Genomic DNA, 55,534 nt, shown 5'->3' on the forward strand with positions numbered 1-55,534 from the left:
TGCCGGGCGCTGTCTGCACACGGCCGCATGGGTTGCGCGCGCTGGAGGGGGGGCCTGCCCCGGATTTCTCGCGCTTTACCCATCCTGCTGCCATTTTTTTTGGGCAGGACGTCACAAAACGGGCGGCCCGCGCGTCTTAGGGGCATGGACTCCAAAAATTTCCCCGCCGACTCGATCGCGGCCGCCGCCGCTGGTCCCCATTCACCCCCGGGCGCGGGCGCCGATTCGCTGGCGGACAGTTTCGCCACCAGCTATGCCGGCGTCGTGGCCTTCATCGCCGTCGCGTCGGAGGGCAATTTCGCCAAGGCCGGAGACCGCCTGGGCATCGGCCGCTCCGCCGTGAGCCGCAGTGTGCAGAAGCTGGAAGACCAGTTGGGCGTCCGGCTCTTCGTGCGCACGACCCGAAGCACCTCGCTGACCCGCGAGGGCGAACGGTTCTACGAGAACTGCTTTCCGGGCGTCGAGCGCATCGTGCAGGCGCTGGACGATATGCGCGAGCTGCGCGAGGGGCCGCCCTCGGGCCAGTTGCGGGTGTGTTCGACGGTGGGCTTCGGGCGCAAGATCGTCGCGCCCCTGCTGAAAGGCTTCCGCGAGGCCTACCCGGACATATCCGTGGAACTCATGCTGGACGACGCGCCCACCGATTTCACGAAGGACCGCATCGATGTGTCCTTCCGCAACGGCCGGATGGAAGACAGCCAGGTGATCGCCAAGCAGTTGATCCCCATGCAGATGCTGCTGTGCGCCTCGCCTGCGTATGCCCAGGCCCACCCGCTCCCGCGGGAGATCGAAGACCTTGCCCGGCACCGCTGCGTGAATTTCCGGCTGGCGTCCGGGCGCGTATACGAGTGGGAGTTCAAGGTGGGCGGCTATATGCGCAAGTTTGCGCCGCCCGCGATGCTGGCCTTCAACGATGCCGACCTGGTCCTGCAGGCCGTGCTCGACGGAGAGGGCATCGCCCAGATGGCTGGCTACCAGATCAGCGAGCACCTGCGCGCCGGCACGCTGGTCGCGTGCCTGCCGCAGTACTCTCCCGACGACCGGGGCCATTATCTCTGCTATCTCAGCCGCCAGCACCTGCCGGGGCGCATCCGCGTATTCATCGACTACATGACCACGAAGATTCGCGCGCTGGACCTGCAAAGCCTGGAAAGCCAGCTGCTGAAGCGCTAGCAGGCAAACCGCTATTCGGTCAGCACGACCACGCTATGTATGCCTTGCCGCGCCATCTTGGAGTAGGGGCACAGCCGCTCGGTGTTGCGCACCAGTTCCTCGGCCACGGCACGGTCCAGCCCCGGAAGGCGGATCGTGATGTGGGCGGCCAGGGCGTAAAGGCCGTCCACCGGGTCGCGGCCGAACGTGATGGCCGCCTTGACCGTGGCGTCGGGAATCGCAAGGCCGGCCTTGGCGGCCAGCAGGCAGAGGGCGCCGTGGAAGCAGGCGGCGTAGCCGGCCGCGAACAGTTGCTCCGGGTTGCTGCCTCCGCCGGGGCCGCCGAGTTCGGGCGGAAGCCGCAGGTCGACCTGCAGCGCGCCGTCGTCGGAGCGGGCGATGCCCGAAGCCCGGCCATGCGCGGCTTCGCCGCCTTCCACGGTGACGGTGGCGGTATACAAGGGCTGGAATTCTTCCCCGCGGTACTTGTCCAGCAGGGTCAGGGAGGGAGGTTGCAGTTTGCTCATGAGTGTCCCGTCGGACCGGTTCCTGGGGAAATGGCGGCGGCGATCGCCGAAAGCCGCCATTTTCTCCCAGTTCGTCCTTATTTCTTTGCGTTGGCGCTGCTGAACCAGGTCTCGAAGCCGATTTCTCCTAGGCGCGGGCCGGGGCCGGGCACCAGGGTATCGTCCTCCAGCAGGGCGCCGAAGTAGCGCGCCTGCTCGTCCGCCACCACCTTGCGTCCATCGCCGGTCTTCTGCAGATAGCGTTGCACGAGGGCAGCCAGGCGCACGCGCTCGGGGCCGGCGATCTCGATAGTGCCGTTCACCGGCGGAGCGAGCGTGGCGTCCGCCATGGCCAGGGCCACGTCGTCCGAGGCGATCGGCTGCACGTAGGCGGGCGACAGGTGGATCTCATCGCCGACGGCGCCCGACTGCACGATGCCGCCCAGGAACTCGAAGAACTGCGTGCTGTGGACGATGGTGTACGGAATGGAAGCGGCCTTGATCAGCTTCTCTTGCGCGATCTTGCCGCGGAAGTAGCCGCTTTCGGCCAGGCGGTGCGTTCCCACCACCGACAGCGCCACGTGATGGCGCACGCCGGCCGCGGCTTCAGCCGCCAGCAGGTTGCGGCCGGAAGTCTCGAAGAATTCCAGCACCGCGCGGTCCTCGAACGAAGGGGAGTTGGCGACGTCGACCACGACGTCGACACCGGCCAGCGCTTCCGCCAGCCCCGCGCCCGTAATGGTGTTCACGCCCGTGGCGGGCGATGCGGCAACCGCTTCGTGGCCGCGTTCGGCCAGGATCTTGACGAGTTTGGAACCGATCAGGCCGGTTCCGCCGATGACGAGGATCTTCATGACGGTCTCCTTAATCCAGCTTGGCTTTGTCCAGGCCGTAGGCCTTGTCGGCCGAACCCGGCACGGTGCGGAAGCCCACGTTGAGGCGGTTCCAGCCATTGATGGCCATGACCGCGAAGCTCAGGTCCGATATTTCCTTCTCCGAGAATTCCGAGCGCACGCGCTCGTAGACCTCGTCGGGCACGCCCTGTTCGGGCAGGCGGGTCAGGACTTCGGTCCAGGCCAGGGCCGCGCGCTCCCGCGGCGAGAACAGCGTGGATTCGCGCCAGATGGCGATATGGTGCAGGCGCAGTTCGCGCTCGCCGTGGATCTTTGCCTGCTTGACGTGCATGTCCAGGCAGAAGCCGCAGCCATTCATTTGGGAGGCCCGGATCTCGACAAGATGCAGGATCGGCGATTCTATGGCGCCCGATTGCAGAAGCATGCCGAATTCGACGAACTTCTTGAACAGCTCGGGAGATTGCGAGAAGGCGTTGACGCGTTGGCTCATGGTGATTCCCTCGGTAGATTTGACGCCGCCCGCAAGGCGGGCCGAAGAGTAAGTTGCAGGCGTTCAGGCAACGTACAAATCGTAGGCGTCGAGGAAATCCCGCGGTAGGCGCGGCGAAGGGATCACCATGTTGCCTGTGGGGCACCAATCGCCGCCCGCCGGCCCGGGCGGGCATTTTCACATTGCGTATCGGTATTTGTTGCACGTGTTGCGCGCTCCTATCCTGTTTTCACCGACATCGATAGGGGCAGCAAATGACGACACTTGAACGCACTCGGCTGGACGTCCGGCCGCTTTCCGTCTTCACCGGCGCCGAGATCCACGGGGTGGATCTCCGGCAGCCGCTGGCGCAGGACGAGATCGACCAGATCAAGGCCGCGCTGCAGCGCTGGAAGGTCGTGTTCTTCCGCGACCAGCACATCGACCACGCGCAGCATCTGGCGTTCGCGCGGCATTTCGGGCGGCCGACGTCGGCCCATCCCTATGACGCCAACCCGCCGGAAGGCTATCCGCAGATCCGCACGATTTCGTCGACATCCAAAGTCGGCCGGCGCGGCGAGCGCTGGCACACCGACGTGACCGGCGTGGTCAATCCGCCCGCGGCCTCGATCCTGCGCGCTGGCGCGCAGGTGCCGGAGTACGGCGGGGATACCGTGTTCACCAATCTCGCCGCGGCATACCGGCACCTGTCGCCCGCCGTGCGCGCGCTTGCCGACGGATTGTGGGCGCGGCATCAGTTCGGCGGCTACAACGGCGACCTGGACAATCAGACCGTGTACGCCCAGCGCGTGCAGGCCAGTCCGCTGGTGTCGGAGCATCCGGTGGTGCGGGTGCTGCCGGAAACGGGCGAACGCGTGCTGTTCGTCAACCCGGGCTTCACGCGGCGGATCAAGGACGTAAGCGACGAGGAAAGCCGCCATCTGTTGAACCTGTTCTTCGAGGAGATCGCGCGGCCTGAGTACACGGCGCGCTTCCGCTGGCGGCCCGGCAGCATCGCCTTTTGGGACAATCGCGCCACCGCGCACCAGGGGCCGGGGGATTTCGCCTATCTGGACGCGGAGCGGGTGCTGTACCGGATCACGCTGGAAGGCGATGTGCCGGAGGGCGTCGACGGCAGGCGTTCCAGCGCCGTGCTGGGCAAGCCGTTCAGCGCCTACGGCATCGATACGGGAGCCGAGGCATGAGCATCGCGCGCAAATCCGTCGTCCGAGGCGCACTGGGACTATTGGCCGGCGTGGTGCTGGGGGCGGGCCTGCTGGGCAATTTCGCGGGGTCGGCGCCCGTGCCCGGCGAAGACGTCAACCGCTATCCGAACCGGCCGGTCAAGATCATCGTGCCGGTGTCGGCGGGCGGCAGCGCCGACAAGCTGGCGCGCACCATCGCGCAGAAGCTGGGCGAAAGATGGAACCAGAGCGTGGTGGTCGAGAACCAGCCTGGCGCCAGCAGCGCCATCGGCAACGCCGCGGTGGCCCATGCCCGCGGCGACGGCTATACCTTGCTGCTGGCCGGCGATGCGCTGTCGCTCAACGCCTTGCAGCCCGGCAAGCTTTCCTACGATCCCCTGCGCGACCTGCGAGGCGTGACCAAGGCCGTCGTCAATCCGCAGTTGCTGGTGGTGCGCCCCGGCCTGGGCGTCCGGACGTTCCAGGAGTTCGCGGAACTGGTGCGACGCCGTCCGGGCGAGATCTCGATGGCCTTGCCGGGTGGCACCGGCAGCCTCCAGCATCTTGCGGTGGAGTTGCTGAACGAGCGCCTCGGCGCCAAGACCAACCAGATTCCGTACCCCGGCGGCGGGCCCGCCACGCTGGATGTGCTGGGCGGCCACGTGGACGCCATGCTGATCACGCTTGCCGCGGCGACCGAGAACGTGCGCAGCGGCAAGCTGGTGGCGTTGGCCGTTACGACGCCATACCGCTCCAAGGCGCTGCCGGAGGTGCCCACCATCCAGGAGGCCGGATTGGCGGACTACGCGGTCGAGAGCTGGCAAGGCCTTTCCGTGCCGGCCTCCACGCCGGCCGCGATCGTCGACCGCATCCACCGCGACGTAGTGGCAGTGCTGCGCGAAACGGAAACCTCGGTGCTGTTGGAAAACCTGGGCTTCACCATCGCGGCCAGCTCGCCCGAAGCCGTGGACCAGACGGTGCGCGACGACATCGCCGCCTATCGGAAAGTGATCGTGTCGGCGGACGTGAAGCTGAAGTAGCCGCCGGACGAGGGCGGCATCGAGGGGCGCGGCGCTTGCCGCGCCCTTTGTCGTTCGCGGCGCGGGAAGGCGCGGCGGCAGCCTCATATTGATATCTGAAACGCTTCTTTGCCTTGGCGTCTTGCGGCAAGCAGCATGGAGGTCCGTTCATTGCACACGAAACAATCTCATGGTTATCCGCAAGTCACCGGGCGCGGCCCGGATCGCATTGTCCCTGGCGCTGGCCGCGGCGGCCGGCGCGGCGCACGCCGACGCGACCCTGGACAAGGTCAGGGAACGCGGCACGATCACCATCGGCGTGCTGGCCAACGGCGGCGTATTCGGTTCGCTGGATCCGGCCACGCAGCAGCTGGTGGGCTGGAACCCCGAGCTGGCGCGCGAGCTGGCCAAGGGCCTGGGGGTGAAGGCGGAACTGGTGCAGGTCCAGACCGCCACGCGCACGCAGTTCCTCATTTCGGGCAAGGTGGACCTGCTGATCGCGTCCATGGAACTGAACCCGGAGCGCGCCGAGATCCTGGGCTACGCGCCCACGCCGTTCTTCCGCGTCGGAGGCGCCGCGGCCACGCTGAAGAACAGCGGCATCGCCAAGTGGGAAGACCTGCGCGGCAAGCCGGTGTGCGTGTCGCAGGGCAGCAGCTTCGCGCGCCCCTTGTCGGCAGACTACGGCGCGCAGGTCAAGGGCTACAAGAGTTCGTCGGATTCGCTGCTGGCGTTGCGCGGCGGCCAGTGCGTGGCGGCGGTGCACGACTCCACGCTGATCCATCCCTTGCTGCGCAATAACCCGGAATGGGCGGATTACCACGCGCCCATCGCCACCGAAGTGCTGCCGGCCAATTCCGTCGTCTGGACCCGCAAGGGCGAGGCCGACACCATCGCGGCCGTGGACAAGGTGGTGCAGGACTGGCACCGCAGCGGCTGGCTGATCGTCACCGAAAAACGGCTGGGCATCGAGCCGCCGCAGCCGCTGCTCGAAGAGTTGCATGCCAAGTACAAGCAGGGCAGCTGAGCGCGCCCCGGACCCCGACGGAAGAACGCAGATGAAGCAATCAGGCATCAAGCCGGCCCTCGCGCTGGCGCTGGCCGCGGCGACGGCCCTGGCGGCCGGCGCCGCGCACGCGGACGCCACGCTGGACCGGATCAAGCAGCGCGGCCGGATCGCCATCGGGATCGATGGCGCCAGCCCGCCGTTCGGGCTGCTGGATCCGGCCACCGGCAAGGTGGGCGGCTTCCAGACCGAACTGGGCGCGGACCTCGCCCGGAGGCTGGGCGTAACGCTGGAGACCGTGCCGGTCACCGCCGCGACGCGCGTGCAGTTCCTGCAGGCGGGCAAGGTCGACCTGCTGATCGCGAACATCCAATGGACGCAGGAACGCAGCGAGATCCTCAGCTATGCGCCCACGCCCTACAACCTGGTGGGCGGCGCGGCCATGGTGTCCAAACAGAGCGGCATCAAGCGCTGGGAGGACCTGAAGGGCAAGGTGGCCTGCGTGTCCCAGGGCAGCAACTTCGCCAAGCCGCTGCACGAGACCTACGGCGCGGTGGTGAAAGGCCTGCGCAACATCCCCGAGTCGCTGCTGGCGCTGAAAGGAGGCAGTTGCGATGCGTCCGTGCACATCCAGCCGGCCCTGTACGAGACGCTGCACGGTCCGAACGGCGGGCAGTGGAACGACTTCGAACTGGCCACGGCCGACCAGCTGATCCCGTCGCCCACCGTCATTTGGACGCGGCGCGGGGAAATCGAGGCGCGCGCCTTCGTGGACGGCGCGATCCGCGACTGGCTCAAGACCGGGCTGCTGCTGCGGGAAGCGGAACGCTTCGGCGTGCCGGCCGATTACCTGAGGCAGGCCAGCGCGGCGGCGCGGGAAGGCCGCTACGAAAGCGCGCCGCCCGAGGCCGCCGCCCGGCCATGACCGAGGGCGGGGCCACCCGGCCCGCCATGCCCGCAACCGACGAATCCTCAAGGCTCATCATGACTGCATCCCTGTTCCCCGGCGTCCTGTCGCGCCGGGCCCGCGGCGCCGAACTGTCGCCCATCGCCGCCGCCGGCGCGCGCGCGGCGCGGCTGGCGGCCGAAGGCCGTTCCATCGTGACGCTGACTTCGGGCGAACCCGATTTCGATACCCCGTCGCCCATCAAGGACGCCGCCGGCGCTGCGCTTGCGCGGGGCCAGACCAAATACACGCCTACCGCGGGCACGGCGGCGCTGCGCCGCGCCGTGGCGCAAGGCTACCGCCAGCGCCATGGGCTGGACGTGGACGCGTCCAATGTCATCGTGTCCAACGGCGGCAAGCAGGTGATCTACCTGGCGCTCAACGCCACGCTGGACGAGGGCGACGAAGTGATCGTGCCGGCCCCGTACTGGCCGACCTTTCCGGACGCCGTCCGGATCAATGGCGGAACGCCGGCCGTGGTGGAGACGCGCGCCGGGGATGGGTTCAAGCTGACGCCGCGGGCGCTGCGCGAGGCGATCACGCCTCGCACGAAATGGCTGATCCTGAATTCGCCCGCCAATCCCTCGGGCGCGGTCTACGGCGACGATGAGCTGGCGGCGCTGGCCGCGGTGCTGCGCGAGGCGCCGCAGGTGCTGGCGCTGTGGGACGAGATGTACGAGGAAATATGGTTCGAGCGGCCGCCCGCTCATCTGCTGCGCGTGGCGCCGGACCTGGCCCATCGCGTGCTGGCGGTCAACGGCGTGTCCAAAGCCTATGCCATGACCGGCTGGCGGATCGGCTGGGGCACCGGGCCGCAGCCACTGATCCACGCGCTGGAAGCGGTGCAGTCTCAAGTGTCCTCGGGCCCCAGTTCGGTGGGCCAGGCGGCGGCCCTCGCGGCGCTGGAGGGCGCGGCCGACGGCTTTGTCGAAACGGCCCGCCTGGCCTATGCGCGGCGGGCGCGGCGCGTGGTGGAGGGGCTGGGCGCGATCGAGGGCCTGCGGGTGCACGCGCCGCAAGGCGCGTTCTTCGCCTGGATCGGCGTAGCGGGCCTGATCGGCGCGGCGCGGCCCGATGGGCGGCTCCTCGCGGACGATGGCGATGTGGCCTCCTGGCTGCTGGAGGCGGAGGGCGTGGCCGTGGTGCGAGGCGCGGCCTATGGCCTGTCGCCATACCTGCGGCTGTCGTTCGCGGCGTCGGACGCCGACATCGAGGCCGCCATCGCCCGCATTGGGCGCGCGGTCGCGGCACTGGCGCCGGCCGGGTCCGACGCCCGGCCGCGGGAGGAGGCCGCATGATCGAGCAGGCATTGCGCGCCTGGGCGGAATTCTTCAAGCCGCTGGGCCTGAACTACGGCTTCGTGCTCGATCCGGGCGAACTGGCCGCCTTCGGCCATGGGCTGCTCGTGACTCTGCAGCTGTGCGCCTGGACGATTCCCGTCAGCCTGCTGTTCGGCGTGCTGATCGCCGCCGGCCTCACCAGCGGCCGCGCCTGGCTGGCCCGGCCGCTGCAGGCCTTCGTGGAGGTCACGCGCAACACACCCACGCTGGTGCAGCTGTACTGCGCCTTCCTGGTGCTGAACATGCTGATCACGCAGAAGCTGGGCGGCGGCAATCCGATCACGCCGTTCGCCTGGGTGGTGATCGTGGTCGCGTTGCACAAGGGCGTGTTCCATGCCGAGGCCCTGCGCGCCGGGATCCAGGCTGTGCCGGGGGTGACGCTGGAAGCGGCGCGCTCGCTGGCGTTTTCGCGCGGCCAGATCCTGGTCCAGGTGCAGCTGCCGCTGGCGCTGCGCTTCGCGCTGCCAGCCCTGGTCAACAACCTGGTGGATCTGGTGAAGATGACCGCGATCGCCTCGGCCATCGCCGTGGGCGACGTGACCTACGAGTCCATCATGATCTGGTCGCACCGGGACAATGTGCTGGAGCTGCTGCTCCTGATCCTGCTGTATTTCGGCCTGCTGACCTGGCTGGTCAGCGTGGGCGGGCGCTGGCTGGAAGAACGTTTGAGGATGCCCGGCTATGGCCAATGATCTTGCATTGAACGCGGGGCGCGGCCAGGCCGCCCGAGGCGGGCCGTCAGCGCTGCTGCGCGACCCTTGGGTCGTTCTGCTGCTGGCGCTTGCCGCGCTGGCCCTGGCCTGGGCCGCCACCGACACCGCGCCGGCGGCCGCGAGGGCGCTGTGGCACTGGTCGCCCGCGCTGCTGCGCGGCCTGGGGGTCAATATCCAGATCAGCGTGCTGGCCATGGCGCTGGGCACGGTCGTGGGCCTGGCGGTGGGCGCTTTGTCGTTATCGCCTTTCGCGCTGCTGCGGCGGCTGACGCGGGCCTATGTGCTGCTGTTCCGCAATGCGCCCATCCTGGTGCTGGTGTACTTCACGACCTACGTATTCCCGTTCGAGCTGAGCGTGGGCGGGTGGAGCGTGCCGTTTCCGGACTGGATCAAGGTCGTGATCGGCCTGGGCCTGCCGGCCAGCGCCAACGTGGCGGAGATCTTCCGCGGGGCGATCCAGTCGATCCCGAGCGCCCAATGGGACGCCGCCCAGTCGTTGGCGTTCCGGCGCGCGCAGATCTTTCGCATGATCGTGCTGCCGCAATGCCTGCGCAGGATGCTGCCCTCGTGGATGAACCTGTACGCCAGCATCACCATGAGCACCTCGCTCGCCTCGCTGGTGGGCGTGCACGACCTGGTCGACACGGCCACCGTGGCAAGCAACACCGTGGCCCGCAGCGATTTCACCATTCTTGTGTATTTCACCCTGTTGGCGCTTTTCTTCGCCTATTGCTATCCCATCGCGCGCTGGACGCGGTATCTGGAACGACGCCATGAGCATCATTGATTTCGAGGCGCGCGCCGCCGCGGCCGCGGCGCCGCCGCCCGCGCCTCTGGTCAGCCTGCGCGACGTGCACCTGGCCTTCGGCCAGACCGAGGTGCTGAAGGGCATCGACGTCGAAGTCCGGCGCGGCCAGGCCGTGTCCATCATCGGCCCGTCGGGCTCGGGCAAGTCCACCATTCTGCGCTGCGTCACGGGCCTGCTGCGCCCACAGCGCGGAGAGATCGAGGTCGACGGCCTGCGGGTGGACGAATTGCGGACGGAAACCGAGCTGATCCGATTGCGCAGGCGGGTGGGCTTCGTGTTCCAGCAATACAACCTGTTCCCGCACCTGAGCGTGCTGCAGAACCTGGTGATCTCGCCGGTCAAGGTCGGCGGCGAGCCGCGGGCGCAGGCCGAAGCGCGGGCCCGTGAGCTGCTGGCCAAGGTGCGCATGGAGCACAAGGAAAACGCCTATCCCGGCGAACTCTCGGGCGGGCAGCAGCAGCGCGTGGCGATCGCGCGAGCGCTGGCGCTGCAGCCCGAGCTGATCCTGTTCGACGAAGTGACCTCGGCGCTGGATCCGGAGATGGTCGGCGAAGTGCTGACCGTGATCCGCGATCTGGTGCAGGACGGCCTGACCTGCATGCTGGTCACGCACGAGATGCGCTTCGCCGAAGAGGTGAGCGACACCGTGTACTTCACCGAAGCCGGGCGCATCGTCGAATCCGGCCCGCCGTCGCGGCTGTTCGGCGCGCCGGCCAGCGGGCGCACGCGCGCCTTCCTGCAACGTTCTTCCGGCGAGCCCGCGGCCCGCAAGGCGTCCGACCCCATCCAGAACTATTTGCGCATCGACCCGCTGCGTCTCGCAGTGTGAACCCTAAGGAGCCATCCATGACCCAAGAATCCGCGATTGCCGCCGAACGCCGCCAGAAGCTGCGGGCGGCCCTGTCCGATATCCAATCCTTGCTGCCGACCGCGGGCGCGGTGACGCGCGAGCACCTGGCCTCCATCACTGCCCGGCTCGAACAGCTGGCGCAGCGGCGAGATCTCTTCCCGGTATCTGACTTTCCGCCGCCGGCGGCGGGGCAGGGCGTGGGCGCTTCCACGCGCTACCGGCTGAACCCGGACGACGCGCCGGACGCGCCGGCGCTCTACCTGAACTCGATCAACCCGGGCAAGACCACCTTGCCGCACGACCACACGACCTGGGCGTGCATCGTGGCGCTGTCGGGCGAGGAACTCAACCGCGTGTACCGCCGCAGCGACGACGGTTCCCGGGCCGGTCAGGCGACGCTGGAGCAACTGCGCGAGGTAGTGGTGCGGCCGGGCCAGTCGGTCTCGTTCCTGCCGGACGACATCCACAGCATCCACGTCACGGGAGCCGCGCCCACGTTGCATTTCCATCTCTACGGCCAGCCGCTGGAAGCGCTGTCGGGCCGGATCGGCATCGACCTGGCCACGGGGGAGATCGTGAACTACAACGCCACGCAGATGAAGCCAGGCCAGGAGGTGCGCGCATGACCGCCGCCCAGGCCCGCGTCCAGACCCGGCTGGTGCACGCCGGTTTGCCCGACCTGAAGCAGGGCGCCGGTCCGGTGAACGTGCCAGTTGTGCGCACCAGCACCGTGCGCTTCGCAGACACCGCCACGCAGGCGGCCCTGGCGGGGCAACGCGCCGCCGGCGAGCGCGTGGCCACCTATGGCCGGCACGGCCTGGACACGCACCAGGCGCTGGAAGAGGCGGTGGCATCGCTGGAAGGGGGCTACCGCAGCCTACTGGCGCCCTCGGGGCTGTCGGCCATCGTGCTGGTGCTGCTGGCCACGCTGGCGCCGGGCGACCACGCGCTGGTCTCCGACGGCGTGTACTCGCCGGTGCGCAAGGTCGACCGCGCGCTCCTGCTGCGCTACGGCATCGAGGTGGAGTACTTCTCCGCCACGCGCGACGCGCTGGAACCGCTGATCCGGCCGAACACGCGGCTGCTATACCTGGAGTCGCCCAGTTCGCTGCTGTACGAGGTACTGGATCTGCCCGCGCTGGCCGCCGCGGCCCGTAGCCACGGCGTGCTGGTGGCGGCCGACAATACCTGGAGCGGCGGCCTGTACTACCAACCGCTCTCGCTCGGCGCGCATATTTCACTGCAGGCCGCGACCAAGTATCTGGCTGGGCATTCTGACGTGATGATGGGCGTGGTGACGGTGGACGGGCCGGATCTGGCCCGGCAGCTCGGCGCCACCGCGGACGCCTTGGGGCTGGCGGTCGGAGCTGACGACGCCTATCTGACCTTGCGCGGTCTGCGCACGCTGGACGTGCGGCTGGCGCGCCACCACGAGAACGCGCTGGCGGTGGCTCAATACCTCGCCGGGCAGCCGGACGTGGCGCGCGTGTATTACCCGGCGCTGGCGCAGGACCCCGGCCATGCGTTGTGGAGGCGCGACTACAGCGGCGCAAGCGGGTTGGTGTCGTTCGCCTTTCGGCATCCGGAGCCGGCCGCGGCCTCTCATTTCATCGATGCGCTGCGCTACTTCTCGATCGGCGCGTCCTGGGGCGGCTATGAGAGCCTGGCGCTGGAAGCCGCGCCCGAGCGGCTGGCGGAGCATGGCTACTGGCGCGATGGCGGCCAGGAGCGGCAATCGGTGGTGCGCTTGCACATCGGCCTTGAGAGCCCGCTCGATCTGATCGAGGACCTCGAACGCGCCTTCGGCGCGACCCGCGACGCCTTGCGCCGCAGCGCCTGAGGCATATGCAAATGAGCGCTTTTCTTTAGGGTTTCCGGCTATGTAGAAGCAACTTCATCCTCTTTGTCCCGGCATGGCCGGCGGCACTAGAATCAGCCCTGTTCCATGTAGGCGGTAGGGCATGTCTTCTCTTTCGATCGATTCGGTGCAGCTTCCCTTCCTCGCGCGTCGGCTGGACGCCATGCGCGAGTTCTATCACCTCATCGTCGGGCTGGACGAGGTTGCGTGCGCGGACGGCCGGCGGCTGCGTTTCGCGCTGGGCGAAGCGACCTTGTCGTTGTCGCCCGTGGACGAGCTGAGCCGGGCCGTCAGGCCCGACTACCTCGCGATCCGGACGCGCGCCTACGACGATATCCTCGCGCGGTTGACGCGCGCGGGCCACCATCCCGTCTGTTCGCCGCCCCAGGCCTCGCCCCGCGTCATGTACGTGAAAGACCCGTCCGGCAACCAGCTGGCCTTCATGGGCTGAGGCGCGCGATGAACTTCCAGCAATTGCGTTCCGTGCGCGAAGCCGTGCGCCAGGACTTCAACCTGACCGACGTATCCGAAAGCCTGCATACCTCGCAGCCCGGCGTGAGCCGCCAGATCCGCGAGCTGGAGGAGGAAGTGGGCGTGGACATCTTCGTGCGTTCGGGCAAGCGGCTCATCGGCCTGACCCCGCCCGGCGTACTGATCCTGCCGCTGGTCGAGCAGATCCTGCAGTGTGCCGACAACATCCGCCACGCGGGCGCGGAATACGCGGACAGCCGGACCGGCGTGCTGTCGATCGCCGCCACGCACTCGCAGGCGCGCTATGCCTTGCCACCGGTCGTCAAGGAATTCCGCCAGCGCTATCCGGACGTGGTGCTGCATCTGCACCAGGGCTCGCCCAAGCAGGTGTCGGAAATGCTGCTGGAGGGCGAGGCCGACATCGGCGTGGCCACCGAGGCCGTGGCCGACTATCCGGGGCTGGTCAACCTGCCGTGCTACCGCTGGAGCCACAGCATCATCGTGCCGGAAGGCCATGCGCTGGAACGCCAGGACGCCGTCACGCTGTCGCAGCTGTCGCGCTATCCCATCATTACCTACGGCCGCGGCTATACCGGGCGGGCGCATATCGACGAAGCCTTCGCGCGCGCGGGCATCACGCCCGACATCGTCATGACCGCGATGGACGCGGATGTGATCAAAACCTACGTGGAGCTGGAGCTGGGCGTGGGCATCGTGGCCGCCGTGGCCTGGGACGCCGAGCGCGACACGCGCCTGCGCGCCATCGACGCCCGCCACCTGTTCGAGATCAACCTGACGCGGCTGGCGATCCGCCGCGGCGCCTGGCTGCGCGGCTATGCCTATCACTTCATCGAGCTGTTCGTGCCCACCCTGACGCGCGAGGTCGTCGAACGCGAGTTGAAGGGCGCGGCCTGAGCGCGGCGCTTGCCGCATATCCATAGACGCATTTCTACGTTGTCCGGAGAGGCCGGCGGGACGTAGTCTGACCCGTTCTTCATCCAAGGAATGACGGGTCATCCCATGAACACACACTCCCCGGCGGCCGCCCCGGCCGCGAGCAAGCACACGGAGCGCGCCCAGGCCGTGCTCGACTTCATCGCCGAGGCGAAGCGGCTGGCGCCGGACCGCGCCCGCGCGACGCCGGACCAGCTGCGGCAGGTGGCAGAGCGCCTGGAGGCGCTGGGCCGCCGTCGCGACCTGTTCCCGCCGGAGGCGTTCAGCGTGGTGCCGGGCCGCCCGGCCTCCATCTACCGGCTGGCGGAGGACGTGGACGGGGGCTATGCGCTTTACCTGTCGCTTGGCGAACCGGGCAAGGCCCAGCCGCCGCACGACCACACGACCTGGGCCATCATCGCCGGCGTGGCGGGCGTGGAGCGCAATGAGGTGTATGCGCGCCGCAAGAGCGCCGATCCCGCCCGCGACATCCTGGCGCACGCGCGCCGCGTGGACGTGGGGCCGGGCCGATCGATCGTGCTCGGGCCAGAGGACGTCCATACCATCGAGCTGGTGGGCGACGAACCGGGCGCGCATCTGCATTTCTACGGCCTGGCGCTGGACCTCCTGCCGGGGCGCGTCGTATTCGAAAGCGCCCAGGGCGGCTCGTACCGCACTTTCTCGCCGCCCGCGGCGATCTTCCACGCCCGCGTTTCGCCGCAGGCCCTGCAGGACGAATTGCGCGGCGAGGCCGAGATCGCCGTGCTGGACGTGCGCGAGGCCGGCCGCTACGCGCGCCGTCATCTGCTGCATGCCGCGCCCGCGCCGCTGTGGCGCCTGGAGCTGCTGGCCGACCGCCTGGTGCCGCGTCGGGGCACCCGCATCGTGCTGGTGGACGACGACGAGACGCTGGCCCACCAGGCCGCGGCCAAGCTGGCGCGCCTGGGATGGACCGATATCGCCGTGCTCGCGGGCGGCACGGATGGCTGGGAGCGCGAAGGCCGCGAACTGTTTTCCGGCACCAACGTGCCCAGCAAGGCCTTCGGCGAAGTCATAGAACACGAGAAGCGCACACCCTGGATCGACGTGGACGAGCTGCACGAGCGCGTCTCACGCGGCGACGACATCGTTGTGGTCGACAGCCGCACGCCCGAGGAATTCCACAACTTCACGCTGCCTTTCTCGCACAGCCTGCCGGGCGCGGAGCTGGTCTACCGCATCCGCGAGCTGGCCCCGGATCCCAAGACCTTCGTCGTGGTGAACTGCGCGGGCCGCACGCGAAGCATCGTCGGCGCGCAGACGCTGATCGACGCCGGCATCCCTAACCGCGTGGCTTCGCTGCGCAACGGGACCATGGAATGGCTGCTGTCCGGCCGCGAGCTGGCCTACGGGCGGCAGGCGGCCTTGCCGGAACCGGACGCGCAGTCGCTGGCCGCCGCGCGCGAGCAGGCGCAGGGCGTGGCGCGGCGGGCCGGCATCGGCTACATCGACGCCGCCACGCTGAAGGCGTTCGAGGCCGAGCAGGACGCCCGCACGCTCTACCGGTTCGACGTGCGCACCCGGGAGGAATACGAATCCGGCCACCTGGAAGGCTGGCGCTGGGCCCCCGGCGGACAACTGGTGCAGGCCACGGACGAATACCTGGCGACGCGCCGGGCCCGCGTGGTGCTGGCGGACTGGGACGGCGTGCGCGCCCTGACCACCGGCGCCTGGCTGGCGCAGCTGGGCGCGGTCGAAGTCTATCTATACCGGCCGCCGGCGCTGGCGCCGCGCCTGACCGGGCCCGAGCCGCGCCGCGCGCTGCGGCACCGTCCCGAGGTCGGCACGCTGCGCGCCGATGCGCTGCGGGCCGCGCTGGACGCGCAGGCGGCCGAGGTGTTCGACGTTGAGTCGCGCGGCGCCTACGAGCGCGGCCACGTGCCCGGCGCGCGCTTCGCGGCGCCGGACCGCCTGGCCGAATTCCTGCCCGCCGACACGGCGCGCGCCATCGTGCTGACCTCGTCGGACGGCGTGCTGGCGGGCGCGGTGGCCGCTGAACTGGCCTGGCGGACCGGGCGGCCGGTGCGCTATCTGCTGGGCGGCACGCGCGCCTGGGCGGCGCAAGGGCTGCCGCTGGCGACCGGCGCGCAAGGCGTGCTGACCGGAGACGACGACCAGAGCATCAGCCCCTACCTGTTCGAGGATCTCGCGGCCCGCGACCAGGGTTTCCGCGAGTATCTGGACTGGGAGCTGGGGCTGGTCGCGCAGCTGGAGCGCGAGGGCAGCCAGGACATCCGCCTCATCGCCCAGGCCTAGCGCCTTATACGGGCGGCGCCGGCGTGGCGCCGCTGGAACCCAGCAGCGACGCCGCCTCCGGCCCGCCCATGCGCTCGATCAGCGCGGCCTGGTCGGCCTTGGCCTGGCGGTCCGTCGCTTCCGGGTCGCAGATGGCGTAAAGCGCCGCTTTCATGTCGGCTAGCACGGCCGCGTGGCGGGGATCGCCCGCCAGGTCGCGGCGTTCCTGCGGGTCCTCTTCGAGGTTGAAGAGTTCCGGCTGGTAGCGGACGTAGTGGTGATACTTCCAGGGCCCCTTGCGCAGCATGAAGCCGGCCGTATTGCTGCCGGCGGCGTGGTATTCGCTGAGGATCGGCCGGGAGTCGTCCCTCGGCTCCGCCGCGATGTCGAAGAGCGAGCGGCCCGGGCGCGGGCCCCGATGGGGCGCAGGGTCCACGCCGGCGGCCTGGAGAATGGTGGGGTACAGGTCCAGCAGGTCCACCGGCGTGTCACAGACGCCCGAGCGCACGTCCGGGCCGGCGACGATCATGGGAATGCCGACGCTTTCCTGGTAGAGCGTGGATTTCCCCCAGATGCCGCGCGCGCCGACATTGTCGCCATGGTCCGACGTGTACACGACGTGCGTCTCGTCGGACAGGCCCAGCGCGTCGAGTTCGCCTACGATGCGGCCCACGTTGTCGTCGAGGAAACTGCACAGGCCGTAGTAGGCGAGGAAGGCGTCGACGCGCTCGCGCTCGCTCTGGAACGTCTCTTCGCTGCGCTCGAACTCGGCGTAGGCCTGCACCCAGGGATGGCGCCGGTAGCCGTCCTTGGGATGCAGCTTGGCTTCCGGTATCTGCCGCGCCTCGTAGAGATCGAAGAACGCTTCCGGCGCGATCAAGGGGAAATGCGGCGCGACCAAGCCGACATACAGCACGAACGGCTTGCCGGCCGCGGCTGCGGACCGCAGCCAGTCCACGGCGCGCGCGGTGACTTCTCGATCGTACGCGGTGTAGGGCGATTCGCCCTTGCCGATGCGATCGCCGAGCATGCGCTTGCGCCCTCGCGACGGCAGGTAGGGGTCGCGGATGGAGGCCCACACCATGCCGTGTCCGCCCACGACGTGCATGGGGATGTGCTCGGCGTCGAACCCGGCGGGGTCTTCCTCGTTGCGGTAATGCAGCTTGCCTATGCTTTCCACCGCGATGCCCTGCGCCTGCAGCACGTGGCCCCAGCCGCGCGGATCCCCCACGTAGGGCATGGCGTTGTCCCAATGGCGGGTCTGGTGCACCCGCAGTCCGGTGGCGAAGGCCGCCCGCGCCGGCACGCAGATCGGGCTGGGCGTGTAGGCATGCGGGAAGCGCACGCCGCGCGCGGCCAGCGCGTCCAGGTGTGGGGTCTTGATGAAAGAATGCCCGGAACAACCCATGTACGCGGGGTTGTGTTCATCGGACATGATGACGACGACGTTCTTGCCTTGCATGGTCCATCCTTGCGCCAGCGCGCGGGTTGCTTTCAGGTGTCGGGCGTGTAGCCGCTGGCGCGGACTTCGTTGGCCCAGAAGGCGTCGTCCTGCCGAAGCCGGTCACGCAGGGCGGGTGAGGTCGGAGCGCCGGGCGTGAAATACAGCTGCTTCATCGTCTGGCGGAAGGCGGGGGCGCTCACGGCCGCCGCCATGGCCTCGCTCAGGGTCGCGCCGCGGGCGGGGTCGGTGCCGGCGCGCGCCAGCATCACGAAGTACTCGGCCATCGTCAGGCCGGGATAGCCCTGGGAGGCCAGCGTGGGCACGTCCGGCAGGTCGGGCGAGACCGCGCTGCCGGTGGTGGCCAGGATGCGGATCTTGCCGCTCTTGTGCATGGGAATCAGGTTGGGCAGCGTCGTCACGAGCAAGGGCAGGACGCCGCCCATGGTGTCGGTCAGGGCCAGCGAGCCGCCCTTGTAGGGAATGTGCGTCAGCGGCACCTCGGCGGCCCGGGCCAGCATGGTTCCCTGGAAATGCATGATGGTGCCCGTCCCGGGCGTGCCGTACGCGGCCAGGCGCGGATCCGATTTCGCCATGGCCAGGAATTCCTTGATGTCGCGCGCGGGGCTGGACGCTCCGACAGCGAAGCCGAAGTCCATTTCGCAGACCGTTCCCAGCGGCGCGAAGTCCCGTAGCGAGTAGCGCAGGTCGCGGTAGACGTGGGGATACAGCGTCAGGTTGGTCGAGGGCGTGAACAGCAGAGTATTGCCGTCGCTGGCGGCGGCGAGCAGGGCGTCGGTGGCGATGCGGCCGCCGGCGCCGACCTTGTTTTCCACCACGACAGGGTGGCCGGCGACGCGCAGGGCCTCGGCCAGCGCCCGGGCCGCCACGTCGGCAGCGCCGCCCGGCGCGAAGCCCACCAGCAGGCGTATCGGCGCCTGCGCGCGCGCCCGGCGCAAGGGCAAGCCCGTACAGGCGACACCCAAGGCGGTTGCGGTGGCGCCCAGCAGCCGCCTGCGTTGCATATCCATGTCTCTGTCTCCATCGTTGGCGCCCGGCGCCGCTTTTTTTCGCAAGCGTACGCGCCGACGGATACAGTAGACAAATATTATTATTCTGCGATCTATATAAAATTTTCTATATATCGTCGCGCGGCGCCGCCAGCAGCACGCCGCGCAGGATGCCGGCCTCGACCATGTCCCGCAGCACGGTTTCGATGGCCAGTTCGACCGCGGCCACGGCGCCGCCCGGCGGGCTGTCGGCCGCGCGCACGATGGATTGGGTGCGAGTGATGGCGGGCCGCACCAGTCGGCGCGCGCCCATGGGCGCATTGCCGCGCGCCAGTTCGGGGCCGGCGCTGTCGGGCAGCACCGCGAACGCCAGTCCGTCGCGCACCAGCGCGAAGCTCAGTTCGGGGTCGTTGATTTCATACTTCACGTTCAACGGGCAGTTCAGGTCCACCGCGGTGCGCTCGATCAGGCGGCGCAGGTCATGGTCGCGGTCGGGCGCCACCAGCGGCCGGGAGCCGATGGCGGAGAAGGCGATGGTCTTGCCGGGCTTGTCGAAGCGCTTTTCGTGGCCGAAGAGCGAGAACCCTTCCTCGTAAACCGGGCGGATGCGCAGTCCCGGCAGTTCGAACGCGTTGGGCATCAAGGCGATATCGACCTGGCGCGACTCCAGGGCGGTGCGCATTTCGCTCGACAAGGCCGAAGACAGCAGCAGGCGCAGATCCGGATACTCGCGCTCGATATGGCGGTACAGCGCGGCCGCCAGCACCTGGGCGAGCGAGCGCGCCAGGCAAAGGCGCACGGTTCCGCGCGGCTTGCCCGCCGGGTCCAGCACGTCGGCCTTGAGCCGGTCCAGCTGTTCCAGTATCGAGGTGGCGCGCTGCTGCAGGCGCCTGCCGTCCGCCGTCAGCGAGACGCCCTTGGGGTGTCGCTCGAACAAGGGCACGCCCAGTTCCGTTTCCAGCGCCGCCACGTGTTGGCTGAGCGCGGGCTGCGCGACCCGCAAGGCCTGGGAGGCCAGCGACAGGCTGCCGTTGCGGGCGATTTCCAGGAAGTAACGCAGTTGGCGAGGCGTCATGGCGGGCAGGCCGATCCGGCGGGGTGGGTGGAGGCCGCATCCGCGATGGCGGCCATCAGGTCATCGGCATGCACCATCAGTTCGCGAGCTTCGCACAGCATCGGGTACTGCTGCAGCACGCCCGCCCATTGCGGTGATTCCAGCAGCTGGCGCCAGACCGGTTCCAGCGCGTCGGGCGCCGGATCCTGGCCCTGCGCCAGCCGGTTGGCGTATTCCAGGCTGGCCGGCGCCGATAGCAGTTGCATGCGGCTGGCGGCGCTGAGCAGGCGCGGCAAGGTTTCGGCGGGGCCGTCGCAGAAGTACAGCACCGCCTGCGCCAGGGCGGGGCCTTCGGCGGGCACGGCACGCAGCGCCGCGCCGCGCAAGGGGAAAGCTCCTTGCCGGGTGCTGAAGACGTAGTCGGCCCGGGCGTCGGCGCCGGCGAGCAGGCGGAGCCCGCGCAGCAGGCGCGGGAAATCCGTGGCCGCGGCGTCCGCCGAGGCCTTGGCCTCCAGCAGCAGGCAGAGATCCCAGGCCGGCGCCGCGCCTGCATCAGCGGATCGCCGCAGCAGGGCGGCGTCCCATTCGCTCTTGGCGCGCGCGGGGCTGGCGGGGAAGGACGCGGGCACGCGCATTGAAGATACGGCGCGGTAGGGGGCGCCGGCCTCCGCGGCATTGAGCCCGCGGACGAGGGCTTCCAGCGCCTGCAAGGCTAGCGCCTCGACGGCGTCGCCGCGCGCCCGCGAGGCATAGCCTTGCGCAGCGGCCGTGGCGCTTCCGGAACGCGGGCCCTGTTGCTCCCATAGCGTCCGATACAGGCGGACGTCTGCGTCGCGTCCCAGCTGGTCCAGGCGCAGCAGGCGCGCGAGCGCCGGGCTGGCGGTCAGGCGTTCTAGCGCGGCGGCGGCCGCGGCGTCTTCCACCAGGGCGGGCGATTCCTGCAGCGTGCCGGCGGCCTCGGCCAGCGCCGCCCAACGCGCCTGCACCGCGGCCGTGCTCAGGAGGGCCAGGGCGTCGCGCGCCGCTCCGGGGGCCATGCGCTCCACCTTGGCCGGATGGGCGATGGCGTTGGCGGCGGCCAGGACCTCGCGGCGGTCCTGGGCGGCGCCGGCTGACAGCGAGGCGTATTCGCGCACCACGGCATTGCGGTGGCGCATCGACATGGCCTGGAACACGGGATCGCCTTCGTCGGGGCGCATGGCATCGCGGATCAGCCGCGCCAGCGCCCCAAGGAAGGCGAGCCTGACCGAGGGCGCGGGCGCGCCGCCGGCGGCCAGGCTGGCGCGGGCCTGTTCGATGCGAACGGCAAGCGCCGTCGCGGGCACTGCGTCGTCGCTGGGGAATTCGGAAAGGGCCGGCACGCGATAGCGGCGCGCAACGGCGCGCAGCGTGGCGTCCAGCAGGGGATGGGGCGGCGGCAGGGACATGGCGGACAAGCCTACCCCGATGCCGCAGGCGCCGCAATCGCGCCGGCCGCCGCCCCGGGGAGCCTTACTTGAACAGCGCGGCGTTCTCTTCCAGCACGGCGTCGGCGCATTGCGCGTCCAGATTGCCGCCGGGCGCGCCGGCCACGCCGATGGCGCCGATCACGTTGGAACCGGCCTTGATGGGCACGCCGCCGCCCAGCAGCAGGAAGCCGGGAATGTCGGTCAGGTTGGCCGCGCCCGGGTTCTTCTGGGCATTCTCCATCATGGTCAGCGTGGGGGTCTTGGCCGATACGGCCGTGAAGGCCTTGGCGCGGCTGGCTTCGATGGTGTGCGGGCCGGCGTTGTCGGCGCGGGCGAAGGCCTTGAGCAGGCCCGCGCGGTCCACGACGGAGGCGCTGACGTTGTAGCCCTTGGCCTGGCAGGCGGCGACCGTGGCGGTGGCCAGCTTCTGCGCGTCGGCCATGGAGAGGTTGCTTTCGGTCAGCACGGCCGCGTTGGCGGCGCCGGCGCAGGCGAAGAGGACGGCGGAGGCGAGGAGTTTGGGCGACATGTCTGGGTCCTTTCAGGGATCGATAACAGGAGCAGACAGATTAAGGACCGGGGCCGATCGGCGGTATTCGGTTGGCTACGCTGGGGGCTCCGTAGGGCTACGGAGGCGCCTTACGCCAGCAGCCCGGCGTATTCCCGGATCAGGCCGGCCAGCGTTTCCGCCTCGAGCTTGGCGAAGACGTTGGCCCGATAGGTCTCGACGGTGCGGGGCGACAGGTCGAACTCGCGCGCGATCTCCTTGTTGCTCAGGCCCTGTACGATCCGTTCGAGCACCTCGCGCTCGCGCCCGGACAGCTTGTCCAGGCGCGCCGAAGCCGCCTGCGTCACCGCGAGCTTTTCGCGACTGGCGATGTGCGTGCGCACCGCCGCCTGCACGGCGTCGAGGAATACGTCGTCGTCCACCGGCTTTTGCAGGAACTCCATGGCGCCGCCCTTGAAGGCGCGGCGGCACAGGTCCACGTTGGCATGGCCGGTCAGCATGACGACGGGCAGGTCGGACCGCTCCGCCAACTGGCTCAGCACGTCCAGGCCGCTGATGCCGGGCATGCGGATGTCGAGCACCACGCAGCCGATGGCCTGCGGGGTGAGTTGCGCCAGAAAGGCCTGCGGGTCGCCGAAGCCTGCGCTGCGCAGGCCCACGCTGCGCAGCAGCAGCGCCAGACCGTCGCGCACGGCGTCGTCGTCGTCGACCAGATAGACCAGCGGGGATTGTTCAAGCATGGGAGATTCCTGCGGCGGCTTGCCGGCCGCCCGAAAGGGGCAGGCTGACGGTGAAGCAGGCGCCCGTCGGGCTGAGGTTGCGCGCCGAGATGCGGCCGTCCATGGAGCCGGCCAGCGTGTCGCACAGCGCCAGCCCCAGGCCCATGCCCTGGGGGCGGGTGGTGTAGAACGGGGCGAACAGGCGCGGCAGCGCGTCCGCAGCGATGCCCGGCCCGGTGTCGCTGACGCTGAACAGGTAATTCACGCCGTCGGCGCGGCCCTCAAGGGATATCTGGCGCGGCCCGGCGGAGCCGGCCAGCGCATCGGCGGCGTTCTGCACCAGGTTGTGCAGGATCTGCTCCAGCGCCACGCGGTCGCCCAGCGGGCGCGCGCCGGGGCTGGCGTTGTGCCAGCCGAGCCGGATGCCTTGCCGGGCGAGCTCGGGCTCGCGCAGGAAGCGCAGGGACGCCACCAGCGCGTCCGGATCCAGGGCTTCGCGGCGCGCGGGAGAGCTGGGCTGCACCAGCGTTCGCATGCGGCTGATGATGTCGGCGGCGCGCTTGGCCTGCTCGGCGCTGGCCAGCAGCGCATGGCGCACGGCGGGGCGTTCGTCTTCGTCGTCCAGCAGCCGTTCGGCCGCGCGCGTCTGCGCCAGGATGGCCGTCAGGGGCTGGTTGAGCTCGTGGGCGATGCCGGCCGCCATTTCGCCCAGGGTGCTCAGGCGCGCCATGGCGCCCAGCCGCAGTTGTTCCTGCTGCCGGCGGGCCTCGGCGCGCGAGCGCTGCCAGGCCACGGCGCCGGCCACCAGCAAGGCGCTGGCCAGCGCCCAGGCCAGCCATGCCGCCCAGGGCCAGGCGTCCGGCGTCAGCTTGCGTTCGCTGCGCATCTGGAAAGGCTGGCTGGCCGCGCCCAGGGGCTTTTGCAGCGCAAGGCTCCAGCCCGGGGCGGCGTCGCCGGGCTGCTTGTTCAGCAGGCGCAGGGGTTCCGCCCCCACGGACAGCGTCAGGTTGGCGAGCCCGGGCGGGAAGTCGGCCGGCGGAATCAGTTGGCGGGCGTCCAGCAACAGGCTCCAGCCGGAGGGCGCCACCAGCCAGTAGCGGGCATCGTCCACGGGCAGGGTGACGGGGCGGCCCAGTTGGCGGGCGCGTTCGACGGCCTGGGGCAAGCCCGGCGGTTCCGCCACGCTGCCGCTCCAGGCGCCGCCCGGCAGGTGCCCCAGCCCCAGCAGCTGCGGCATCGCCGGTTGCAGGCTGGGGAACAGGCGCTCGGGAGCGGGCGGGTGGGACAGGGCGGCGAGCGTGGCCAGGACGGCTTCGTGCTGCACCGTTTTCTGGCTCAGCATGCGCTGCGCCACGCTGGTGCTTTGCAGGAAGCGTTCGTGCTGGTCCACGTATTCCTGCCGGCCGATCCAGAAGGCGCCAAGGCAGAACAGGACCAGCCAGCAAAGGAGGGCGCTTGAGCGCGGCAGGGGATTCACGCCTGAAATTATGCCTTGCGGCCCCCGCAGGGAGGAATCCGTATGGCTACGGAGGGCCGGGAATCAGGCCGCCAGCTTCTGCGGATGCGGGTCGTCTGCCTGGGAATTGGACGATACGGCGATCTGGTACAGCGCGGCGACCAGGTCCGACTGCGTCACCAGGCCGACCAGATCGCGCGACTCGTCCAGCACGGGCACGCAGTGCAGGCTATCCGACATGGGACGCGCCAGTTCGATGACGGGCAGGCCGGGCGTAGCGAAGGGCACCTCGCTGTGCATGCAGTCGGCCACCAGCAGATCCGGCACGCCGGTCGCGTCCGCGGCCACCGTCGCCAGGCGGTTACGGCGCGCCAGCACGTCGCCCTGGGCGATCATGCCCGCGTAGCGCCCCTCCGAATCCAGCACGGGCAGCGCCTGCACGCGGTGCCTGTCGAACAGGCGCACTGCGTAGTCCAGGGGGTCGTGGGCGCGCACGGTGACCACGTCGCGCGACATGATGTCCGCGCAACGCACGTCGCCGAAGCGGCGGACGCTGGCGCGCAGCTCGGCCGCCAGCACGATTTCCTCCAGGTCTTCCTTGCTGATGTCCAGCAGCTCGCCGCGCTGGTTCAGCGCCTCGTCCAGATCAACGAGGCTGAAGCCCAGCCGGGCGCTGGGAGCCAGGTCGCGGGTGTTGTGGCCGCCGGCCGTATCGGCGTGGCGCCGCGGGTAGTTGCGCTTGAGCGCGCCGTTGAAGACCACGGCGATGCACAGCAGGATGAGCGAATTCAGTGCCACGGGCCACAGGGCGAAGCCGTAGCCCAGGCTGGCGACGGGGGGGCCGCCCAGCACGGCGGTCAGCGCCACGGCGCCGCTGGGCGGATGCAGGCAACGCAGCGAAAACATGGCGCCGATGGCCAGCGCCACTGCGGCCGCCGCGGCCAAGCCGGGCACGGGGATGAATTGGGCGCAGAAGACGCCGATGAGCGCGGAGATCAGGTTGCCGGCCATGAGCGACCAGGGCTGGGCCAAGGGGCTGGCGGGCGCGGCGAACAGCAGCACGGCCGAGGCGCCCATCGGCGCGATGAACCAGGGGCTGGCACTGCCCAGCGCGTGCCGGCCTACCCATTCCGTACAGAACAGCCCGAGCAGCGCTCCCACCGCGCCTAACAGCTTTTCGCGCCCATTGACGCCCACCGGCGCTGGCGCGAACGAGCCCAGCCAGCGCTTGATTGCAACACCCAAAACGATCTCCTCGCGACTTCAATTATGTCGCGGGGCGATAATTTAGCATGTGAATGGTTGCGGTGCAGCATAAGCTTATGCCGCAAAACGCAGTCAGGAGCGAGGGGGCTCCTCGCCGATACGCGCCAGCAGCCGGGTCAGCAGGGGTCGCATGGCGCGCAACTCCTCCAGGTGCGAGGCGGAAAGGTCTTCCAGCAAGCGTTCGGCCTTGGCGGTAAGCACGACCTCGACGCGGCGGCCGTCCTCGGGATCCGGTTCGCGGCTGACAAGGTCCAGGCGCGCCAGCCTGCCGACCAGCTCGGCGGCGGTATGCGGACGGATGAGCAGGCGTTCGGCGATTTCACCCACGTACAGGCCGCGGCGGCCGGGCGCTCCCTGGCGGGTCCCCTTGATGGCCAGCAAGGCCTGGTGCTGTTGCGGCATCAGGTCCAGGCTGGCCGCGGCGCCTTCGCTGAAGACCGCGAAGCGGCGCAGCGCATAGCGGAAATCGGCCAGCAGTTCGTAGTCCGCAGGGGATAGGCTGGTAGGGGATGGGGGCTGTTTCACCCGAGCGATTCTAATATATGTCGTGATACGATATATTGATGCGCCGCAAATTCCTGCGGATTCCTTCCCCTGTTTTAAAAACATGCCACCCACTTCCTCTTCCGCCCGGGCCGCGCTGCGCCTGGGCGATTTCACTACCGACAAACGCGTGGTCCTGCTCATGGGCCTGGCCATACCCGTTGGCCTGGCCAGCGTCGTTGCCGCCTGGGTGCTGCTGCGCCTGATCGCGTTGTGCACGAACCTGGCCTATCACGGCCAGTTTTCCTTTGCCGACCAGCCCATCACGACGGGGCAGCTTGGCCCGGCGTCCGTGGCCATTCCCGTGGTCGGCTGCCTCATCATCGGCCTGATGGCGCGCTATGGATCCGAGAAGATCCGCGGCCACGGCATTCCGGAGGCCATGGAGGCCATCCTGATCGGCAAGAGCCGCATCCAGCCCAAGGTGGCGATCCTGAAGCCGGTGTCTTCCGCCGTGTCGATCGGCACGGGCGGCCCGTTCGGCGCGGAAGGCCCCATCATCATGACGGGCGGCGCGATCGGCTCGCTGCTGGCGCAGACCATCCATCTGGACGACGGCGAACGCAAGACGTTGCTGGTGGCCGGCGCCGCCGCCGGCATGACGGCCATTTTCTCCACGCCTCTGGCGGCGGTGCTGCTGGCGGTGGAGCTGCTGCTGTTCGAATGGAAGCCGCGCAGCTTTCTGCCCGTCGCGATGGCGGCGCTGGTGGCGGCCGCCGTGCGAGCCTACGTGCTTGAGGCCGGCCCCATTTTTGCGTACTCGGGCACGCTGCCGTTCACGCCCGTGCACCTGCTCGCCGCCGCGGCGGTCGGGGTGATTGCGGGCTTGGGATCGGGCGTGCTGACCTCCATGGTCTACGCGGCTGAGGACCTGTTCGAGAAACTGCCCTTGCATTGGATGTGGTGGCCGGCCTTCGGCGGCCTGGCGATCGGCATCGGCGGCCTGATCGATCCCGCCGCCCTGGGCGTGGGCTACGACAACATCCGCCACCTGCTGGCGGGCGACCTGGCGCTGCAGGCGGTGCTGCTGTTGCTGGTCGTCAAGGTCCTGATCTGGTCGATCGCGCTGGGCTCGGGCACCTCGGGCGGGGTGCTGGCTCCGCTGCTGATCTTCGGCGGCGCGCTGGGCGCCCTGGCGACCCCGCTGCTGCCGCAGGCGGATGCCGGTTTCTGGGCGCTGCTGGGCATGGCCGCCATGATGGGCGGCACCATGCGCGCGCCGCTCACCGCGACCCTGTTCGCGGTGGAGCTCACGGGAGACGTCGGCGCTCTCCTGCCTGTGCTGGCCGCCTGCGTGTTCGCGTATGGCGTCACGGTCCTGCTGCTCAAGCGTTCCATCCTGACGGAGAAGATCGCCCGGCGCGGCCACCACATCAGCCGCGAATACCGGGTCGATCCGTTCGACCTGCTGCGTGTCCAGCAAGTAATGACCACGCCCGTGGAGACCCTGCCGCAAGACTGGACGGTGGCGCGGGCCATCGAGCATTTCACGACCGCTCACCCCGTCCACACCAGCTATCCGGTGCTCGACGGCGAAGGCGCCGTGGTGGGCGAAGTGACCCGCGCCGACACGCTGGCCTGGGCGCTGGACGGCGACCAGCACGAGCGGACCCTGGCCGAAGCCTTGGAGGGGCGCGAGCTGGTCTACGGCTATCCCGAGGAATTGGCCAGCCAGATCGCCGACCGCATGGCGCTGTCTGGCGCGGGCCGCGTGCCGATCCTGGACCGCGCAAGCGGGCGGCTGGTGGGCATCGTGGGCCGCAAGGACCTGTTCCGGTCGCGGGCCCGCCGCCTGCGCGAGGAAAGCCAGCGTACGCGCTATTTCCGCAGGCCGCCGTCTTCCGGGGGCTGAGGGCCCTGTGGATTGGCGGCGCGCAGTTCCCACAGCACGTCCAGCACGTGCTGCGTGGCCCGTTCCACCTGGCCGGCGCGGTGCGCGATGCCCAGGGGGCGCCATAGCGCGGGCCGCAGCGGACGCATGGCAATGCGCGGATCGGGCTGCGGCGCCGTGGCTTCGTGCGGCAGCAACGTGGCGCCATAGCCCGCTGCCACCAGGCTCTTGATCGCGTCGTTGTAGTTCAGCTGGATGCGCGGACGCGGGTTCAGGCCCGCCGCGGCGAACCATTCGGCGGTCAGGCGCGACAGCCGGGTGCTGGCGTCGTTCAGGATCAGGGGACGCTCGGCCAGCCAGGCCGGCGCAATGCGGGCGGGCGCCCGCCAGCCGGCGGGCAAGAAGGCCATGACCGGATCGCGCCGCCAGGGCCTCAGCACAAGGCCATCCAAGGGTGGCTGGGGCAGGGCCACCAGCCCCACGTCCAGGGACCCATCGGCCAGGCGCAGCAGGGTTTCATGCGAGGTCAGCACGGCCACCTGCACGTCTATGCCGGGATGATTGCGTCCCAGCGTTTCCAATGCCTGCGGAAGCAGGTGGGCGATGGCGCCGGTGGAGGCGCCCAGCCGCACGCGCCCGGCCAGGCCCTGCACCTGGCGCTGCACGTCGTCGAGCGCCAGGTCGGCCTCGGCGAGCAGCCGGCGCGCGCGTTCCAGCAGCGTTTCGCCGATCGGCGTGGGGCGGACCTGGCCGCGCCTGCGCGTGAGCAAGGGCGCGCCGATGCGCTCCTCCAGGTCCGCCACGTGCAGGCTGACGGTGGGCGGCGCCAAGTGCAGGGCGCGGGCCGCCTCGGCGAACGAACCCAGGTCGGCGATGGCGACCAGGGTACGGAGCCGGTCCAGGCTGATTTCCCGCATGGATTCTCTCTGGGTTGTTCAGAAAAGCTGAATTGAACGGTCATGATATTCGACTTTTGCTATCTGGCGAGCGAGCAGATGATAGAGCCTGCATTTCGCACACCCCTCTGATCCCAGGAAGAGATCGCGCCATGACCCATCCTCTTGTTTTCATCGACGGCGACCAAGGCACCACGGGCCTGCAGATCCATGAACGCCTGCAAGGGCGCGCCGACTTGCGGCTGCTGACGCTGCCCGAGGCGGAGCGCAAGGACCCGCGGCGCCGCGCCGAGGCGATCAATGCCTGCGACATCGCCATCCTGTGCCTGCCCGACGAGCCGGCGCGGCAGGCCGCGGCTTCCATCGTGAATCCGGCTGTCCGCGTGATCGACGCCAGTTCGGCTCACCGCACGGACGCCGGCTGGGTGTACGGCTTTCCCGAAATGAACGCGGAGCAGGGCGGGTTGATCGCCCAGGCCCGGCGCGTGAGCAATCCCGGCTGCTATCCCACCGGCGCCATCGCCTTGCTGGGGCCGCTGGTGCGCGCCGGGCTGGTGCCGGCCGACTATCCGGTCACGGTGCACGCGGTGTCGGGCTATTCGGGCGGCGGCCGCGCCAGCGTGGAGGCCTACGAGGGACCGGGCGGGCCGCAGGGGCCGGCGTTCCAGCTCTACGGGCTGGGACTGACGCACAAGCACACCCCGGAAATCGAGCGGCACGCCGGCCTGAGCCAGCGGCCGGTCTTCGTGCCCGCGTACGGGGCTTTCCGCCAAGGCATCGTATTGACCGTGCCGCTGCAGTTGCGCCTGCTGGCGCCGGGCGTGGACGGCCAGCGGCTGCATGAGTGCCTGCACAAGCACTACGCTGGCGCGGCGCACGTGCAGGTGGTGGGCCCCGAAGACGCGGCGGCCCACACGCACCTGGATCCGCAGGCCCTGAACGGCACCAACGATTTGCGCCTGGCGGTCTACGGCAACGCGCAGCATGGCCAGGTCCTGCTGACGGCCGTGTTCGACAACCTGGGCAAGGGGGCGTCGGGCGCGGCGGTGCAGAATCTCGATCTGATGCTGGCCGCGATGGCCTGAGGCGGCCCGCGCTGCTACTTGCCGGCGCCGGGAGCCTGGATCGCTTCCAGGCGCTGGGCCAGCGAGGCCGTGGACAGTTCGCCCACCCGCAAATCGGCCAGCCGCCCCTGTGCGTCCAGGAACAGCGTGGCGGGCAGGCCGCGATTGCTCAGCACGCGCGAAGCCTCGCCGGCAGGGTCGATCAGCACATTGCGCAGCGTCGGCGCATGCTGCTGCAGGAAGCGCGCGACGTCTTCTGGCGCCTCGGCCTGGTTCAGGAACACGAAGTTCACGTCGGGCCGCGCCGCCTGCGCCTTGGCGAAGGCGGGCATTTCGCGGCGGCAGGGCGGGCACCAGCTCGCCCACAGATTGATCACCGTGGGCTTGCCTTGGAAAGCGGCCAGCGTGGCGGGCGAGCCGTCCAGTTGCCGCAGCGCCAGCGCGGCCAGTTCGGGCCGCGCCTGCGGCGCCGGGGCCAGCAAGCGGCCGCCGCCAATCCAGACGGCGCAGGCCAGCGCCAGCGCGCCAAGCAGCGCCGGCCGGGGGGCCTTGCGGCGGACCGCAGCAAGCAGCGCGTACGCCCAGGCTGCGCCCAGCCCGGCCATGCCGGCCCAGCCGCCGTCGCGCAGATCGAGGATCCGCAAAAGATCGGGCCGGTAGTGTTCGCGGTATTGCCATACGAAGGCAAGGCGCGCCACGACCAGGCCAATGATCAGGGCCCGCCAAAGCACGGAGCCGACTTCGGCGGAGCGCGTCCGGCCGAAGAGGCGCGCCGCCAGCAGCCCGGCCAGGGCGGCCGCGGCCAGCACGGCGAGTTCGGCGGGAAACACCAGCGGCCCGATGCGGATCGCCGGATTCACGGGCGCTCCATGCCGCAAGCGGCCGTCCTGGCCGCCGCGCGGCGCGTGTCGTTGGGGTCGATATCGATGTGCATGGCTGCCGCTCGTGTCGTGAATCGACCGGCAAGCCTAGCATGGCCCGGCTACAGCGCCGCCACCAGCCTCTGCATGAAGGCATCGCACGCGGCCAGTTGCGCGCGGGAGACGTATTCGTCCGGCTTGTGGGCCTGTTCGATCGAGCCGGGGCCGCACACGACTACCGGAACGTCCAAATGGCGCGTGAACAGCCCGCCCTCGGTGCCGAAGGCCACTTTGGCCTTGGCGGTGCCGGCCGGCAGCAGGGATTCCACGAAACGCACCGCGTCGCTGGCCGGGTGCGTGTCCAGTCCGGGGTAGGCGTTGATCTCCTCGATCCGAATGTCCGCGGCGGGCGCGCGGCGGCGGGCCTGCTCGCGGATATCGTCGGCAGCCTGGCGCAGGGGAGCCAGCAGAACGTCCGGGTCGTCCTGCGCCAGGTGGCGGATCTCGAAATCGACCGCGCATTCGTTGGGCACGATGTTCAGCGCGCGGCCGCCGTGGATGCAGCCCGCGTGGACCGTGGCATAGGGAACCTCGTACGCAGGATCGCGCGCGCCGCGGGTCTGCAGATCGTCTTGCAGCGCGCGCATCGCGCCGATCAGGTCGCAGGCCAGGTGGATGGCGTTCAGCGCCCGCGGCGCCAGCGCGGAATGGCCCTCCAGGCCCCGGCAGACAGCACGCAGGGCCGCCTTTCCCTTATGGCCGGTGGCGATGCGCATGGATGTGGGTTCGCCCACGATGCACAGCGCGGGCCGGCCGGGCGCCATTTCCATGACGTCCAGCAGCCGGCGCACGCCGACGCAGCCTATTTCCTCGTCGTAGGACAGCGCCAATTGCAGCGGCCGGCGCAGCGTGCGCCCGCTCGCCAGCACCATGGCGTTGACGGCGCAGGCCACGAAGCCCTTCATGTCGGCCGTGCCGCGGCCATATAGCAGGCCTTCGCGCTCCGTCAGCGCGAAAGGCGGCATGGTCCACGCCTGCCCGGCCGCGGGCACTACGTCCGTGTGCCCTGACAGCAGCACACCGGGCACGCCCTCCGGGCCGACGGATGCATACAGATTGGCGCGGGTGCCGTCGTCGCTTCGCACCAGGGTGGAAACGATGCCGTGCGCGGCCAGCAGCTCGCGCACGGCTTCGATCAGCGCCATGTTGGGCGTGAGCGTCACGGTGTCGAAGGCGACCAACCGCGCCAGCAGCGCCTCGGAGGGAGTCGGCATGTCAGTTCGGGATGACCGCGGTGACGTCGATCTCGACCAGCCATTCCGGCCGGGCCAGGGCCGACACGACGATGCCGGTGGAGACGGGGAACACCCCCTTGAGCCAGCGGCCCACGACGTTGTAGACCTCCTCGCGGTGGCGCACGTCGACCAGGTAGACGGTGAGCTTGCAGATGTGGGCGAGTTCGCTGCCGCATTCCTCCAGCAGCATGGCCACGTTGGCCATGGCCTTTTCGGTCTGAGCGGCGACGTCGCCCACGCCCACCGATTCTCGGGTTTCCAGGTCCTGGCCGATCTGGCCGCGCAGGAAGACGGTATTGCCAGCCACCACCGCCTGGCACAGGTCGTTGTCCAGCCGTTGTTCGGGATAGGTTTCGCGGGTATTGAATTTGCGGATGCGGGTGTGGGCCATGTCTGGGTCCTGGTGAGTGGAAGGCGGGGCGGTCGCCCGCCCGGGCGTCAATGGGGAAGGATTTTGGAAAGAAAGCGGCGGGCCTGCGGGCTGGCGGCGTCGCGGAAGAAGAGGTCGGTGGGGCTGTCCTCGATGATGGCCCCGTCTTCCATGAAGACCACGCGGTTCGCCACGCGGCGCGCGAAGCCCATCTCATGCGTGACGACCATCATGGTCATGCCTTCGTCGGCCAGTTCCACCATGACGTCCAGCACTTCATTGACCATCTCGGGGTCGAGCGCGGACGTCGGTTCATCGAACAGCATGGCCATCGGGTCCATCGACAGCGCGCGGGCGATGGCCACGCGCTGCTGCTGGCCGCCCGACAGCTGCCCCGGATGCTTGCCCGCATGGGCCGACAGCCCGACGCGCTCCAGCAGGGCGCCGGCCTTGCCGCGCGCGGTGTCGATATCCCTTCCCAGCACGATCTGCTGCGCCAGCGTCAGGTTGCGCAGGATGTCCAGGTGTGGGAAAAGTTCGAAGTGCTGGAACACCATGCCCACCTTGGTGCGCAGCTTGGGCAGGTCGGTGGCCGCCGTCACGGAGGCCCCGTCGATCAGGATGTCGCCGCCCTGGATCGGCTCCAGCGCATTGACGGTCTTGATGAGCGTGGACTTGCCGGAGCCCGACGGTCCGCAGACCACCACGATTTCGCCTTTGTCGACGCGGGTCGAGCATTGCTTGAGCACGTGGTGGCTGCCATAGTATTTGTCCACCCCGCGGATCTCGATGATGGGTGCGGGCGCGTTCATTTGTCGTAGTGTCCCGCGCGGATGGAAGCGCCGATCAGGTTCAGTATCAGCCGGCCGGCCGTGATGCAGGAAATCTGGTTCAGGTCTTTTTCGGGCTGGATTTCGACGATGTCCATGCCCACCACGCGGCCTTTGCGGACCAGGCCGTGGATCAGTTTGCGGGCCTGGACGAATGTGACGCCGCCCGGCGCCGGCCCGGCTACGGCCGGCATGGTGGATGGATCCATGCCGTCGGCGTCGATGGTCAGGTAGTAGTTGCCGCCGTCCGGAATGCGGGCCAGCACCGCGTCCATGCCGATTTCGTGCAGTTCGTACGCGGTGACCAGCTCGGCGCCGTAGGCGCGCGCGGCCTCTAGTTCCTCGGGACGGCCGCTGCCCTGGGCGCGCAGGCCGATCTGGACGATGCGGTCCACGTGCGCCATTTCGGAGGCGCGCCGGATCGGGCTGGACAGGCCGTCGCGCACGCCGTTGACGTCGTCGCGCCAGTCCAGGTGAGCGTCTATATGGACCAGCGTGATCGGCCCCTTCTGGTCCAGGCCGCGCAGGATGGGGGTGGTGATGCCGTGGTCGCCGCCCAGCACGATGGGCACCGCGCCGGCCGCGGCGATGCGGCGCACCGCAGCCTCGGCCCGTTCGTAGTGTTCGCCGCGGGGCTTGGACAGGTCCGGGACGATGTCGCCGCAGTCCACGAAGCGGATGTCCTCGCGGCCCTGCAGCAGCGGGCCGTCGATATCGAAATCATAGTGGCCCGGCCGGCGCACGACGCGGTCGGTGGCCTGCCGGATCGCCGTGGGCGCATTGGTCTGGTCGTTGCTGAAGTCGGCGGCCGAGTAGGGCGAACCGTAAGGCATGCCCAGGACCGCGATGTCGGCCTGGAGATTGTCCAGGTCGAGCGCGAGCGTGGAGTACAGCAGGGTCGGGTGGCCGGTGCGGGGAGGGACCGTGTAGTTGCTCATGTTCTCGTTTCCTTTAGTGGTTGAAGGGTCAGGACTGGCGAGCGGCGCGGCGCGCCAGGGTTTCGAGCCGACGCCCTGCGCCGGCCATCAGCACGCTGCACAGCCAGTAGATGAGCGCGGTCGTGCCCAATACCTCGAGGTAGGCGAAGGTGTTGGCCGTGAGCAGATTGCTCTGGTAGGTCATTTCGGGCAGGCTCATCACCGAGAAAATCGCCGAATCCTTGAACATCATGATGACCAGGCTGGTGGTGGGCGGGATGAGAAATCCGAACAGCTGGGGCACGACGATGTGCCGCTGCGTCTGCCAGTAGGTCATGCCCAGCGAGAGGGCAGCGCTGGTCTGACCGCGCGGCACGCTCTTGAGCGCGGCGCGCAGGACCTCGCAGAAGTAGCCGCCGGTGTAGAAGGCGGTGCAGCCGATGGCGACCGACATGGCCGAGGCCGGCACGCCCAGCTTGGGCAGGCCGAAGAACGACAGGTACACGAGGATCAGGTACGGAATATTCCGCACCAGCTCTACATATGCCAGCGCTACGGGCCGCAGCGGCGTGCGGGATTGCGCCGCATAGGCCGCGGCCGTGCCGATCAGGATGCCCAGCGGTATCCCGATCAGACTGACCAGGGCCGTGATCCGCAGGCCTTTGAGCAGGACGGGAACGGATTGCCCGACGAGTGAGAAATCAATGGGCATTGGGCAGCATCCTCGACACGCGGCGCTCGCACAGGCGCGAGGCGGCCGACAGGCAGAAAAGAATGATGAAGTACACGGCGGCCGTCACCGTGAACACCTGCAGCGGGAGGTCGCTTTGCAGGGTGGCGTTGCGGGCCACGGTGGCCAGTTCCGGCACGGCGATGATGGACATCAGCGACGAGGCCTTGAGCAGGATGGTGAGCTCGCTGGTCAGCGGCGGGATCGCGCGATAGAACACCTGCGGCAGCAGCACGTAGCGCCAGATCTGCCGGCGGCGCATGCCGAGCGCCCGCGCCGCCGCGACCTGGCCTGGCGACAGCGTGCCCAGCGCGCCGCGCAGGATCTCCACGATGTACGCGCTGGTGTTACAGGCCAGTGCGCCGATGCCGGCCGCCAGCGGCGACACGGATATCCCCAGCAGGGGCGGCACCACGTAGTAGGCGATCAGCATGTGGATGAGCGCCGGCGTGCCGCGTATGGCGCTGACCCACAGCATGACCAGCCCGCGCAGCGGCCCGTAGGGCGACAGGCGCGCCAGCAGCAGCGCGACGCCCAGCCCGATGCCGATGGTAAACGCGGCCACGGATGCCGCGAGGGTGATCGCCGTGCCCGAGACGACGCCGTGCAGGAACGGCGCGAGCGCGCCGTTCTGATTCAGCCATTCCAGCATGGAGGTTCCGCTCAGATGGCGCCGTCAGGCAGGTAATTGGCACGCGGCGTGTCCATGGGGGCGCCGAACCATTTCTTCTGCAGTTCCACCAGTTGGCTGCTTGCGCGCAACTCGTCGAAGGTGTCGTTGATGAACTGGCGGATTTCAAGGTCTTTCGGGTTGGCCACCCAGGCCAGCAGCTTGGGCTGGCCGATTTCGCCCGCGATGCGGAACGCGCCGGGTTGCTTGCGCATCTGTACGGCGGCGATGTTGGAGGGCATCAGCGCCACGTCCACCGTCTTGTTGGCCAGCGCGTTGGACACGTCGGGATAGGCCTGGAACAGCTTGGTGTCTGCGTAGCCCTTGCCGTTCTTTTCCTTCAACCGCTTTTCGAATTCTTCGGCGACCGGCTGGGAGGACGATCCCATCTGGGTGCCGATGACCTTGCCGGCGATGTCCATGTCCTGTTTGATGGATGCATCGTCCACCCGCACCATCAGCACGGAACGAACCACGCCGACGGGCTGGGTGAAGGCGAAGCGCCTGGCGCGCTCCGGCGTGATGCCCACGCTGGTCGCGACGAAGTCGAACTTGCGCGACATCAGGCCCGGCAGCAGGCCCTGGAACGGCAGGTTCATCTGTTCGAGCTGCACGCCGAGCTTGGCTGCCATCAGCTGCAGTACGTCGTGGCCGTAGCCGACCACCTTGCCGTTTTCGACGAATTCGAACGGCTCGTAGGCGGCCTCGGTGCCCACCGTCAGCTTTCCGCGCTTCTTGATGTCGGCCAGCGAGCCGCCCTCGGCGAATGACAGCGAGGGCAGGGCCAGGGTGGCTCCGGCGGCGAGCGTGGTTGCGACAAAACGCCTTCTGGACAGGTTCTGCATGATTTTTCCCTTGTAGTCGTCATGGTTGCCGCGCTGGGCCGGCGGATCTGCGCGAGAGCCGTTGGCGGGGTCTTCGCCCCTTGGCGCCAGTGCTGGGCAAACTGTATCTGCCGGGATGGGTTGTTAAAAATGATTTTTTTAGTGGTATGGTTTCAAAAACCGATACCTTTCAAAAAGAAACGATCTTGTCCCGTCCCGAGTTCACCGAACGCGACCTGCGCTCCTTGCGCATCTTCTGCACCGTGGCTCAGGCCAACGGCTTTGCCGCGGCGGAAAAGCAGCTGCACATGTCCAAGGCGTCCATCAGCCGGCACGTGCGCGAGGTCGAGGAAACGCTCGGCGTGCGGCTGTGCGACCGCGGGCCGTCCGGCTTCGAGCTGACCCAGGCGGGCAAGGTCGCGCTGGAGCTGGCGCGCGACGCGCTCAAATCGCTGGAACGCATCCGTCCGGAGATCGACGCGATCCGCGGCGTGCTGTCGGGAACCTTGTCGATCGGCATGGTCGAGCACGTTATTACCGACGCCGGCTGCCATCTTCCCGTGGCGCTGGCGGCCATGCGGGAAGAAGCCCCCGACGTCAAGGTCGAACTCACCGTCATGACGTTCAACGACCTGGACCAGGCATTGCGCGAACGGCGGGTCCAGGTCGCCATCCGCGGCATGTACCGGCGCGAAAGCGGCTTCAATTACCAGCGGCTGTTCATCGAGCGGCACCGCATCTTCGTCACCCGCGGCAGCGTGCGCCATGGCCGCGAGCTACCGCTGGTATACCGTTCCCATCCGTTCGTCCATGACGCCCTCGGCGCTTACGGTTTCACCCGCGGCCCCGAGGCCACCGGGCTGGAGGCCATCGCCATGCTGGTCTCCACAGGGCACTATGTCGGCCTGCTGCCCCAGCACTATGCGGATTCGGTGTCGCGCCGCCACGCCCTGACGCGCCTGCCGGGCGGGCCGGCCTACGAAAACACGATCTGCGCCATCACCGAGGTCTCGCGTCCCGCCTCCAGGGCGGTTGAACTGTTCCTGCGCCTGCTCGAACGGTTCCACCCGCCGCAATAGCGCGCGCAACCTCCCCGCCGCCCGAGGCCGGCGGGGAGGCTAAAATACCGGCTCGCGGCTTTTACCGGCCTCCCGGCTTTCTTCATTCCAGCGCCTTGGGCGCCCATAATTATGAAAAAACTGACTGCACTTCTTCTCGTGTCCGCAACTGCGATGCTCACGGCTTGCGGCCCCGGCGACAACGCGCCCACGGCCGGCGCGCAGGCGCCCGCCGCCGCCAAGAAAGTCGTCGTCGGCCTGGACGACAACTTCCCGCCCATGGGCTTCCGGGACGCGAACAACCAGATCGTCGGTTTCGATATCGACATGGCCAAGGAAGCCAGCAAGCGCCTGGGCCTGGAAGTCGAATTCAAGCCCATCGACTGGAGCGCCAAGGAAGCCGAGCTGAACGGCAAGCGCGTGGACGTGCTGTGGAACGGCCTGACCATCACCGAGGAGCGCAAGAAGAACATCAGCTTCACCTCCCCGTACATGGCCAACCACCAGATCATCATCGTGGGCAATGCGTCGCCCGTGAAGGCCAAGGCGGACCTGGCCGGCAAGGTCGTGGGCGCCCAGGACGGCAGCAGCGCCACGGATGCCATCGCCAAGGACCCGGTCGCCGCGCAGATCAAGGAAGTGAAGAAGTTCGGCGACAACGTCACGGCCCTGATGGACCTGGCCGCCGGCCGCCTGGACGCCATCGTCGTCGACGAAGTGGTGGGCCGCTACCTGATCAGCAAGCGCGCGGGTGAATACCGCGTGCTGGACGAGAACTTCGGCACGGAAGACTACGGCGTCGGCGTGCGCAAGGACGACACCGAACTGCTGGGCAAGCTGAACACCACGCTGGATTCGATGAAGCAGGACGGCACCGCCGGCCGCATCGCCACCCAGTGGTTCGGCGCCAACATCATCAAGTAAGCGGCAGGGCGCCCGCGGCCCGCCGGCCCGGGCGCCTCGCCCTGTTTTCGCAGCCCGCCGCAGCGCCACCGCGCGCCAGGCGGGCTTGCTCATGACTCCCTGTTGCCCTGGCGGCGCGAACCCACTGCATGGACTACGTACTCTCCCTATTGGGGCCATTGGCGCAAGGCGCGAAAGTCACCTTGACGCTGTTTTTCATCACGCTGGCGCTGGCGGTCCCCCTGGGGCTGGCGCTGGCGCTGGTGCGGATATCCAAATGGAAGCTGTTGAGCCGCCTGGTCAATGGCTACATCTGGCTCATGCGCGGCACGCCGCTGATGCTCCAGATGCTGTTCATCTATTTCGCGCTGCCCTTCGTGCCCGTGGTGGGGGTACGGCTGCCGGACTTTCCCGCGGCCGTGGTGGCCTTCGCGCTGAACTACGCCGCCTACTTCGCCGAGATCTTCCGCGCGGGCATCCTGTCGGTCGACCGGGGTCAGTACGAGGGCAGCAAGGTGCTGGGCATGACCTACCTGCAGACCTTGCGCCGCATCGTGCTGCCGCAGATGGTGCAGCGGGTGCTGCCGCCCATGAGCAACGAGACCATCACGCTGGTCAAGGATACTTCGCTCATCTATGTGCTGGCGCTCAATGACATCCTCCGCACGGCCCGCGGCATCGTGCAGCGCGATTTCACGACCACGCCGTTCCTGGTCGCCGCCGCCTTCTATCTCATCATGACGCTGGTTCTGACGTGGTTCTTCCAGCATATGGAAAAGCGCTATGCCAAATACGACCAGTAATCCGCCGTCGGGGCGCCCCGTCATGATCGAGGCGCGCGGCATCGTCAAGTCGTTCGGCCCCCACCGCGTGCTCGACCGCGTGTCGCTGACCCTGGGGCAGGGCGAGGTGGTGGCGGTGATCGGCCCGTCCGGCTCCGGCAAGAGCACCTTCCTGCGCTGCCTTAACCACCTGGAAACCATAGACGAAGGCAGCGTCGAGGTCGAAGGCGAAGTCATGGCGCGCGCGGTCGAGGGCGGCCGCAGCCAATATGCCAGCGACGCCGACGTGCGCCGCATCTGCCGCAAGATGGGCATGGTGTTCCAGTCGTTCAATCTGTTCCCGCACATGACGGTTCTGCAGAACGTCATCGAGGCCCCCATTACCGTCAAGGGCATGGCGCGCGCCGAGATCGTTCCCAAGGCCGAGGAGCTGTTGCGCAAGGTCGGGCTGCTGAACAAGCGCGACAACTATCCGGGGCGCCTGTCGGGCGGCCAGAAGCAGCGGGTGGCGATCGCCCGGGCGCTGGCGATGGAGCCCGACATCATGCTGTTCGACGAGCCCACCTCCGCGCTCGACCCGGAACTGACCGGCGAGGTGCTGCGCACCATGAAGCAGCTGGCCGACGAACGCATGACCATGCTGGTCGTCACCCATGAAATGGGGTTCGCGCGGGAGGTCGCGCACCGCGTGATCTTCATGGACGAAGGCCGGATCGTCGAGGAATCTCCCTCGGCTGAATTTTTCCGCGCGCCGCAGCATGCGCGCAGCCGGGAGTTCCTGGCACACATGCTCTGAGCCGGGCCGCCGGCCGACGCCCGTCCATGCCCGCCGCTGCCTCCGACAAGCCGCTGCTCCGCCTGCGCGGGCTGTACAGCCCGCGCCTGTCGCCCGTCAGCCTGGATCTCGCCGCCGGGGAATGCGCGGCCGTCATGGGTCCCTCGGGGGCCGGCAAATCCCTGTTGCTGCGGCAGGTCGCCGATCTGGATCCGGGCCACGGCGAGGCCGAACTCGCCGGCCGGCTGCGGTCCCGCATGCGCGGCTACGAATGGCGGCGCCAGGTCATGTACTGCCAGGCCGAGGCCGGCTGGTGGGAAGACCGCGTGGCGCCGCATTTCGCGGACCGCGCCAAGGCGGCCGCCATCATGGGCCGGTTGGGCCTGGCCGAGGACAAGCTGGATGCGCTGGTGAATGAACTGTCCACCGGCGAGCGACAGCGCCTGGGGCTGGTGCGCGCCCTGGCGCTGGCCCCGCGCGTGCTGCTGCTGGACGAGCCCACGGCGGCGCTGGACCAGGCGGCGACCGGGCGCGTCGAGGACGAATTGCGGCGCTACCTGAAGGACGGCGCCGCGATATTGATGGTCACCCATAGCGCGGACCAGGCCCAGCGCATGGCGCGCCGCTCCTGGCGCATGGAGCAGGGCAGGCTGGAGCCGCTATGGACGTGATCAAGCTGCAGGCGCTGGACCTGGCGGTCGCATCGCTGCTGGTGGTGCTGAGCGCGGGGATCTCCTTCGCGCTGAGGCTGAACATGCAGCGCCAGGTCCTTTGGGCGGCTGTCCGCACGGTGGTGCAGCTGCTGCTGGTGGGGCACATCCTGCGCATCGTGTTCGCGCACGCGGCCCCTTGGCTGACTGCGCTGGTCGTCGCGGTGATGATGGCCCTGGCCGCCAGGGAAGTGGCCTCGCGCCCCAAGGCCAGGCTGGCTGGCCGAGGCAATGGTTGGGTGGGCGCGATGGCGGTGGCGGGAACCACCGTGATTACCGTGCTGTTCATCCTGAATACGGCGCTGCGCCCCGATCCCTGGTACGACCCGCGCTACACGATTGCGCTGATCGGCATCGTGCTGGGCAGCGTGCTCAATGCCGCCAGCCTGGCGCTGGATGGCGTGCTGTCCGGGGTGCGGCGGGAGAAGCTCGCCATCGAGGCCCGGCTTGCATTGGGCGCGCCCGCGCGGCAGGCGTTCTCGTCGCTGCTGCGCGAGTCCGTGCGGCGCGGCATCGTGCCCAGCATCAACCAGATGTCGGCCGCCGGCATCATCACGCTTCCCGGCATCATGACCGGCCAGATCATCGCCGGCATGGACCCGATAGAGGCCGCCAAGTACCAGATCCTGCTGATGTTCCTGCTGTGCGGCGCAAGCGGCATGGCGGCGATCGGCGCGGCCTACGGCGCCATGCGCCGCCTTACCGACGACCGCGGCCGGCTCCGCCTGGACCGGCTGTTGCCGTAGGATGGGTGTAGCGCGAGAGTTCTTAAGCTAGAACACCGCCCTCCAACGCGCGAAACCCATGCTGTTGTGAAAGGCTGTTTTCCGGCCGATATCGAGCACTGTCTGCCCACGGCCGCATGGGTTGCGCGCGTTGGAAGGCAGCGTTCGCGTGTCGGTGATCTCGCGCTTTACCCATCCTACAAAAAACCGGCAGCCCGAAAGGCTGCCGGTTTTCTCATCGCAACGCTACCGTTCAGGCGATGGCCGCGAGCGCCTGGTTCAGCGTGGCGCTGGGGCGCATGGCCTCGCTGGCGCGGGCTTCGTCCGGCTGGTAGTAGCCGCCGATGTCGACCGGCTTGCCTTGGGCAGCCTTCAGTTCGGCCAGGATCTTGTCCTCGCCGTCGGCCAGGGCGCGGGCGGCGGCGGCGAACTGGGCGGCCAGCTCGCGGTCGTCGGTCTGCGCGGCCACTGCCTGGGCCCAGTACATGGCCAGGTAGTAGTGGCTGCCGCGGTTGTCCAGGCCGCCGACCTTGCGCTCGGGCGACTTGTTTTCGTCCAGGAACTTGGCGGTGGCCAGGTCCAGCGTCTTGGCCAGGACCTGGGCGCGGGCATTGTCATAGGCCTTGCCCAGGTGGTCCAGCGAGGCGGCCAGCGCCATGAACTCGCCCAGCGAGTCCCAGCGCAGGAAGCCTTCTTCCAGGAACTGCTGCACGTGCTTGGGGGCCGAGCCGCCCGCGCCGGTTTCAAACAGGCCGCCGCCAGCGACCAGCGGCACGATGGACAGCATCTTGGCGCTGGTGCCCAGTTCCATGATGGGGAACAGGTCGGTCAGGTAGTCGCGCAGCACGTTGCCGGTGACCGAGATCGTGTCCTGGCCGGCGCGGATGCGCTTGAGCGAGAACTTGGTGGCTTCGACCGGGCTCAGGATGCGCAGGTCCAGGCCGCTGGTGTCGTGGTCGTTCAGGTACTGCTTGACCTTGGCGATGACCTGCGCGTCGTGGGCGCGGTTTTCGTCCAGCCAGAACACGGCGGGCGTCTTGCTGGCGCGAGCGCGGGCGACGGCCAGCTTGACCCAATCCTGGATGGCCGCGTCCTTGGTCTGGCACATGCGCCACAGGTCGCCGGCCTCGACGGCCTGCTCCAGCAGCACCTTGCCCGAGGCGTCGGTCACGCGAACGGTGCCGGCGGCCGGGATGACGAAGGTCTTGTTGTGCGAACCGTATTCCTCGGCGGCCTGGGCCATCAGGCCCACGTTGGGCACGCTGCCCATGGTGACCGGATTGAAGGCGCCGTGGGCCTTGCAGTCTTCGATCACGGCCTGGTAGACGCCGGCGTAGCTGCGGTCGGGGATCACGGCCTTGGCGTCCTGCAGTTCGCCGGCGGCGTTCCACATCTTGCCCGAGTCGCGGATCATGGCGGGCATGGAGGCGTCGACGATCACGTCGCTGGGCACGTGCAGGTTGGTGATGCCGCGGTCGGAGTTGACCATGGCCAGCGCGGGCAGCGTCTTGTAGGCAGCGTCGATGTCGGCCGTGATGGCGGCCTGCTGGTCGGCCGGCAGGCTCTGGATCTTGGCGTACAGGTCGCCGATGCCGTTGTTGGGGTCGAAACCGGCCTGCTTCAGCGCGTCGGCGTGCTTGGCCAGCACGTCCTTGTAGAACACGGACACCACGTGGCCGAAGATGACGGGGTCGGAGACCTTCATCATGGTGGCTTTCAGGTGCACCGAGAACAGCACGCCCTTGGCGCGGGCGTCGTCCACCTGGGCCTGCAGGAAGGAGGTCAGCTTGGCGGCGGACATGACGGCGGCGTCGATGATCTCGCCAGCCTTGACCGGGGTCTTTTCCTTGAGGACGGTGGTGGAGCCGCCGGCGGCGACCAGTTCGATCTTCACGTCGCCGGCGTCGGCGATCAGCGCCGACTTCTCGGTGCCGTAGAAGTCGCCTTCGCTCATGTGCGCCACGTGCGACTTGGAGTCGGACGTCCAGGCGCCCATCTTGTGCGGGTGCTTGCGGGCGTAGTTCTTGACCGACTGCGGGGCGCGGCGGTCGGAGTTGCCTTCACGCAGGACCGGGTTCACGGCGCTGCCCTTGACCTTGTCGTAGCGGGCCTTGACGTCGCGCTCGGTGTCGTTGGCGGGGGCGTCCGGGTAGTCGGGCAGCTTGTAGCCCTGTTGCTGCAGTTCCTTGATGGCGGCCTTCAGCTGGGGCATGGAGGCGCTGATGTTGGGCAGCTTGATGATGTTGGCTTCCGGCTGGACGGCCAGGGCGCCGAGCTCGGCGAGGGCGTCGCCCAGCTTCTGGCTGTCTTCCAGGTAGTCCGGGAACACGGCGATGATGCGGCCGGCGAGGGAGATGTCGCGGGTCTCGACCGTGATGCCGGCGGGCTTGGCGAAGGCCTGGACGATGGGCAGCAGCGAACGGGTTGCGAGCGCCGGCGCTTCGTCGGTGAGGGTATAGATAATCTTCGGAGTAAGAGACATGATCCTTGAATCTGTTCGGCAGGCGCTAGGCGCAAACCCGAACATGCTATGCGGCGCGAAGCCGGTAGATGTTGTCGAGAGTGGGTTCGTCTGGGCAGGCGCGCTGGCCGCGATCGCCTGTCCAACATGGCCGGCGCCCGCCCTTTTTTGTCTGGTTGGCCGGGTGGGGGCCGGTGATACCGGCCGGCTCCTGGTCCGCCTCTAGGGAGGTGCGACTGCCACGAACCTTCCATTGTAATACCGTGCTACGCCCGACGCGCAGCAAAAGCGGAGGTTTCGGGCAGGACGGGGCCCAATATGCAGTCAAATTAAACGGGGACGCATTAATTCGAGGAATCAGGACAGGCGTGGCCGCCGCCGGAGCCGGCGGGCAAGGCCGTTTGACAAAGCGCGGCGCTTGGAGGATGCTACGCCCCATGCATTTCCGCGCCGTCCGCATTTCGCTGATTATTACCATCATTCCTGGAATGGTGGGTTAGCGCGCGACCGCATTGTCACAGCCACCCGCCCCACGAGGCGGGTTTTTTGTGGCCGCCTCTGCCGGGCAAGCACACCGAAGCAGAGAGCCAGATGCACCCAACCCCGCAAGCCCCGCACTCCACGCAAGCCCAACCGCAGGCCGCCGCCTTCCAGGACGGCAAGGCCTCGCCGATGGAATACCTGAGGCATATCCTGACCGCGCGGATCTACGACATCGCCCGCGAAACCGAGCTGGATCCCGCCCGCGGCCTGTCGGCCAGGCTGGGCAACCCGGTGTTCTTCAAGCGCGAAGACAACCAGCCGGTGTTTTCATTCAAGGTGCGGGGCGCCTACAACAAGATGCGCAATACGCCGCAGGCGGCGCTGGACCGGGGCGTGATCACGGCATCGGCCGGCAACCATGCCCAGGGCGTCGCCATTTCGGCCGCCAAGATGGGCGTGCGCGCCATCATCGTGGTGCCGCAGACCACGCCGCAGGTCAAAGTGGACGCCGTGAAGGCGCATGGCGGTCCTACCGTCACGGTGGTGCAGGCGGGCGATTCGTATAGCGACGCCTACGCCCACGCGCAGAAGCTGGCGCGGGCGCAGGACCTGACCTTCATACCCGCCTTCGACGATCCCTACGTGATCGCCGGGCAGGGCACGGTGGGCATGGAGATCCTGCGCCAGCACGCCGGTCCCCTGCATGCCGTGTTCGTGCCGATCGGCGGCGGCGGGCTGGCGGCGGGGATCGCCACGTACATCAAGGCGGTGGACCCGGGCGTCAAGGTCATCGGCGTGCAGACGGAGGATTCCTGCGCGATGTCCCTGTCCATGCAGGTGGGAGAGCGCGTCAATCTGCCCGAAGTGGGCCTGTTCTCGGACGGCACGGCCGTCAAACTGGTGGGCGAAGAGACCTTCCGCCTGTGCCGGGAGTATCTGGACGAGATCATTCTGGTGGATACGGACGCGGTCTGCGCGGCGATCAAGGACGTGTTCCTGGATACCCGCAGCGTGCTGGAACCGGCAGGCGCGCTGGCAGTGGCCGGACTGAAGAAGTACGTCCAACGCGATGGCGTGCAAGGCGTGCCCATGGTGGCGGTGACCTCGGGCGCGAACATGAACTTCGATCGCCTGCGCTTCGTGGCGGACCGCGCCGAGGTCGGCGAGGCCCGCGAGGCGGTCTTCGCCGTGACGGTGCCGGAGGAGCGCGGCAGTTTCCGCCGCTTCTGCGGCGTGATCGGCCAGCGTAGCGTGACGGAGTTCAACTACCGCATCGCCGATGCGCGGACCGCCCACATCTTCGTCAGCGTGCAGATCGCCCGGCGCGGCGACGCGGCGGAGATCATGGCCGCCTTGCAGGAGCAGGGGTTCTCGGTCGGGGACCTGACCAACAATGAGCTGTCGAAACAGCATATCCGTTACATGGTCGGCGGCCGTTCGCCGCTGGCGGGCGGCGAGCGCCTGTTCCGTTTCGAGTTCCCGGAGCGGCCGGGCGCGCTGATGAAATTCCTGGCCGCGATGGCCCCCAACTGGAACATCAGCCTGTTCCACTACCGCAACCAGGGCGCGGACTTCAGTTCGGCGCTGGTCGGCATCCAGGCGCCGGTGGCCGACAGCGCGGCGCTGGACGCGTTCCTGCGCGAGCTGGGCTACGCGCACTTCGAGGAAACCGGCAACGACGCCTACCGCCAGTTCCTGGCCTGAGCGCTCAGCCGGCCGTGCAGCCCGGTTTGCGGGGCAAGGCCGTGCCGGGCCGCAGGCTCAGCGCGGCGCGGCCGGAGGCCTGTGTCAGCTGCAGGGTGGCGGCGCGCCAGGCCGGGACCTGGTCGAAGGCCACGTCGGGCGTGGCGGTGGTTTTGGACAACGCGTCCGGCCGGTCGAACTGGATGGAAGGCAGGCCCAGGCACGTATCCTTGAAGTCCAGGCGCGCCAGTTCGCGGCCGTCGCTCATGCGCACGGCCCGGAACGCCAGCGGGGTGCTTACGAACTTGGTGATGGCGGGCACGAGCTGCCGGTAGCCATAGGCGTCCGTGACGTAGTGGGTGGGTTCGACCTCGACCGCGTCGCGGCCGGGCGGGACCGCCAGATAGGCCACGCCGTCGGCCACGTCCAGCAGCTTGCCGGGCCCGATGTTCAGCGCTTTCAGGGGCGCGTGGCGGATCATGACGGTTTCGTTCCAGGACGTGGATATCCGCGTCCAGCCCGGCAGGCGCGCGTCCTCGAAGCGGGTGACGGCAAGACGGTCGCGTTTCGGGTCGTCGGACACGGCGAGCCGGGTCACGCGCAGTTTGCCATTGGCGACCTGCAGGTGCGCGAGCGCCGTGCCCGCGCTGGAGCTGGTGAAATAGGCCAGAACGGCATCCGTCTCCAGCGCCTTGGCCGTGGACGCGCAGAAGAAGGCGCGGGCCGCGATGTCCTTGCCGCCTGGATAGAGCAGGGCGCCGACCTCCTTGCCGCAGAGCTCGGCGCCGCCATACGTGATGGTGGTGCGGCGGGAGGCCTGGCGCTGGCCGGTGTTCCAGTCGCTGCGGCTGCCGGTGACGGCGTCCACCACCAGCCCGTGATTGTCGTAGATGACCGCCGCGCCGGCGGGCGCGGCTAGCAGGCCGAGCAAAAAAGCGGCAACGCGGTTCCTCGTCATCGGCGGGCTCCCTGGCATGGCTGGAGGAATGAATATATACCCCAGGATCCCGCCGGACTTGGGCCGCCCGACAGCGCTACTGCGGTCCGAGCTTGCGGATCAGGCCGTCCAGCATGTCGAGTTCGGCGGGCAGCAGATCCGTCAGCGGCGCGCGCACCGGGCCGGCGTCGTGGCCGACCAGCTTGGCGCCCGCCTTGACGATGCTGACCGCGTAGCCGGGCACGCGGTTGCGGATTTCCAGGTAGGGCAGGAAAAAGTCATCGAGCAGCCGGTTGGTGGTGCCGTGGTCGCCCGCCGCGATGGCGCGGTAGAACTCCATCGCCGTGCGGGGCACGAAGTTGAAGACGGCCGACGAGTAGACCGGCACGCCCAGCGCCCGATAGGCGGCGGCGTAGACCTCCGCGGTGGGCAGGCCGCCCAGGTACGAGAAGCGGTCGCCCAGCTTGCGGCGGATGCGGACCATGGCCTCGATGTCTCCTACGCCGTCCTTGAAGCCGATCAGGTTGGGGCAGCGTTCGGCCAGCTGGGCCAGGCTGTCCGCCGACAGACGGGATTGCGCGCGGTTGTAGACGATGACGCCGATCCTGACCGATTTGCACACTTGCTCCACATGAGCGGCGATGCCTTGCTGCGAGGCTTCCGTCAGGTAGTGGGGCAGCAACAGGATGCCCTTGGCGCCCAGGCGTTCGGCCTCCTGGGCGTAGGCGATCGCGCTGCGCGTGGGGCCGCCCGCGCCGGCCAGGATGGGCACCTTGCCGGCGCAGGTCTGCACCGCGGTGCGGATGACGTCGGAATATTCCTGTGGCGCCAGCGAGAAGATTTCTCCGGTGCCGCCGGCGGCGAACAGGGCGGTCGCGCCGTACGGGGCGAGCCACTCCAGGCGCTGCGCATAGGTCCTGGCGTTGAAGTCGCCGTTCTGGTTGAAATCGGTCACCGGAAAGGACAGCAAGCCTTCCGAAACGATGTCCTTGAGTTCCTGCGGGGTCGTCATGTTGCGTTCATCCTTGGGCGGGCGCCGCCAGCGCCTGGCTGGCTTGCGGTCTTGGGTCAAAAGAGATCGGTCATCGTACAACATCGTTCCCCCCCAAACAAGGTGAATTCATAAGAGGGCAGTCCGGATATCAAGGGGAAACCCGGAATTTATTTTCCGATATTTTCGGCGTTATTCTCTGAGTTGTACGATAACTTGTCGGATGACCGGGATCAGCCGGCGATCCATGCCTAAGGATGCTTCATGCAGGTTGCGGAACAACGGGCGCCAGTGCTCATCAAGATCCACCCCAACGACAACGTGGCCATCGTGGCCAGCGACGGCGGCTTGCCGGCGGGCACGGTCCTGCCGGATGGCCTGCGGTTGGCGGAAGCCGTGCCGCAAGGGCACAAGGTCGCGCTCGCGGACCTCGCCGAAGGCGATGAGGTCGTGCGCTACAACGTCGTGGTCGGCTACGCCGCGCGGTTCCTGCCGCGCGGCAGCTGGGTCAATGAACGCGTCACCACGATGCCGGCGGCGCGCAGCCTGCGCGATCTGCCTGTGGGCACGCGCGCCGAGCCGCTGCCCACGCTTGAGGGCTATACCTTCCAGGGGTTCCGCAACGCCGACGGTACCGTCGGCACGCGCAACATCCTGGCCATAACCACCACGGTGCAGTGCGTGCAGGGCGTGGTCGAGCACGCGGTCGCCCGTATCCGCCGGGAGCTGTTGCCGCGCTACCCCAATGTGGACGAGGTGGTGGGGCTGGAACATACCTACGGCTGCGGCGTGGCGATCGATGCGCCCGGCGCGTCTATCCCGGTCCGCACGCTGCGCAACCTCAGCCGCAATCCGAATTTCGGCGGCACGTCCATGGTGGTCAGCCTGGGCTGCGAAAAGCTGCAGCCGGACCGTCTCCTGGCCCCCGACGCCATCCCGATCCGCCTGGGCGAAGGCATGGGCGCGGACGGCGTGGAGACCATCGTGCTGCAGGACGAGGAGCTCGTCGGTTTCGAAGCCATGGTCGAGCGCATCATGCAAACGGCCGAGCGGCATTTGCGCAAGCTCGATGCGCGCCGGCGTGAGACCTGTCCCGTTTCCGATCTGACGGTGGGCGTGCAGTGCGGCGGCAGCGACGCCTTCTCCGGCCTGACCGCCAATCCCGCGGTCGGCTTCGCGACGGATCTGCTGGTGCGCGCGGGGGGCACGGTGATGTTTTCCGAGACCACCGAGGTGCGCGACGGGATCGATCAGTTGACCGCCCGCGCGGCCACGCCGGAGGTGGCGGCGGCCCTGGTGCGGGAAATGGCCTGGTACGACGATTACCTCCAGCGAGGCCTGGCTGACCGCAGCGCCAATACCAGCCCGGGCAACAAGAAGGGCGGGCTGTCGAACATCGTGGAAAAGGCCATGGGCTCCATCGTCAAGTCGGGTTCTTCGCCCATCCACGGCGTGCTGTCTCCGGGCGACCGCCTGACGCACAAGGGCCTGATCTTCGCCGCCACGCCAGCCAGCGATTTCATCTGCGGCACGCTGCAGCTGGCCGCCGGCATGAACCTGCATGTTTTCACCACCGGCCGGGGCACGCCCTACGGGCTGGCGCAGGTGCCGGTGATCAAGGTGGCAACGCGCTCGGCCCTGGCGCGGCGCTGGCATGACCTGATGGACGTGGACGCGGGCGTCATCGCCTCCGGCCAGGCGAGCATCGAGGACGTGGGCTGGGAACTGTTCCGGCTGATGCTGGACGTGGCCAGCGGCAGGAAGCAGACCTGTGCGGAGCGGCTCAAGCTGCACAACGCGCTTGCGCTGTTCAACCCGGGTCCGGTGGCCTGACGGCCGCCGGCCGTCCCCGCGACCCGCAGAAGAGAAGACCTAGAGGAGACAGCATGAACCCGAGCAAGAGACAGTTCCTGGGCGGCGCCGCGGCGCTTTGCCTTGCGCCGTGGGTGCCTGCCTGGGGGCAGTCGCCCGACTGGCCGACGCGGCCGGTCCGCATCATCGTGCCTTATCCGCCCGGCGGCTCGTCGGACATCATCGCCCGGCTGCTCGCGCCCCGGCTGAGCGAGGCCTTGAAGCAGACGGTGGTGGTCGAGAACAAGCCCGGGGCCAATGGCAATCTTGGCGCCGGGCTGGTGGTGCAGTCCGCGCAGGAAGGCCACACGGTGCTGTTGTGCGACGTGGGCGCGCTGGCGATCAGCCCGTCCGTGTATACCAAGCTTTCCTTCGACCCATCGAAAGACCTGCGGGCGGTGGGCATGCTGGCCTATTCGCCGCATGTGCTTGCCGTGCACCCGGACGTTCCCGCGCGGACGGTGCCGGAACTGGTGGCGTTGTCGAAGAAGCAACGCGTGAACTTCGCCGTCACCGCCATCGGCAGCGCGCCGCACCTGGCCGCGGTGGCCGTGCAGCAGGCCACTGGCGCGGAGTGGGAGTACGTGCCCTACAAGGGCGGTTCGCAGGCTGTGACGGACACTATCGGCGGGCAGACCCAGGTCATCATGAACGGGCTGCTGGCCACGCTGCCCCACATCAAGGCGGGCAAGCTGCGGCCGGTCGCGATCTCCAAGCGGGAACGCATGCAGCTCGTGCCGGACATCCCGACCATCTCCGAGCAGGGCGTGGCCGGTTTCGAGTCCGGCACCTGGCAAGGGGTGATGGCGCCGGCCGCCACGACGGACCCCGTGGCCAACCGGCTGTCGGAACTGCTGGCCCAGATCGTCAGCCAGCCGGACGTGAAGGCGCAGCTGAACGAGCAGGGCGCGGAAATCGTCACGCGCAATCCCGCTGAATTGGGGCAGTTCTTCAACAGCGAACGCGCCCGTTGGGCCATGGTGGTGAAAAGCACGGACATCCGGCTGGATTGACGGGCGGGCCGGCGTGCTCCGGCTCCGTCTTCCTGGACAGGCCGTGCGCGGCGGGTGCACACTGGATCTGTCCCGCGTTCGTCCAGGCCCCGGCGCGACGCGGGCCGGCAGCCGCGGCGCCCTGGCAAGGGGCCGGGCATCCAGGGGCGGAGCATGCCATCATGAAAACCGTATGGGCGGCGGCGCTGCTGGCGGTGGCCTGTGCGCAGGCCGCCGCGCAAGGCGGCACCCCCGCCGCGCCCCGGCCCCCGTCTTCGGCCCGGGTCATTCCCGATTCCTGCGTCGGCTCCGCCTGCCCCAGGCTGATCAATCCCGGGACGGCGGCCGAGCCCTGCCTGGGTGTCGGCTGCGCCAACGCGGGCCGGCCGCCGGGCCCGCCCGCGCCGCCCTCCAGCAGCCCCAGCCGCCAGCCGGGGTGGGTGAGCCCGGCGCCATCGCGTCTGCCGCCCATGCCGGCGCCGCGGGGCCAGCCCTCGGGGCCGCTGACTCCCGCGCCTCCGCTTCCGGCGCCGCGCTGATGCCCGCAAATTGCGCTTCCGGCATAAAAACCGGAAAAAAAAGCGGAAAAAATTTCCCTTAAAAATCAGTTGTGCATTAAATTAATGCATGTATATCAATGATATATATATGTGAAAAGTGGAATAAAAACCGGAAAAATGTACGACTCTCCGCACCAGTTTTTGCCCTTGCTGCCAGCCGAACACGTGTTGGGGCCTTATCTCGAACGCGCGGCCGCGGTCGTCAACCAGGCTGCCGAACTTGGCGGGCTGGCGCATTCGAGCACTCGCGCTACGCTGCACGAGCTGCTTCGGAACATGAACTCTTACTACAGCAACAGGATCGAGGGCCAGAGTACAACTCCGAGGAATATCGACGCGGCGCTGCATGACAAGTATTCGGACCGGCCGGAAATCGCGCAATTGCAGCGCATCGCCGTCGCCCACATCGAGGCCGAAAGAGAGGTCGAACTTCAGGCAACCAAGGTTTCGCCACTGAACGCGGACTTTATCAAGATCGCTCACCACGCCCTATATAGCCGTCTTGCGCCAGCCGATCGCACGAGCAAGGACGGCCTGGTCGTGGAGCCGGAAACTCTGCGGGAAATCGATGTCGCCGTCGGCCGTCATCGGCCGCCTTCGTGGCAATCTCTCCCGAGATTCATGGAGGCGTTCACGGAGCAATACGATCGGCGGCGAGCGAACGATTCCCAACTTATTGCCATCGCTTGCGCGCACCATCGCATGGCTTGGATGCATCCGTTCGCCGATGGCAACGGGCGTGCCACGCGATTGCAGACCCACGCCGCCATGTTGCCGATTACCAGGGGCCTATGGTCGGTCAATCGAGGCCTGGCCAGGGGGGTGCGAGACTATTACGATTATCTGGCCGCGGCGGACGCGCCTCGGCAGGGAGATCTGGACGGACGGGGAAATCTCACGCAGAAGGGATTGGTCCAGTGGATCGACTACTTTCTCGGCGTATGTGAAGACCAGGTTTCTTACATGCGCGACATGCTGGCGCTAGATTCGATGAAGGCGAAGATCAATGCGTGTGTCCTCGTAGAGACAGCGAGGGGACGGCTGCGGGCGGAGGCCGCCTTGCCCATTTACCACCTTTTCGCGGCAGGCCCAGCCACGCGCGGCGAGTTCATTCAAATGACAGGCCTGAGCGAGCGTACTGGACGGTCTCTATTGTCGGCCGCATTGAAGTGCGGCCTGATCGCGTCCGACACTTCCCATGCACCGGTCCGGTTTGCCTTTTCGCTGGAATCCTTGCCCATACTGTTGCCGGCGCTGTATGGCGCGGAATAGCGCCAGCTAGCCCGCCATCCGCATATACGCCCGGTAAGGCTCCGATGACGCCATGCTCGCGAGCAACTCGCGCAGAATGCCTTGCACGATTTTCACGGCCTGGGTCAGGGGCCGGCTGGACGCGGTGGCCAGCATCAGCCGGGTCGACAGGCCCGGGTTCACGATCCTGCGGGCGACTAGCTGGCCGGACGCCAGTTCGCGCACCACGGCGGGCACGCCCAGGACGGTGTGCGCCAGCCCTTCCAGCACGATTTCCTTCATCAGCTCCAGCGCGTCCATTTCAAACGCCACGTTCAAGGGCTTGTCCTCCTGGGCCGCGGCGTGCTCCAGCGTGCGGCGCAAGCCATGGCTGCGCGTGGGGAGCGCCAGGGGCAGGCCGCGCAACTGCTCGAATTCGATCGAGGCCTGGGCCCGCGCCGCGGGCGCCAGGTTCTGCGCCGGCGACACCAGCAGCAGGTCCAGCTCGGCCAGGGGATCCACCGCCACGTGCTGGGAACGCCGCGCGTCGTGCAGCACGGCGATGTCGACGCGGGCGTTGGCCAGCCATTCGTGCACGTAGCCGCTGTAGCCGGTGACCACGTTCAACCGGATGCGCGGGTGGCGCTTCCAGACTTCCGCTACCAGCGGCATGCCGACCATGTGGCAAAGCGTCGGCGTCAGGCCCAGCGTGACCTGGCCCGAGGGCGACTTCTGCTCGTCATGGAATTCCGTCACGACTCGGGTCATCTGCGTCAGCAGGGGGCGCAGCTGATCTAGCAGTTTCTCGCCTTCGGGCGTCAGCGATACGCCGCGGCCATTGCGGTAGAGCAGGGGGCAGCCGCATTCGTCTTCCAGCTTGCGCACCTGCCGGCCCAGCGCGGACTGGGCGATGCCCAGCACCGACGCGGCCTTGGAGAAGCTGCCGGAATCGGCGACGTGGATAAGGTTCTCGATCTTGCGCAGGTCCATCGCGGTGCATCGGGCCTGCGCGAGGGCGCGCGGGGCCGGCGTTCCTTGTGTGCGTTTTCTGTATATCTGATAGGCAGAGTATGCCTACATGGCGCCCCGCCAGCCACCCTAGAATTCAGGCGAATCCCTTCCGCGCGCCCGCGCTCGCCCATCCAGTCCGGCCATTCATGACACATTCTTCCGAACCGATCACGTCCGCCCACGCCATGCTCGGGATCTTCGCCCGCAATGGCATCGACCGCGTTTTCCTCGTGCCGGGGGAAAGCTACCTGGGCGTGCTGGATGCCTTGCATGATTTCCCGGGCATCGACGTGCTGACCTGCAGGCACGAAGGCGGGGCGAGCTTCATGGCTTGCGCGGATGGCCGGCTGACCGGCAGGCCGGGCGTGGCGATGGTGTCCCGGGGGCCGGGCGCGGCCAACGCGGCCATCGGCGTGCATGCCGCGCAGCAGGACGGCGTCCCCATGATTCTGCTGATCGGACAAGTGCCCCGCAAGGACCTGCGCAAGGAGGCCTTCCAGGAGATCGACTACCAGCGCATGTTCGGCTCCATCGCCAAATGGGTCCACGAGGTGGCGGAGCCCGAAGACCTGGCCTGGGCGGCCTTGAAAGCCGTGCGGGTGGCGAGGTCCGGCACGCCCGGGCCCGTGGTGCTGGTGGTGCCGGAGGACGTGCAGCAGGCGGCGGTGCCCCCGCGGGACTGGGTGGCCGAGCTAGCCAGCCCGACCCAGCCCGCGCCCGCCACGCTTGCGCGCGTCCAGGCCTTGCTTGCAGCGGCCCGCAGGCCGCTGATCATCGCGGGCGGCGCTTTCAACGCCCCGGGCGGCCGCGACGCCTTGCGGGCCCTTGCCGAGCGGCACGGCATACCCGTGGCGGTGTCGTTCCGGCAGCACGACATCTTCCCGAACACGCATGCGCTGTATGCCGGGGACCTGGACCTGGCGACGCAGGCCGCGCAGGTGGCGGCCTTCGATTCGAGCGACCTGATCCTGGCGCTGGGTACGCGCCTGGGCGACATCACGACGCAAGGCTATACGTTTCCCGCCTATCCCAGGCCGGCGCAGACGCTGGTGCACTGCCACGCCGACGCGCATATCGTGAACCAGCATTTCACGGCGGACGTGGGCATGATTGCGGATCCGGTGGCGACGGCGCAGGCGCTGGCCGCGCTGCCGGCCACGGGAAACGGCACGGCGCGGGGCGACTGGGCGGCCTCGCTGCGGGCCATCCGCGAACGTACCGCCGCCTGGCCCAACCCGCGGGCGGACGACGGCGTGCCGTTCGTTTCCTTGGTGCGCTGCCTGGCAGAGCAGGCGCCCGCGGACGCCATGATCTGCCTGGACGCCGGCACGTTCGCCGCGCCGGTGTACCGCCATTTTCCCTTCGTCTATCCGCAACGGCTGATGGCGTCGCAGTCCGGCGCGATGGGCTACGGTACGCCGGCGGCCATCGCATCGCAGCTGCGCCATCCGGCGAGCAAAGTGGTGTGCCTGGTGGGCGACGGCGGCTTCATGATGACCGGCAACGAGATGATGGCCGCGGCCGAGCGCGGCCTGCCGATCCTGTTCATCGTATCCAACAACAATTGCTATGGATCCATCCGGCTGCACCAGGCGCGCGCCTATCCCGGGCGCTACGTGGGCACCAACCTCGCCAGCCCGGATTTCACGATGATGGCGCGCGCCTTCGGCATGCAGACCGAGCACGTCACCCGCCCGGAACAGGTCGCCGCCGCGGTGGCTAGGGGGCTGGCGTCCACCGTTCCGTACTTCCTGGAGGTCAAGACCAGCCTGGGCGCGATCCTGCCGGCCGGCGCCGACAAGGCGGCCGGCATCGACCTGCTGCGCCGCGGCGAATCGGCGCCGGCTCAGTCGCGATAGCCGGGATCCTTCCTGTCCATCAGGCGCAGCATGGCGGGCCATTCCAGTTCGCCGAAAGGCCGGCGCGTGGTGGGCTGGTACAGGTGCCAGGTCTTTTCGACGATTTCCGGGGGCGGGACGCAGAGCTCGCGGTCGGCCGACAGGGCGTCGACCTGCGCCTTGCAGGCCATCTCCAGCCAGTACAAGGTGTTGAACGCCTGCGCGATGGTCGGCCCCACGGCCAGCAGGCCGTGGTTGCGCAGGATCATTGCTTCGGACTGCCCCAGGTCCGCCACCAGGCGTTCGCGCTCGTCCAGGTCGATGGCGACGCTCTCGTAGTCGTGGTAGGGGATCTTGGCGAAGCGCATCGCCGTCTGGGTCAGCGGCAGCAGGCCGCACTTCAGCGCGGACACCGCCATGCCCGCCCGC

Annotated in this window: 54 protein-coding genes (1 of these 54 running past the window's edge); 28 read left to right on the forward strand and 26 right to left on the reverse strand. The window is 68.5% G+C overall.

Translation table 11 applies throughout. From position 1 onward, the window contains the following. The first annotated feature begins 144 nt into the window (after positions 1-144). Positions 145-1,173: a LysR family transcriptional regulator gene (locus tag JL37_RS27580; protein WP_081955234.1), complete on the forward strand. Its 1,029-nt coding sequence runs from the start codon at positions 145-147 to the stop codon at positions 1,171-1,173. Positions 1,174-1,184: 11 nt separating this feature from the next. Here JL37_RS27580 and JL37_RS27585 read toward each other — a convergent pair whose 3' ends face one another. From JL37_RS27585 to JL37_RS27595, 3 genes are all read right to left on the reverse strand, one after another. Beyond that, a complete protein-coding gene (locus tag JL37_RS27585; protein ID WP_043548383.1) occupies positions 1,185-1,679 on the reverse strand; it encodes an Ohr family peroxiredoxin in 495 nt (164 codons plus the stop codon). A 77-nt stretch (positions 1,680-1,756) separates the two neighbouring features. Beyond that, positions 1,757-2,512, reverse strand: a complete 756-nt coding sequence (locus JL37_RS27590) for an SDR family oxidoreductase (RefSeq protein ID WP_043548384.1) — start codon at positions 2,510-2,512, stop codon at positions 1,757-1,759. A 10-nt stretch (positions 2,513-2,522) separates the two neighbouring features. Beyond that, complete coding sequence (locus tag JL37_RS27595) at positions 2,523-3,002, reverse strand: carboxymuconolactone decarboxylase family protein (protein WP_043548385.1); 480 nt, start codon at positions 3,000-3,002, stop codon at positions 2,523-2,525. Between the two features lie 254 nt (positions 3,003-3,256). Here JL37_RS27595 and JL37_RS27600 point away from each other — a divergent pair, with 254 nt between their 5' ends. The 13 genes from JL37_RS27600 (at position 3,257) to JL37_RS27660 (ending at position 16,404) form a co-directional block, all read left to right on the forward strand. Then, positions 3,257-4,186 (forward strand): TauD/TfdA family dioxygenase, encoded by a 930-nt coding sequence (locus JL37_RS27600; protein WP_043548387.1) that lies wholly within the window; start codon positions 3,257-3,259, stop codon positions 4,184-4,186. After that, positions 4,183-5,205, forward strand: coding sequence for a tripartite tricarboxylate transporter substrate binding protein (locus JL37_RS27605; protein WP_043548389.1), 1,023 nt, complete (start codon positions 4,183-4,185; stop codon positions 5,203-5,205). Before JL37_RS27600 ends, JL37_RS27605 begins: the two co-directional genes overlap by 4 nt. 169 nt (positions 5,206-5,374) lie before the next feature. Continuing rightward, complete coding sequence (locus JL37_RS27610) at positions 5,375-6,211, forward strand: transporter substrate-binding domain-containing protein (RefSeq protein ID WP_043548391.1); 837 nt, start codon at positions 5,375-5,377, stop codon at positions 6,209-6,211. A 31-nt stretch (positions 6,212-6,242) separates the two neighbouring features. After that, positions 6,243-7,115 (forward strand): transporter substrate-binding domain-containing protein, encoded by an 873-nt coding sequence (locus JL37_RS27615; RefSeq protein ID WP_052097638.1) that lies wholly within the window; start codon positions 6,243-6,245, stop codon positions 7,113-7,115. A gap of 59 nt (positions 7,116-7,174) precedes the next feature. Then, positions 7,175-8,434: an aminotransferase class I/II-fold pyridoxal phosphate-dependent enzyme gene (locus JL37_RS27620; protein WP_043548795.1), complete on the forward strand. Its 1,260-nt coding sequence runs from the start codon at positions 7,175-7,177 to the stop codon at positions 8,432-8,434. After that, entirely contained in the window at positions 8,431-9,168 is a 738-nt protein-coding gene (locus JL37_RS27625) for an amino acid ABC transporter permease (RefSeq protein WP_043548392.1), read from the forward strand. Before JL37_RS27620 ends, JL37_RS27625 begins: the two co-directional genes overlap by 4 nt. After that, entirely contained in the window at positions 9,158-9,976 is an 819-nt protein-coding gene (locus JL37_RS27630; RefSeq protein WP_043548393.1) for an amino acid ABC transporter permease, read from the forward strand. The genes JL37_RS27625 and JL37_RS27630 overlap by 11 nt, the downstream gene beginning before the upstream one ends. Continuing rightward, positions 9,963-10,826: an amino acid ABC transporter ATP-binding protein gene (locus JL37_RS27635; RefSeq protein ID WP_043548395.1), complete on the forward strand. Its 864-nt coding sequence runs from the start codon at positions 9,963-9,965 to the stop codon at positions 10,824-10,826. The genes JL37_RS27630 and JL37_RS27635 overlap by 14 nt, the downstream gene beginning before the upstream one ends. Before the next feature lie 17 nt (positions 10,827-10,843). Next, complete coding sequence (locus tag JL37_RS27640) at positions 10,844-11,473, forward strand: cysteine dioxygenase family protein (RefSeq protein ID WP_043548397.1); 630 nt, start codon at positions 10,844-10,846, stop codon at positions 11,471-11,473. Then, positions 11,470-12,687 carry a cystathionine beta-lyase gene (gene metC / locus JL37_RS27645; protein ID WP_043548398.1) on the forward strand — a complete coding sequence of 406 codons (1,218 nt, stop codon included), beginning with the start codon at positions 11,470-11,472 and terminating at the stop codon, positions 12,685-12,687. Before JL37_RS27640 ends, metC begins: the two co-directional genes overlap by 4 nt. Positions 12,688-12,808: 121 nt before the next feature. Next, positions 12,809-13,156, forward strand: a complete 348-nt coding sequence (locus tag JL37_RS27650) for a VOC family protein (protein ID WP_043548399.1) — start codon at positions 12,809-12,811, stop codon at positions 13,154-13,156. A gap of 8 nt (positions 13,157-13,164) precedes the next feature. After that, entirely contained in the window at positions 13,165-14,091 is a 927-nt protein-coding gene (locus JL37_RS27655; RefSeq protein WP_043548400.1) for a CysB family HTH-type transcriptional regulator, read from the forward strand. A 105-nt stretch (positions 14,092-14,196) separates the two neighbouring features. Beyond that, entirely contained in the window at positions 14,197-16,404 is a 2,208-nt protein-coding gene (locus tag JL37_RS27660; RefSeq protein WP_043548401.1) for a rhodanese-like domain-containing protein, read from the forward strand. A 4-nt stretch (positions 16,405-16,408) separates the two neighbouring features. Here JL37_RS27660 and JL37_RS27665 read toward each other — a convergent pair whose 3' ends face one another. The 9 genes from JL37_RS27665 to JL37_RS27705 all read right to left on the reverse strand — a co-directional run bounded on the left by JL37_RS27665 (position 16,409) and on the right by JL37_RS27705 (position 25,810). Next, positions 16,409-17,845 carry a sulfatase-like hydrolase/transferase gene (locus tag JL37_RS27665; RefSeq protein ID WP_043548402.1) on the reverse strand — a complete coding sequence of 479 codons (1,437 nt, stop codon included), beginning with the start codon at positions 17,843-17,845 and terminating at the stop codon, positions 16,409-16,411. 32 nt (positions 17,846-17,877) lie between these two features. Beyond that, a complete protein-coding gene (locus JL37_RS27670; RefSeq protein ID WP_043548403.1) occupies positions 17,878-18,855 on the reverse strand; it encodes a tripartite tricarboxylate transporter substrate-binding protein in 978 nt (325 codons plus the stop codon). A 106-nt stretch (positions 18,856-18,961) separates the two neighbouring features. After that, a complete protein-coding gene (locus JL37_RS27675; RefSeq protein WP_043548404.1) occupies positions 18,962-19,909 on the reverse strand; it encodes a LysR family transcriptional regulator in 948 nt (315 codons plus the stop codon). After that, entirely contained in the window at positions 19,906-21,315 is a 1,410-nt protein-coding gene (locus JL37_RS27680) for a hypothetical protein (protein ID WP_043548407.1), read from the reverse strand. Before JL37_RS27680 ends, JL37_RS27675 begins: the two co-directional genes overlap by 4 nt. A gap of 64 nt (positions 21,316-21,379) precedes the next feature. Next, positions 21,380-21,865 (reverse strand): heme-binding protein, encoded by a 486-nt coding sequence (locus JL37_RS27685; protein WP_043548409.1) that lies wholly within the window; start codon positions 21,863-21,865, stop codon positions 21,380-21,382. A 110-nt stretch (positions 21,866-21,975) separates the two neighbouring features. Next, positions 21,976-22,584, reverse strand: a complete 609-nt coding sequence (locus tag JL37_RS27690) for a response regulator transcription factor (RefSeq protein ID WP_043548410.1) — start codon at positions 22,582-22,584, stop codon at positions 21,976-21,978. After that, on the reverse strand, positions 22,577-24,040 hold the full coding sequence (locus JL37_RS27695; protein ID WP_043548413.1) for a sensor histidine kinase: 1,464 nt from the start codon (positions 24,038-24,040) through the stop codon (positions 22,577-22,579). Before JL37_RS27695 ends, JL37_RS27690 begins: the two co-directional genes overlap by 8 nt. Positions 24,041-24,103: 63 nt before the next feature. Further along, complete coding sequence (locus tag JL37_RS27700; protein ID WP_043548415.1) at positions 24,104-25,264, reverse strand: HPP family protein; 1,161 nt, start codon at positions 25,262-25,264, stop codon at positions 24,104-24,106. A gap of 93 nt (positions 25,265-25,357) precedes the next feature. Further along, positions 25,358-25,810, reverse strand: a complete 453-nt coding sequence (locus JL37_RS27705; protein ID WP_043548417.1) for a MarR family winged helix-turn-helix transcriptional regulator — start codon at positions 25,808-25,810, stop codon at positions 25,358-25,360. Between the two features lie 82 nt (positions 25,811-25,892). Here JL37_RS27705 and JL37_RS27710 point away from each other — a divergent pair, with 82 nt between their 5' ends. Continuing rightward, positions 25,893-27,680: a chloride channel protein gene (locus JL37_RS27710; protein WP_043548420.1), complete on the forward strand. Its 1,788-nt coding sequence runs from the start codon at positions 25,893-25,895 to the stop codon at positions 27,678-27,680. Here JL37_RS27710 and JL37_RS27715 read toward each other — a convergent pair. Further along, a complete protein-coding gene (locus tag JL37_RS27715; protein WP_052097639.1) occupies positions 27,647-28,576 on the reverse strand; it encodes a LysR family transcriptional regulator in 930 nt (309 codons plus the stop codon). The genes JL37_RS27710 and JL37_RS27715 overlap by 34 nt on opposite strands. 131 nt (positions 28,577-28,707) lie before the next feature. Between JL37_RS27715 and argC the strand changes: the two genes are divergently transcribed. After that, positions 28,708-29,640 (forward strand): N-acetyl-gamma-glutamyl-phosphate reductase, encoded by a 933-nt coding sequence (gene argC, locus JL37_RS27720; protein ID WP_043548423.1) that lies wholly within the window; start codon positions 28,708-28,710, stop codon positions 29,638-29,640. A 14-nt stretch (positions 29,641-29,654) separates the two neighbouring features. Here argC and JL37_RS27725 read toward each other — a convergent pair whose 3' ends face one another. From JL37_RS27725 to JL37_RS27760, 8 genes are all read right to left on the reverse strand, one after another. After that, positions 29,655-30,479, reverse strand: a complete 825-nt coding sequence (locus JL37_RS27725) for a TlpA disulfide reductase family protein (protein ID WP_043548425.1) — start codon at positions 30,477-30,479, stop codon at positions 29,655-29,657. 122 nt (positions 30,480-30,601) lie between these two features. Beyond that, positions 30,602-31,753, reverse strand: coding sequence for an acetylornithine deacetylase (gene argE / locus JL37_RS27730; RefSeq protein WP_043548427.1), 1,152 nt, complete (start codon positions 31,751-31,753; stop codon positions 30,602-30,604). A gap of 1 nt (position 31,754) precedes the next feature. Then, the gene (locus tag JL37_RS27735) at positions 31,755-32,165 is read right to left on the reverse strand and encodes a RidA family protein (RefSeq protein ID WP_043548428.1); all 411 of its coding nucleotides are present in this window, start codon (positions 32,163-32,165) and stop codon (positions 31,755-31,757) included. 47 nt (positions 32,166-32,212) lie between these two features. Next, a complete protein-coding gene (locus JL37_RS27740) occupies positions 32,213-32,956 on the reverse strand; it encodes an amino acid ABC transporter ATP-binding protein (protein ID WP_043548431.1) in 744 nt (247 codons plus the stop codon). Next, positions 32,953-33,912 carry an agmatinase gene (locus JL37_RS27745; RefSeq protein ID WP_043548434.1) on the reverse strand — a complete coding sequence of 320 codons (960 nt, stop codon included), beginning with the start codon at positions 33,910-33,912 and terminating at the stop codon, positions 32,953-32,955. Before JL37_RS27745 ends, JL37_RS27740 begins: the two co-directional genes overlap by 4 nt. A 28-nt stretch (positions 33,913-33,940) precedes the next feature. Next, a complete protein-coding gene (locus JL37_RS27750) occupies positions 33,941-34,603 on the reverse strand; it encodes an amino acid ABC transporter permease (protein ID WP_043548436.1) in 663 nt (220 codons plus the stop codon). Next, entirely contained in the window at positions 34,593-35,273 is a 681-nt protein-coding gene (locus tag JL37_RS27755) for an amino acid ABC transporter permease (RefSeq protein ID WP_043548439.1), read from the reverse strand. The genes JL37_RS27750 and JL37_RS27755 overlap by 11 nt, the downstream gene beginning before the upstream one ends. Before the next feature lie 11 nt (positions 35,274-35,284). Beyond that, on the reverse strand, positions 35,285-36,136 hold the full coding sequence (locus JL37_RS27760) for a transporter substrate-binding domain-containing protein (RefSeq protein WP_043548440.1): 852 nt from the start codon (positions 36,134-36,136) through the stop codon (positions 35,285-35,287). Positions 36,137-36,282: 146 nt separating this feature from the next. Between JL37_RS27760 and JL37_RS27765 the strand changes: the two genes are divergently transcribed. From JL37_RS27765 to fetB, 6 genes are all read left to right on the forward strand, one after another. Beyond that, complete coding sequence (locus JL37_RS27765) at positions 36,283-37,194, forward strand: LysR family transcriptional regulator (RefSeq protein WP_052097640.1); 912 nt, start codon at positions 36,283-36,285, stop codon at positions 37,192-37,194. A gap of 111 nt (positions 37,195-37,305) precedes the next feature. Further along, positions 37,306-38,097: an amino acid ABC transporter substrate-binding protein gene (locus JL37_RS27770; protein WP_043548443.1), complete on the forward strand. Its 792-nt coding sequence runs from the start codon at positions 37,306-37,308 to the stop codon at positions 38,095-38,097. A 128-nt stretch (positions 38,098-38,225) separates the two neighbouring features. Next, on the forward strand, positions 38,226-38,879 hold the full coding sequence (locus tag JL37_RS27775) for an amino acid ABC transporter permease (RefSeq protein WP_043548444.1): 654 nt from the start codon (positions 38,226-38,228) through the stop codon (positions 38,877-38,879). Positions 38,880-38,901: 22 nt separating this feature from the next. Next, positions 38,902-39,654: an amino acid ABC transporter ATP-binding protein gene (locus tag JL37_RS27780; protein ID WP_043548445.1), complete on the forward strand. Its 753-nt coding sequence runs from the start codon at positions 38,902-38,904 to the stop codon at positions 39,652-39,654. A gap of 26 nt (positions 39,655-39,680) precedes the next feature. Beyond that, a complete protein-coding gene (locus tag JL37_RS27785) occupies positions 39,681-40,304 on the forward strand; it encodes an ATP-binding cassette domain-containing protein (RefSeq protein WP_043548448.1) in 624 nt (207 codons plus the stop codon). After that, the gene (gene fetB, locus JL37_RS27790) at positions 40,295-41,089 is read left to right on the forward strand and encodes an iron export ABC transporter permease subunit FetB (protein WP_043548449.1); all 795 of its coding nucleotides are present in this window, start codon (positions 40,295-40,297) and stop codon (positions 41,087-41,089) included. The genes JL37_RS27785 and fetB overlap by 10 nt, the downstream gene beginning before the upstream one ends. A gap of 232 nt (positions 41,090-41,321) precedes the next feature. Here fetB and JL37_RS27795 read toward each other — a convergent pair whose 3' ends face one another. After that, a complete protein-coding gene (locus JL37_RS27795) occupies positions 41,322-43,550 on the reverse strand; it encodes an NADP-dependent isocitrate dehydrogenase (protein WP_043548450.1) in 2,229 nt (742 codons plus the stop codon). A 570-nt stretch (positions 43,551-44,120) separates the two neighbouring features. Here JL37_RS27795 and ilvA point away from each other — a divergent pair. Further along, the gene (ilvA, locus tag JL37_RS27800) at positions 44,121-45,716 is read left to right on the forward strand and encodes a threonine ammonia-lyase, biosynthetic (RefSeq protein ID WP_081955235.1); all 1,596 of its coding nucleotides are present in this window, start codon (positions 44,121-44,123) and stop codon (positions 45,714-45,716) included. Positions 45,717-45,720: 4 nt separating this feature from the next. Here the strand turns inward: ilvA and JL37_RS27805 are convergent, their stop codons facing one another. After that, positions 45,721-46,653 (reverse strand): hypothetical protein, encoded by a 933-nt coding sequence (locus tag JL37_RS27805; protein ID WP_043548451.1) that lies wholly within the window; start codon positions 46,651-46,653, stop codon positions 45,721-45,723. Positions 46,654-46,729: 76 nt separating this feature from the next. Beyond that, on the reverse strand, positions 46,730-47,644 hold the full coding sequence (kdgD, locus tag JL37_RS27810) for a 5-dehydro-4-deoxyglucarate dehydratase (protein ID WP_043548452.1): 915 nt from the start codon (positions 47,642-47,644) through the stop codon (positions 46,730-46,732). Positions 47,645-47,887: 243 nt separating this feature from the next. On the opposite strand from kdgD, the gene garD reads away from it, so the two are divergent. The 4 genes from garD (at position 47,888) to JL37_RS27830 (ending at position 52,298) form a co-directional block, all read left to right on the forward strand. Further along, a complete protein-coding gene (garD, locus tag JL37_RS27815) occupies positions 47,888-49,456 on the forward strand; it encodes a galactarate dehydratase (protein ID WP_043548453.1) in 1,569 nt (522 codons plus the stop codon). A gap of 53 nt (positions 49,457-49,509) precedes the next feature. Beyond that, complete coding sequence (locus JL37_RS27820) at positions 49,510-50,487, forward strand: tripartite tricarboxylate transporter substrate binding protein (protein WP_043548454.1); 978 nt, start codon at positions 49,510-49,512, stop codon at positions 50,485-50,487. Positions 50,488-50,648: 161 nt separating this feature from the next. Continuing rightward, the gene (locus tag JL37_RS27825) at positions 50,649-51,005 is read left to right on the forward strand and encodes a hypothetical protein (protein WP_043548455.1); all 357 of its coding nucleotides are present in this window, start codon (positions 50,649-50,651) and stop codon (positions 51,003-51,005) included. Positions 51,006-51,143: 138 nt separating this feature from the next. Next, positions 51,144-52,298, forward strand: a complete 1,155-nt coding sequence (locus JL37_RS27830) for a Fic family protein (protein WP_043548456.1) — start codon at positions 51,144-51,146, stop codon at positions 52,296-52,298. Positions 52,299-52,304: 6 nt separating this feature from the next. Here JL37_RS27830 and JL37_RS27835 read toward each other — a convergent pair whose 3' ends face one another. Next, positions 52,305-53,246: a LysR family transcriptional regulator gene (locus JL37_RS27835; protein ID WP_043548458.1), complete on the reverse strand. Its 942-nt coding sequence runs from the start codon at positions 53,244-53,246 to the stop codon at positions 52,305-52,307. A 167-nt stretch (positions 53,247-53,413) separates the two neighbouring features. Between JL37_RS27835 and JL37_RS27840 the strand changes: the two genes are divergently transcribed. Further along, the gene (locus JL37_RS27840; protein ID WP_043548460.1) at positions 53,414-55,126 is read left to right on the forward strand and encodes a thiamine pyrophosphate-dependent enzyme; all 1,713 of its coding nucleotides are present in this window, start codon (positions 53,414-53,416) and stop codon (positions 55,124-55,126) included. On the opposite strand, the gene JL37_RS27845 is transcribed toward JL37_RS27840, so the two are convergent. Further along, positions 55,114-55,534, reverse strand: partial view of a class II aldolase/adducin family protein gene (locus tag JL37_RS27845; protein WP_043548461.1) — the 3' portion only. 332 nt of this gene lie beyond the right edge of the window; only the last 421 of its 753 coding nucleotides appear in the window; its start codon lies beyond the right edge, outside the window; the stop codon is at positions 55,114-55,116. The two genes, JL37_RS27840 and JL37_RS27845, sit on opposite strands and share 13 nt — an antisense overlap.

The sequence above is a fragment of the Achromobacter sp. RTa genome (assembly GCF_000757485.1).
GTDB lineage: Bacteria > Pseudomonadota > Gammaproteobacteria > Burkholderiales > Burkholderiaceae_B > Achromobacter.

Coding starts and splice junctions, on each gene's coding strand:
- JL37_RS27580 (WP_081955234.1), top strand. CDS start 145: ATGGACTCCAAAAATTTCCCCGCCGACTCGATCGCGGCCGCCGCCGCT.
- JL37_RS27585 (WP_043548383.1), bottom strand. CDS start 1,679: ATGAGCAAACTGCAACCTCCCTCCCTGACCCTGCTGGACAAGTACCGC.
- JL37_RS27590 (WP_043548384.1), bottom strand. CDS start 2,512: ATGAAGATCCTCGTCATCGGCGGAACCGGCCTGATCGGTTCCAAACTC.
- JL37_RS27595 (WP_043548385.1), bottom strand. CDS start 3,002: ATGAGCCAACGCGTCAACGCCTTCTCGCAATCTCCCGAGCTGTTCAAG.
- JL37_RS27600 (WP_043548387.1), top strand. CDS start 3,257: ATGACGACACTTGAACGCACTCGGCTGGACGTCCGGCCGCTTTCCGTC.
- JL37_RS27605 (WP_043548389.1), top strand. CDS start 4,183: ATGAGCATCGCGCGCAAATCCGTCGTCCGAGGCGCACTGGGACTATTG.
- JL37_RS27610 (WP_043548391.1), top strand. CDS start 5,375: ATGGTTATCCGCAAGTCACCGGGCGCGGCCCGGATCGCATTGTCCCTG.
- JL37_RS27615 (WP_052097638.1), top strand. CDS start 6,243: ATGAAGCAATCAGGCATCAAGCCGGCCCTCGCGCTGGCGCTGGCCGCG.
- JL37_RS27620 (WP_043548795.1), top strand. CDS start 7,175: ATGACTGCATCCCTGTTCCCCGGCGTCCTGTCGCGCCGGGCCCGCGGC.
- JL37_RS27625 (WP_043548392.1), top strand. CDS start 8,431: ATGATCGAGCAGGCATTGCGCGCCTGGGCGGAATTCTTCAAGCCGCTG.
- JL37_RS27630 (WP_043548393.1), top strand. CDS start 9,158: ATGGCCAATGATCTTGCATTGAACGCGGGGCGCGGCCAGGCCGCCCGA.
- JL37_RS27635 (WP_043548395.1), top strand. CDS start 9,963: ATGAGCATCATTGATTTCGAGGCGCGCGCCGCCGCGGCCGCGGCGCCG.
- JL37_RS27640 (WP_043548397.1), top strand. CDS start 10,844: ATGACCCAAGAATCCGCGATTGCCGCCGAACGCCGCCAGAAGCTGCGG.
- metC (WP_043548398.1), top strand. CDS start 11,470: ATGACCGCCGCCCAGGCCCGCGTCCAGACCCGGCTGGTGCACGCCGGT.
- JL37_RS27650 (WP_043548399.1), top strand. CDS start 12,809: ATGTCTTCTCTTTCGATCGATTCGGTGCAGCTTCCCTTCCTCGCGCGT.
- JL37_RS27655 (WP_043548400.1), top strand. CDS start 13,165: ATGAACTTCCAGCAATTGCGTTCCGTGCGCGAAGCCGTGCGCCAGGAC.
- JL37_RS27660 (WP_043548401.1), top strand. CDS start 14,197: ATGAACACACACTCCCCGGCGGCCGCCCCGGCCGCGAGCAAGCACACG.
- JL37_RS27665 (WP_043548402.1), bottom strand. CDS start 17,845: ATGCAAGGCAAGAACGTCGTCGTCATCATGTCCGATGAACACAACCCC.
- JL37_RS27670 (WP_043548403.1), bottom strand. CDS start 18,855: ATGGATATGCAACGCAGGCGGCTGCTGGGCGCCACCGCAACCGCCTTG.
- JL37_RS27675 (WP_043548404.1), bottom strand. CDS start 19,909: ATGACGCCTCGCCAACTGCGTTACTTCCTGGAAATCGCCCGCAACGGC.
- JL37_RS27680 (WP_043548407.1), bottom strand. CDS start 21,315: ATGTCCCTGCCGCCGCCCCATCCCCTGCTGGACGCCACGCTGCGCGCC.
- JL37_RS27685 (WP_043548409.1), bottom strand. CDS start 21,865: ATGTCGCCCAAACTCCTCGCCTCCGCCGTCCTCTTCGCCTGCGCCGGC.
- JL37_RS27690 (WP_043548410.1), bottom strand. CDS start 22,584: ATGCTTGAACAATCCCCGCTGGTCTATCTGGTCGACGACGACGACGCC.
- JL37_RS27710 (WP_043548420.1), top strand. CDS start 25,893: ATGCCACCCACTTCCTCTTCCGCCCGGGCCGCGCTGCGCCTGGGCGAT.
- JL37_RS27715 (WP_052097639.1), bottom strand. CDS start 28,576: ATGCGGGAAATCAGCCTGGACCGGCTCCGTACCCTGGTCGCCATCGCC.
- argC (WP_043548423.1), top strand. CDS start 28,708: ATGACCCATCCTCTTGTTTTCATCGACGGCGACCAAGGCACCACGGGC.
- argE (WP_043548427.1), bottom strand. CDS start 31,753: ATGCCGACTCCCTCCGAGGCGCTGCTGGCGCGGTTGGTCGCCTTCGAC.
- JL37_RS27735 (WP_043548428.1), bottom strand. CDS start 32,165: ATGGCCCACACCCGCATCCGCAAATTCAATACCCGCGAAACCTATCCC.
- JL37_RS27740 (WP_043548431.1), bottom strand. CDS start 32,956: ATGAACGCGCCCGCACCCATCATCGAGATCCGCGGGGTGGACAAATAC.
- JL37_RS27745 (WP_043548434.1), bottom strand. CDS start 33,912: ATGAGCAACTACACGGTCCCTCCCCGCACCGGCCACCCGACCCTGCTG.
- JL37_RS27750 (WP_043548436.1), bottom strand. CDS start 34,603: ATGCCCATTGATTTCTCACTCGTCGGGCAATCCGTTCCCGTCCTGCTC.
- JL37_RS27755 (WP_043548439.1), bottom strand. CDS start 35,273: ATGCTGGAATGGCTGAATCAGAACGGCGCGCTCGCGCCGTTCCTGCAC.
- JL37_RS27760 (WP_043548440.1), bottom strand. CDS start 36,136: ATGCAGAACCTGTCCAGAAGGCGTTTTGTCGCAACCACGCTCGCCGCC.
- JL37_RS27765 (WP_052097640.1), top strand. CDS start 36,283: ATGGTTTCAAAAACCGATACCTTTCAAAAAGAAACGATCTTGTCCCGT.
- JL37_RS27770 (WP_043548443.1), top strand. CDS start 37,306: ATGAAAAAACTGACTGCACTTCTTCTCGTGTCCGCAACTGCGATGCTC.
- JL37_RS27775 (WP_043548444.1), top strand. CDS start 38,226: ATGGACTACGTACTCTCCCTATTGGGGCCATTGGCGCAAGGCGCGAAA.
- JL37_RS27780 (WP_043548445.1), top strand. CDS start 38,902: ATGATCGAGGCGCGCGGCATCGTCAAGTCGTTCGGCCCCCACCGCGTG.
- JL37_RS27785 (WP_043548448.1), top strand. CDS start 39,681: ATGCCCGCCGCTGCCTCCGACAAGCCGCTGCTCCGCCTGCGCGGGCTG.
- fetB (WP_043548449.1), top strand. CDS start 40,295: ATGGACGTGATCAAGCTGCAGGCGCTGGACCTGGCGGTCGCATCGCTG.
- JL37_RS27795 (WP_043548450.1), bottom strand. CDS start 43,550: ATGTCTCTTACTCCGAAGATTATCTATACCCTCACCGACGAAGCGCCG.
- ilvA (WP_081955235.1), top strand. CDS start 44,121: ATGCACCCAACCCCGCAAGCCCCGCACTCCACGCAAGCCCAACCGCAG.
- JL37_RS27805 (WP_043548451.1), bottom strand. CDS start 46,653: ATGACGAGGAACCGCGTTGCCGCTTTTTTGCTCGGCCTGCTAGCCGCG.
- kdgD (WP_043548452.1), bottom strand. CDS start 47,644: ATGACGACCCCGCAGGAACTCAAGGACATCGTTTCGGAAGGCTTGCTG.
- garD (WP_043548453.1), top strand. CDS start 47,888: ATGCAGGTTGCGGAACAACGGGCGCCAGTGCTCATCAAGATCCACCCC.
- JL37_RS27820 (WP_043548454.1), top strand. CDS start 49,510: ATGAACCCGAGCAAGAGACAGTTCCTGGGCGGCGCCGCGGCGCTTTGC.
- JL37_RS27825 (WP_043548455.1), top strand. CDS start 50,649: ATGAAAACCGTATGGGCGGCGGCGCTGCTGGCGGTGGCCTGTGCGCAG.
- JL37_RS27830 (WP_043548456.1), top strand. CDS start 51,144: ATGTACGACTCTCCGCACCAGTTTTTGCCCTTGCTGCCAGCCGAACAC.
- JL37_RS27835 (WP_043548458.1), bottom strand. CDS start 53,246: ATGGACCTGCGCAAGATCGAGAACCTTATCCACGTCGCCGATTCCGGC.
- JL37_RS27840 (WP_043548460.1), top strand. CDS start 53,414: ATGACACATTCTTCCGAACCGATCACGTCCGCCCACGCCATGCTCGGG.